Genomic DNA, 56,287 nt, shown 5'->3' on the forward strand with positions numbered 1-56,287 from the left:
CCTCCCCAGCCCCTCCGGCGTTTGAGGAGCGGGGGTTCGGGGGCTGGCCCCCGAACGGGACGGGAATGGGTAGGGGCGGCGGGGGCGAAGAGAGGCCTAGGAGCCAAGCGCACTCGCCAGCGGCTGCGGCAGCGCCCCCGTGTGCACGATCCCCAACGCCTGCGTGGCCCGGGTCAGGGCCACATACAAATCGCTCGTGCCATAGCGGGCCGGCTCGACCACAAGGACCGCGTCGAATTCCAGACCCTTCGACTGGCGAGGGTCAAGGAGCACGACCGCATGGGTCAGGTCGGGTTCCGCCCCGGCCTCAACCCCGTCGAGCCGCGCGGCCAAAGCCGCATGCAGATCCCTCGGCGCGATCACCGCGAGCCGCCCCTCCGCGGGAGCCAGCTCCGCGACGGCCTTCTCCACGGTGCCGGGCAGCTCGGCGGCGTCGGCGGCCTCGCGCACCAAGGGACGTACACCGGTCGAGCGGACCGAACTCGGCGGCTCGAAGTCCGGGTGCTCGGCGCGCGGGACGGCCGCCGCCACGTCCATGATCTCGGACGGGGTGCGGTAGTTGACCGCGAGACGGGTGTGCTCCCAGCGGTCCTCGACGTACGGGTGGAGGATGTCCGACCAGGAGCCGACACCCGCCGCGTCGGCCGTCTGCGCGGGGTCGCCGACGAGCGTCATGGACCGCGTGGGGCTGCGGCGCATCAGCAGGCGCCACGCCATCGGCGACAGCTCCTGCGCCTCGTCGACGATGATGTGGCCGAACGCCCAGCTCCGGTCGGCCGCGGCCCGTTCGGCGGCGCTGCGGTGGTCGTCCTCCTCGTGGCGCTCGGCCATCCGCTCGGCGTCGATGATGTCGTGCGCGGAGAGAACCTCGGCGTCCTCGTCGTCCTTGTCCTCGAACTCGTAGGTCCTGGAGGCGTAGGAGACGTCCAACACGCCCTGGGCGTAGGCGACTTGCTGGTTGCGCTCCCGCTCCGCGGCGGCCCTCGCCAACCGGTCGTCCTCGCCGAGGAGTTCGGCGGCCTCGTCGAGGAGGGGGACGTCGGCGGTGGTCCAGGCCCGGGTCACCGTACGGCGGATGGCGTTCGCGTCGGCCTCGCAGACGTACGCGTCCGGTTCGGCGAGGAAGTCCGCGATCAGCCGCCGCGGGGTGACGCGCGGCCACAACTGGTCGATGGCGGCCCAGACTTCGCGGTTCTCGGCCAGCTCGTCGCGGATCTGGGTGACGTCGCTCGGGTCGAGCAGGTTCGTGCCGTCGAAGGGGTCCGTGCCGATCCGCTCGGCGAGCATGTCGGTGAGGGTGTTGAGGATGTGGCCCTCGAAGTGCTCACGGGCCGCGTTGTGCGGCAGGTTCACCTCGCGGGTGCGGTCACGGGCGACGCGTACGAGGCCGGCGTCGAGCATCAGGATGTCCCGGTCGTGCTCGATGGCGATCACCGGGTCGGGCAGCGCCTGACGGTCGCGCACGACGGCGGCCAGGACGTCGGCCATCTCTGCGCGGCCCTTCACGGCGGCGGCCTCGGGGGTGTCGGACGCGGTCGCCTTCGCACCGGGATACAGCTCGCCGATGGTCGCGAGCAGCACGCCCGTCTCGCCGAGCGAGGGCAGGACCTCGCCGATGTAGCCGAGGAAGGCGGGGTTCGGGCCGACGATCAGGACGGCCCGCTTGGCGAGCAACTCCCGGTGTTCGTAGAGGAGATAGGCCGCCCGGTGGAGCGCCACGGCGGTCTTGCCGGTGCCCGGGCCGCCCTCCACCACGAGCACACCACGGTGCGGGGCGCGGATGATGCGGTCCTGCTCGGCCTGGATGGTCTGCACGATGTCGCTCATGCGGCCGGTGCGCGCGGAGTTGAGGGCGGCGAGCAGCACGGCGTCGCCAGAGGGGTCCTCGTGCCCGGTGCGCTGCTGGTCCCCCAGGTCGAGGATCTCGTCGTGCAGGGCGGCGACCGAGCGGCCCTCGGTGGTGATGTGCCGACGGCGGCGCAGGCCCATCGGGGTGTGGCCGGTGGCGAGGTAGAAGGGGCGGGCGACCGGGGCCCGCCAGTCGATCAGGATCGGGGTGTGCTCGGTGTCGTCGGCGCGGATGCCGATGCGGCCGATGTGGTGGGTGAGTCCCGTGGTCAGGTCGATACGGCCGAAGCAGAGCGAGCCGTCCACCGCGTTGAGCGCGGCGAGCAGGCCCGAGCGCTCGGCGACGAGGATGTCCCGCTCCAGGCGGGCCTGCATCGGCGTGCTGCCCTGCGCGAGCGCGTCCGTCACCGAGGCCTCGGTGCCGCCGCGCAGGGCGTCCACGCGCGCGTACAGACCGTCGATGAATTCCTGCTCGTGCCTCAATTCATCGTCGGTGAATTCTGTGTGTGATCCCCTGTTTGACAATTCCGCTCCCGGCCGGATATACTGCGCCTAGTGAACTTCTTCGCGACCAACTTCCTTGAAGTCGCGAACCATTCAATATACGCAGAGAAATCCCCCGCAGGCAATTGGCCGCGGGGGATTTGCTGTTTACCCGGCTACAGCACGTCGGCCAGTTCCTCCAGCAGCCGTCGCTTCGGCCGGGCGCCCACCATCGACTTCACCGGCCGCCCGTCGCGGAACACGATGAGCGTGGGCATCGACAGCACCCCGTACGCGTTCGTGGTCTCCGGGTTCGTGTCCACGTCCAGCTGCACCACCTTGAGCCGGTCGCCCTCCTCGGCGGCGACGGCGCTCAGCACCGGCGCGATCTGCCGGCACGGCGGGCACCAGTCGGCGGTGAACTCCACCAGCACGGGCAGCTCCGCCCCGATCACCTCCGCCTCGAAGTCCGCGTCCGTCACCTCGGCCACACCCGCTGCCCTGATCACCTGATGGTCCCTCCCAGTTCGCACACCGGCTCCGGACCGCCCGGAACCTCCGCCCCGGCCGCCAGCTCGTCCCTCGACGCCTCGGCCCGCGCCAACTGCTCGCCGACGTGGGTGCGTACGGCCTGCAACTCACCGATCAGCGCGTCGAGTTCGCCCAGCTTGCGCCGGTACACGGCGAGCGACGCCGGGCAGGAGTCGCCCTCCGGATGCCCGGCCCGCAGACACTCCACGAAGGGCCGCGTCTCCTCCAGGTCGAACCCGAAGTCCTGCAGCGTCCTGATCTGCCGCAGAAGCTTCAAGTCGTCCTCGTCGTAGGTGCGGTACCCGTTGTTCCCCCGCCGTGCGGGCAGCAGCCCCCGCGACTCGTAGTACCTGAGGGTCCGCGTGGTGGTCCCGGCCCGCGCCGCCAGCTCGCCGATTCGCATGCGTAGGAACGTAGTCCTTGACCCTGACGTCAAGGCAACGGCGGAGGCAGCAGCGGCTTCCGCTCCACCGGGGACGACAGGAGGATCGACGTCGTCGTGCGGCCGAGTGCCGAGGTCTGTTCCAGGACCTCCTCCAGGTGGAGGGTGTCCTCGACCGCGACCTTGAGGATCCAGCAGTCCTCGCCGACGACGTGATGGGCCTCGGTGATCTCGGGGCGGGCGAGCAGCTCCAGGGTCCTCGGGTGCTTCAGCGTGTAGCCGCCGTGCGGGTTGACGCGGATGAAGGCCTGCATGCCGTAGCCGAGGCGGGACGGCGAGACATGGGCGCCGTAGCCGGTGACGGCACCGACGGACTCCAGCCGGCGGACGCGTTCGGCGACCGCCGCCGGGGACAGCCGGACCCGGCGGCCCAGCTCGCTGAGCCTGATCCGGCCGTCGCTCTGGAGCAGTTCCAGGATCTGCCGGTCCAGGGCGTCGAAGGCCGCCGACGTTTCGTTGGCGGCGGCTCGCAGATGCCGTGGTTCCTTCGGTACCGCGACCGGATCTCCCATGACTTCCCCTTCAGACCTCACTCGTACGCCGGAAGAATTATGACCACAGGGTCCACGGAACAGGACCGCGGTGAAGGGCATTACGGGAGGGGCGCCGTGCGCGAGGTGTGTCATTGGCGGTAGCCGGTATTTCGGCAAGAGGCTGATAGCCAGGCTGATGGCCGCGGGAGACAGGGTCACCGTCATCAATCGCGGCTCGTCGTCGCCTCCCCCGGGAACGATTCATCTCGTCGCCGACCGCAACGACGAGAATTCCCTTGAGAAAGCGCTCGGTTCACGGACCTTCGACGTCGTCGTCGACCAGGTCTGCTACACACCCAGGCAGGCGGAGATCGCCCGCCGGGTCTTCGCGGGACACACCCGGCGGTACGTGATGACCTCGACGGTCGAGGTGTACGAGTACGAGGACTCGGCGGAACTCGTACGCGAGGACGCCGTGAACCCGCGTACGGTCCCCGTCGATCCCGAACTTCCCCGGGACGACCCGGAGTTCCTCGACACCCACTACGGCGAGGGCAAGCGGCAGGCCGAAGCGGTCTTCGCGGCCGACCCCGAATTCCCGTACGTGAGCGTGCGCGTCGCCCATGTGCTGGGCGGGGACGACGACTTCACGGGCCGGCTCGACCTCCCCCACTCTCGGCTTCGCTCGAGCGGGGGGACCCCCATCGCCGAGCGGATCCGCGCGGGCGAGGCGATCGCCGTCCCCGCCACGAACCACCCGGCGACCTACATCCACCTGGAGGAGAACGCCGACTTCCTGGCGTGGGCGGCGGGCGAGGAGTTCACCGGGCCGGTCACCGCCGCGTCCCACGGGATGCTCACCACCGGGGAGTTGTGCGAGGCGCTGGCCGAACACCTCCCGGGCGGACGGACCGTGTTCCGGGCCGTGTTCCGGTCCGTCGAGGTCGGGGAGTTCTCACCGTTCTCCTTCTCCCGTTCGTACGGGATGGACAACGCGCGGGCCACGCGGCTCGGGTTCGCCTTCGGCAAGGCACGGGAATGGCTGCCGCGTGCGGTGGCCGAGACGCTCGGGAAGGTGAACTGACATGCGGCACCGCACAGTTGGCGGCATGCGGGTGGGTGCCGTCGGGCTCGGTGCCATGCCGTTGTCCATCGAGGGCCGGCCGGACGAGGGGCAGGCGACGGCCACGGTGCACGCCGCCCTGGACGCGGGCGTCACGCTCCTGGACACGGCCGACTCGTACCACCTGCCCGGGGACGAGCCCGGGCACAACGAGCGTCTCGTGGCCCGCGCCCTCGCCACGTACGGCGGCGACACGGCCGACGTCCTGGTGACCACGAAGGGCGGGCGCGGCAGACCGGCCGACGGGAGCTGGACGGTGACGGGGTCTCCCCGGCATCTGAAGTCGGCGGCGGATGCCTCCCTCAAGCGGCTGGGCGTCGAGGCGATCGGCCTCTACCAGCTCCACAAGCCCGACCCCGCCGTCCCCTTCGAGGAGTCGGTGGGCGCCCTGCGCGACCTGCTCGACGAGGGCAAGATCCGCTACGCCGGCATCTCCAACACGGACGTCGGCCAGATCCGCCGGGCCCACGCCCTCCTCGGCGACCGGCTGGCATCGGTCCAGAACCGGTACTCCCCCGCCGTCCGGGACAGCGAGCCCGAACTGCGGCTCTGCGCCGAGCTGGGGCTCGCCTTCCTGCCGTGGAGTCCGCTGGGCGGGATATCGCGGAGCTCGCTGGACGGGCCGTCGCGGCGGCTGCCTCCCGAAGACACCGGCCGCTCCACCAGCCCCGTCCACGCCACCGGCCCGAGCGACGGCACCGGTCTCGGCGCCTTCCACACGGTGGCTCGTGAGCGGGGTGTCAGTCCTCAACAGGTCTGCCTGGCCTGGCTGTTGGCTCGCTCACCCGCGGTCGTCCCGATCCCGGGCGCCAGCCGGCCCGGGACGATACGGGATTCGGCGGGCGCGGCGGATCTGGAGCTGACGCCGGAGGAGGTGGCGCGGCTGGAGGTGGGGGTGGGGATGGGCTCCTGAGGGCGTGTCGAGCCGTGCTCCGACCACGGCACCCGGCCCGAAGTGGGGGCCCAACGGGCACGAACTCGCGGGCACGTCACACGGTTCGGCTCGCTCGGTCGCCGCGTGGCATGCCCGCGTTGCCGCGTACGACTTCGATCGTGCTCGTCCAGCTGTCGGCGGCGTGGCCGAGGGCGACGGCCCTGTCGTAGACCTCCTTGATCGGGCGGAGGGTGCTCACGTCGAGGCCGCGGTGTTCGGCCCACTCCAGGATGTGGCCCACGCCGGACGCCATCATGCCGAGGTTGGCCGCCTCGCCCGGATGGCTGCCCGCGTCGACGTGCTGAGCGGCCTCGGCGGCCAGGGACGGCATGAAGGCGGTGATGGTGTCCAGGTAGGGGGCGAGTTCCGCCGCGCGCACCCCGTCGGCACCGGCGAGCGCGTACGCGTGCAGCAGGCCGGAGATCGAGCCGTAGAAGTAGTCGAGCAGCGCCAGGTCGTGGACCGCGGCCAGCCCCTGGTCCTCGCCGAGGTGGGCGGGCTTGCCGCCCAGCGCCTTCAGCGCCGTCTCGTGCTTGTCGTACGCGGCCCGCGGCCCGCTGTAGAAGATCAGCGCCGGCGGCTGTCCGATCAGGTCTACCGGCACCATGATCGAGCCGTCCAGGTAGTCGATGCCGCGTTCCTGCGCCCAGGCGCCTGTCGTACGGGCGCGTTCCGGGGTGTCCGAGGTGAGGTTGACCAGTACCCGGCCGGGCAGCTCGTCCGCGACCGAGTCGAGGACGGCGCCGGCCGCGTTGTGGTCGACCACGCAGACGACGATCAGCTCTGCGGCGCGTACGGCTTCGCGGGCGCTGGTCGCCCTTGCGGCGCCCCTTGCGACCAGCTCGTCGCCCTTGCCCGGGGAACGGTTCCAGATGGTGGTGGGGTGGCCCGCCCTCAGGAACGCGGTGGCGAGGGCCCGGCCCATGGCGCCCAGGCCCAGGACGGTGACGGGGGTCTTTTCAAGGTCATTCGTCATGCCGACCATGCTGGTCTCGGGCCCAACTCCCCACAAGTACGCACTATTTGGTCAGGTACTGAGCGGAAGGTAAGTGGATAACCCCGCGGGAACCGGCTTGCGCCGCCGGGGAGTCGATCCGGGGGTGCGGGGGCCGGTGGGCATGGCTGGGGCCGTGGTGGGCCGGTCGCGCCGTTCCCCGCGCCCCTTGCGGGGTGCCCAGGCCCGTGCGTACGCCTTGGGTCGTCGTGGGCTGAGCGCGCCGTTCCCCGCGCCCCTGACGGGGCGCGCCTGGGCCGTCGGTGCCTTTTAGGGGCGCGGGGAACTGCGCGATCAGCCACAACGCACCCACACCCTGCCGACCACGCCCGCCCACCCAAAAGCCACCGGCCGGTGGGCCCGGTCGGGGAGGACCGGGGCCACCGGCCGGTGGCCGGGGAAGCAAGGAAATGTGAGCTGCACTCCGTGAACGGAGTGACCGGGCGGCTGAGCGACGGGGGATCCACCCAGCCGCCCGGAGTTCTGGGACGGAGCCCAGGCCCGGGGCTAGGCCTTGGCCAGCGTCTTGTCCTCCGGCTGGTCCGGGACCTCCGCCGCGGCGGGAGCGGAACCGTGGCCGTCGTCCAGGAGCGTCGTCTCGTCGAAGGGCAACTGCCCCGCGAGCACCTGGTCGACGCGGCCCTTGTCGATCTCCTTGGTCCACGTACCGATCAGAACCGTGGCGACGGCGTTGCCGGCGAAGTTCGTCAGGGCGCGCGCCTCGCTCATGAAGCGGTCGATGCCGACGATCAGGCCGATGCCGTCCACCAGCGCGGGCTTGTGGGACGCGAGGCCGCCCGCCAGGGTGGCCAGACCCGCTCCGGTGACACCCGCCGCACCCTTGGAGGCGACCAGCAGGAAGAGGAGCAGCGGAATCTGCTCGCCCACCGACATCGGCGTACCCATGGCGTCGGCGATGAACAGCGAGGCCATGGTCATGTAGATCATGGTGCCGTCGAGGTTGAAGGAGTAACCGGTCGGGACGGTGATGCCGACCACCGGCTTGCTGACGCCCAGGTGCTCCATCTTCGCGATGAGCCGCGGCAGGGCGGACTCGGAGGAGGAGGTCGACAGGATCAGCAGGAACTCACGGCCCAGGTACTTGAAGAGCGTGAGGATGTTGAGACCCGCGACGACTCGCAGCATCGTGCCGAGCACGATGAAGACGAAGAGGAAACAGGTGACGTAGAAGCCGAGCATCAGGACGGCGAGGCTCTTGAGTGCGTCCAGCCCCGCCGAGCCGGTGACCGCCGCCATCGCGCCGAACGCACCGATGGGCGCCGCCCACATCACCATGGCGAGGATGCGGAAGACCAGGCGCTGGATGTGCTCCACACCGCGCAGGATCGGCGCACCGGACGAACCCATGGCCTGGAGCGCGAAGCCGGCGAGCAGCGCGACGAGCAGGGTCTGCAGGACCTCGCCGCCGGTGAAGGCGGAGACGATCGTCGTGGGAATGATCCCGAGCAGGAACTCCTCGGTGTTCTTCGCCTCGGTGACCTGGCCCTGACCGGCGTCCTTGATCGCGTCGGTCACCGCGAGGCCCGTGCCGGGCTCCAGGATGTTGCCGACGACCAGGCCGATGGCGAGGGCGACGAACGACATGACCACGAAGTAGCCGAGCGCGATGCCGCCCACCGCGCCGACCTTGGCGGCCTTCCGTACCGAGCCGATGCCCAGCACGATCGTGCAGAAGATGATCGGCGAGATCATCATCTTGATCAGGTTCACGAAGCCGGTACCGATGGGCTTCAGCTCGACCGCGAAGTCGGGAGCGATCAGGCCCACGGCGATGCCGGCGGCCACGGCGGCGATCACCGCGATGTACAGGTAGTGGGTGCGGTCCCGCTTGGCAGCGGGAGCGGCAGGTGCCGTACTCGATGTACTGGTCACGGCTGCCCTCCTTGACGACGTCGTCGGCATCATCCGGCGTGCGGCTCACGTCCGGGGGTTGTCGGTGACTATCTCCCGCCTTGTGAGGCCGGTCACCCTTCCGTTCATTTAGTTCATGCTTATCCGGAGGGGCAGACTGTTTCCATGCGCCTCCCCCGTGCTCCACGTCCCCGCAGCCTGGCTGGTCAGCTCTTTGCCATGCAGGCCGTGCTTGTGGCTGTCGTGGTCGCGGGCTGTGCGCTCTTCACCTACATCAGTGACCGCAGTCAGGCCGAGGACGCGGCGGGGCGCCAGGCCATGGCGGTGGCCCGGTCGGTCGCGGACTCCCCGTCCGTACGGGAGGCCATCCGTACGGACGATCCGACGAAGACGCTCCAGCCGTACGCGACGTCGGTGCAGCGTGACGCCCAGGTCGACTTCGTCACGATCATGAACCCCGACGGCATCCGCTGGACGCACCCCAACAAGGACCTGATCGGCAAGCACTTCCTCGGCAACACGCAGTCGGCGCTCCTCGGACACCCCTTCACCGAGACGTACACCGGCACCCTCGGCGAGTCCGTGCGGGCCGTCACGCCGATATACGACAACGACCGCATCGTCGGCCTCGTCAGCGCGGGTATCAAGGTCGACGAGATCAGTCAGCGGGTCGAGGGGCAGGTGCAGGCCCTGTTCGGGGTCGCGGCGGCCGCCCTGGCCCTGGGGGCCGTCGGCACGTACGTCATCAACGCCCGGCTGCGCCGCTCGACCCACGGGATGAACGCGGCCGAGCTCAGCCGGATGCACGACTACCACGAGGCAGCGCTGCATGCCGTGCGCGAGGGGCTGCTGATGCTGGACGGGCAGTTCCGGGTGGCGCTGATCAACGACGGCGGGCGCGAGCTGCTCGACGTGACGGACGACGTGGTGGGCCGCTCGGTGGCGGACATCGGCCTGCCGACGCCGCTGACGGGGGCGCTGCTGTCCGGGGAGCCGCGGGTGGACGAGGTGCATCTGACCGACTCGCGGGTGCTCGTCGTGAACACCTCGCCGGTGTCGGGCGGCGAGCGCCGGGGCACGGTCGTGACGCTGCGCGATGTGACCGAACTGCAGTCCCTGATGGGCGAGCTGGACTCCGAGCGCGGCTTCACCACGGCTCTGCGCTCGCAGGCGCACGAGGCGGCGAACCGCCTGCACACCGTCGTCTCGCTCATCGAGCTGGACCGGGCCGAGGAGGCCGTCGACTTCGCCACGGCCGAGCTGGAACTGGCCCAGGCGCTGACCGACCAGGTCGTCGCGGCGGTCAGCGAGCCGGTGCTGGCCGCCCTGCTCCTGGGCAAGACGGCCCAGGCGAACGAGCGCGGCGTCGAGCTGCTGGTCTCCGAGGACAGCAGCATCGACGACGGCCTGCTCCCGGAGTCACTGCCCTCCCGTGACCTGGTGACGGTCCTCGGCAACCTGATCGACAACGCGGTGGACGCGGCGCAGGGCTCGGCCGGCGCCCGGGTCACGGTCACGGCGATCGCGGACGCCGAGGGGCTGGTCCTGCGGGTCGTCGACACCGGTACGGGCGTGGACCCGGCCCACTCGGAGGCGGTCTTCCAGCGCGGCTGGTCCACCAAGCCCGCGGGGCCCGGCGGGCGGGGGCTGGGCCTCGCCCTCGTGCGGCAGGCGGTGGCCCGGCACGACGGGACACTGACCGTGACGGAGGCCCCGGGCGGCGGGGCGTCCTTCGAGGTACGGCTGCCGCTGCCGACGTCGGGGCAGGGGAGGACTAAGGTCCACGCCGGGCCCGAGTCCGGGTCAGGGGCCGTGGACGGGTCTGGGGACGGGTCCGGCGGCGATCCTGGGCTCACGCACGAGCCCGCGCCCGAGCCGACGCCGCACGGAGGCACCGTATGAGCACGCCTTCCCCCTCGCGGGACATCCGCGTCCTGGTCGTCGAGGACGACCCCGTCGCGGCGGACGCGCATGTCCTGTACGTGGGGCGCGTGCCCGGTTTCACGGCCGTCGGCAAGGCCCACACGGGCGCGGAGGCCCGCCGGGCGCTGGACCGCATGCCCGTGGACCTGCTCCTCCTGGACCTCCACCTGCCGGACGTGCACGGCCTGCAGCTGGCCCGCTCGCTGCGCGCCGCCGGCCACCACGCGGACGTCATCGCGGTGACTTCGGCGCGCGACCTGACGGTGGTGCGGGAGGGGGTGTCGCTGGGAGTGGTGCAGTACGTACTGAAACCGTTCACCTTCGCCACCCTCCGTGACCGCCTCGTGCGCTACGCCGAGTTCCACGCGGCGGCCGGCGAGGCAAGCGGCCAGGACGAGGTCGACCGCGCCCTGGCCACCCTCCGGGCCCCCGGCCCGGCGGCCCTGCCCAAAGGGCTGAGCGCCCCCACGCTGGAGCGGGTCACCCGCGCCCTGCGCGACTCCGACGAGGGCCTGACCGCGACAGGCGTCGCCGAGGCCGTCGGCATCTCCCGGATCACGGCCCGGCGCTATCTGGAGCACCTGGTGGACGCGGGGAGAGCGGGGCGCAGTCCTCAGTACGGTCAGGTGGGGAGACCTGAGCTGCAGTACCGGTGGGTGAAGGGCTAGCCGGACGGGGTCTTCGTACCCGAGAGGTACGTCAGTCATCGCCGACCCGAGCCGAACACCCCGGCGTACAAAACGACTTGGACCGCCGGCCCGACCACCACAAGTGCTTCGAGCACGGACAGGACGAGCAGCCCCCGACCGACCTGCCCTCCGGCCCAGTACACGACGAGTCCCGCCAACGGCACGACGCAGAAGGCCAGTAGATCGACCCCGCACTGGATCGTCTTCCGTGATGTGCGACGGGTGTCGGCGCGGTGGGCGGTCTCCCGGCCGAAGGCCGCCGATCGTTCGATCTGCGCGAGGTCGGCCGGCCGAGGGCCCAAGTCGCCCCGTACGTACGCCCCGATCGCCGAGATCTTCTCGTCGTTCACGAGGCAGGTCCACCCGTGCACGACGCACACGGGCGGAAGCGCCGGCAGCATGGAGGTCTGTCCGGCCTGTGCCGAGGCGGCGGCCACGGCTGCCACGACCGCGAGCGTCACGTACAGCAGGTTGTCGCGGAACCCGATCCGTGCCTTCTGCTCGTCCTTGACGCTCTGGTACTCGACCAGCAGCAACTGCCCTTTGGTCACGCCCTGTTCCGGTATTTCACGCTCCCCTTCCGGACGCCAAGGACCCCACCGGGCGGGCGGCTCGGCAGTACCTTGAGTGTGCGCGACCATACGCACTGTGTCGGACTGATCATGCAAAGTCATTGACCTGGCTGGACCAGTCCTCTTAGGTTCTCGTGCAGCCCAACCCGGCCACAAAGATGTCGGCCAGCAGGAGGTTGTACCCGTGCGCCCCACAGCCGTTCCACTTCTCCTCGCCACCCTGCTCACCGCCACCGCGCTCAGTGCCTGCGGCAGCGATTCCGGAAGTAGTCCGGACACGGTGAAGATCTCCTTCAAACAGTCGACGGACAACTCCGTCAAGGTGATGGACACGTACCTCGCCGACATCAAGGACCAGTTCGAGAAGGCCAACCCCGGCAAGAGAGTGGATCTCGTCCCGATCAAGGCCCCGGACTCGGAGTACTACACGAAGCTCCAGCAGATGCTCCGCTCGCCGAAGACGGCCCCGGACCTGGTCTACGAGGACACGTTCCTCATCAACTCCGACATCACGAGCGGATACCTCAAGCCGCTGGACCCGTACCTCGCCAAGTGGGACGACTGGAGCCAGTTCATCGACACGGCGAAGGAGGCGGCGCAGGCCCAGGACGGGAAGACGTACGGCGTCCCCGACGGCACCGACACCCGGGGCCTCTGGTTCGACAAGGCGATATTCAAGAAGGCCGGGCTCCCCGCCGACTGGCAGCCGGCGAACTGGGCAGACATCCTCGACGCGGCCCGCGCGATCAAGGCGAAGGTCCCCGGCGTCATCCCCATGAACATCTACACGGGCAAGCCCGCGGGTGAAGCGGCCGCCATGCAGGGCTTCGAGATGCTCCTCTACGGGACGGCAAGCGGGGCCAACGAGAGTCCCCTCTACGACCCGGCGTCCAAGAAGTGGATCACGGGGAGCCAGGGCTTCAAGGACTCTCTCGAATTCGTCGAGACGGTCTTCAAGGAGAAGCTCGGCCCGGACGTCTCGGACGCCCTCGACCCCAACATCGCGACCAGGGTCCGCGGCGAGTTCCTCCCCGAGGGCAAGCTCGGCATCAACCTCGACGGCTCCTGGCTCCCGCAGGACTGGCTGAAGGGCGGCGGCCACGAATGGCCGGAGTGGTCCGAGAAACTGGGCCTCGCGTACATGCCGACGCAGACCGGCCAGGCGCCGAGCAAGGTGAGCATGTCGGGCGGCTGGACCTGGGCGATCCCGAGCAAGGCGGGCAACCCCGACCTGGCCTTCGAGTTCATCAAGACGATGCAGACGAAGGCGAACGCCCAGAAGTGGTACATCGCCAACTCCGGCATCTCGGTGCGCACGGACGTGGCCGAGGACCCGGCGTACGTGAAGGCGCAGCCCGGCATCAAGTTCTTCACGGACCTGGTGGCCAGCACGCACTACCGCCCCGCGTATCCCGCGTACCCGAAGGTCTCGACGGCCATCCAGGAGGCGATGGAGGGCGTGACGACGGGCGACAGCTCGGTCGCGGAGGCGGCGAAGGGGTACGACGAGGAGCTGAGGACGGCCACCGACAACCAGGTCATCAAGAAATGACCGGGGCGAGCGAGGACCGCAGCCGGGGCCCGGCCCGGACGCACCGGAAGACGACCGGCCGCACCAGAGGATGAGTGAGAAATGATCAGCCGCTCATGACCTCCGCACCTACGGCGGGCCCCGGCGTGGTGAAGACCGCGCCGGGCCCGACGGCCCCACCGTCCACGCCCGGCGGCCGCCGCGATGTCCGCCGTGCCCTGACGCGGGCGCTGCCCCTCTCCCCCGCCGTCGTCCTGCTGCTCCTGTTCCTGGCCGGGCCCATCGCGTACTGCGCGTACATCGCCTTCACGGATCTCCAGCTCACCGGCCAGGCCGAGTCGTCGTTCATCGGCTTCGACAACTTCCGGGCCGCGTTCAGGGACGACGCGTTCCTCAACGCCGTGTGGCTGACGCTGGTGTTCACGGTGCTGAGTTCACTGATCGGCCAGAACACGCTGGGCCTGAGCCTGGCCGTACTGATGCAGCGCGCGTCGAAGCCGGTCCGTACGCTCACCGGCGGCATCGTCATCGCCGCCTGGGTGCTGCCGGAGGTCGTGGCGGGATTCCTGCTCTACGCCTTCTTCCGCCGCGAGGGCACGCTGAACGCCGTGCTCGACTGGCTCCATCTCCCGTCCCAGAACTGGCTGTTCACGCTGCCGATCCTCGCGGTGTCCTTCGCGAACGTCTGGCGCGGGACTGCCTTCTCGATGCTGGTCTACTCGGCGGCCCTGAACGAGATCCCGAAGGAGATCACCGAGGCGGCGGAGGTGGACGGCGCGGGCGGCTGGCGGCGGATGTGGCACATCACGCTGCCGATGATCCGCCGTTCCATCGGCACGAACCTGATGCTGAACACCCTCCAGACCCTCTCGGTCTTCGGTCTGATCTGGGTGATGACGAGAGGCGGCCCGGGAAACCGCAGCCAGACGCTCCCGCTCTTCATGTATGAACAGGCCTTCCAGAAAAGCATGATCGGCTACGGAACGGCCGTGGCCCTGCTCCTTCTGGTGGTCGGCTCCCTGTTCTCCCTGGTCTATATGCGCCTGCTGCGGACGGAGGTCTGACATGGCCGGCAGTACGACCCTCGTGTCCCGCCGCAGCAGCCGCCGCTACGCCGCCGACGCGGGCCTTCTCCTCCTGGCGGCCGCGTTCGTCCTCCCCCTCGCCTGGGTCCTCCTCTCGTCGGTCGACCCGAAGGCCGACCTCAAGGTGAAGGTCCCCGACGGCGTCACCCTCGACAACTTCGACGCGGTGCTGAAGCCGGACATCACGTTCACGCCCCTCCTCAACAGCCTGATCCTGTGCGGCGGGGCGACGCTGCTGACGGTGGTGTGCTCGGCCCTGGCCGCCTACCCGCTGTCCCGGTTCCGCTCCCGCCTGAACCGCCCCTTCCTCCTGACGATCCTCTTCGCGACGAGCCTGCCGATCACGGCGATCATGGTTCCCGTGTACGCCCTGTTCGTTCAGGTGGACCTGATCGACACCATGCAGGGCACGATCTTCTTCTTCGCCGCGTCCCAACTGCCCTTCGCCATCTGGCTGATGAAGAACTTCATGGACGGCGTACCGAAGGAACTGGAGGAGGCGGCCTGGACGGACGGCGCGTCCTCGTTCCAGTCCCTCCTGCGGATCGTGCTGCCGCTGATGGGCCCCGGCGTGGCCGTGGTCACCGTCTTCTCGTTCGTGATGATGTGGGGCAACTTCTTCGTCCCCTTCATGCTCCTGCTGACCCCGGACCAGATGCCGGCGTCGGTGAGCATCAACGACTTCTTCGGAAACCGAGGGACGGTGGTGTACGGGCAACTGGCCGCGTTCTCGATCATCTACTCGACACCGGTGGTCCTGCTGTACGTGCTGGTGGCGAGGCGGCTGGGCGGGGGGTTCGCGCTGGGCGGGGCGGTCAAGGGGTGAGGGGCCTTCGCCTGTTCCTCAGCCCCCGAGACCATGAGTCCTCACCCGGCATTCGGCGACCGGTCCGTTCAAGCGGTCAGCCCACCGGTGAAGTGGCGAAGTCGTGCCAGGTCGCGGCTGTGCGGCTGGTCTGCTTGAGCAGTCGGGCCGGTTCGGGCGGGGCGGGCCAGAACTGGAGGAGGTAGCGGTCGTCCGTCGGGGGCTCGTCGTCCTCCCGGACGTTCTTGCTCCGGCCGTCGTCCATACCGGAGGCGGAGTACCGGACACGGTAGTCGCGCTCCTCCAGGCCCAGCTCCCACCAGCCCTTCCCGTTCCACTGCCGCAGCTTCGTCTCCCGCGACACCGGCCGGAACGGGACCTCGACGATCTCCTCCCACGTCTCGTCCAGCCCGGGCCGGCTGTCATGCAGCTCGGCGGTCAGGTCGACGCCGCCGATCCGCAGACCGGTCAGCAGGAGCAGCGTCCCGTCCGTGCCACCCCCGCAGAGCCCGACGCCCTCCTGCCCGGCGAAGGCGTCATGCAGGTCGCATTCGTCCTCGCCGCTCTCCACGAAGATCTGCCCGTAGTCGACATGCACCTCGTCATCGACAAGCACCTTCATTGAACCCGCCTTCGCCTGGGCCGACTTGGACTCCGATCCTGTCAGCCGGCACCGACAACGGGACGGGCGGGGAGACGGGCCGGCCCCGCTCGGGAAGACGGCCCGGCCTCACTCGGCGGGTTCGGAAGCCTCCGGGAGCACCCCGGGACGGAACTTCTCCACGCCCACCACATGCCGCACCCGCGTCGGCTCGATCAGGATCATCACGCGCCGCTCTCCCGGCAGCAGCCACGGATACCGGTCCTCGCCGATGTACTTCAGAGTGAGCCGGTCCATGGCCCGCTCGGCCACCTCGCCCTCGACGAAGCGGACGACCCGCCCCCGGATCTCCACCCGGTCATAGGGGTTCCCGGTGTCGTGATGGGACAGAGAAACGAACGGATTGCGCCGAAGATTCTCCTCCTTCACGCGGCCCATTGACGTGTTGACCATGACGTACTCGTCTTCGAGGTCCGCCCACATGGGCGACACCTGCGGCGCCCCGTCCGCGCCGACGGTCGCCAGATGCCAGAAGTTCGGCGCCAGCAGTCGCTCGCGAATATGCCCTTCGATCCTGCTCACGGCGCTTGCCACCTTCGATCCGTCGGTCCCACTCGTCCGCACGAGCCCCTGCCCGACATCCTGATCTCCACACAGCCCGGCCACCAGCTGATCTTCGGCCACCCCGAACAGGCCTCGGACAGACATCCGAAACCGTAGGTTCACACGATCCGTATTCCTGGCCGAACAGACCGTAGTCACCGCAGCCCCGCACCCATACGTTGTGCGCGTGCACCAACCGTCGGCCCAACAGCCCACCCCGCCCTTCGACGCCCCGGCCGCCCGCAAACTGCGCCTCGCCCTGTGCATGGGGCCCGAGCATGTCGCGTACGGCATGCAGGCCTCGTTCGGACTCCCCTATGTGACCCCGGACCTGGTCGTCGCCTGGGAGCGGGGCATAGCCGCACCGAGCAATACCGAACTCACCGCGCTCGCGGGCGTGTTGTGGTGCTCGCCGGGCGATCTCATCGGCGCGCCGCGGACGTTGCGCGAGCACCGGATCGCGCGCGGTCTCGCGGCCGAGGACGTCGCCCGCGCCGTGGGGCTCGAACTCCTCGTGTACGTACGGATGGAGGAGGCGGACGAGTGGCGCGGCAACGAGCGTCAGTCCTCGGCGCTGGCCGAGGTGCTCGACCTCTCCCTGGCGGACCTCGTCACGGTCACCGGCCACGAGACGAAGCTGGCGGAGATGCTGCGCAACGCGGTGACGACCCGCTGGCAGGCGTACGTACGCCCGGTGGGCAAGCTGCTGCCGCTGGACCGGCGGCTCGTGGGTGATGTGCTGCGGGCGCTGCACACCGAGTACCAGGGGCAGATGGTGGCCACGCTGAGCTGGAGCGGCGGGGCGGCCGCCGGTGAGGCCGACGACGCGGGCCGGGACTTCCTGGACCGGATCGTCGACCGCTTCTGGTCGGTGGTCCAGCGCAACAGCGCCTGACAGCGGTGACCGGGAAGCCCGGGACCGGGCCCACTCGGCATGACCGTCAGGGCCGACTCGGCACGACCGTCCGGGCAGCCCCGTGACGACCGCCCGGCCGGCCCCCGCCGAGCCCCCTGGAAGGCCCGCCCTCTAGAAGACCGACTCCGCCTCGTCCATCCGGTCCTTCGGGACCGTCTTCAGTTCGGTGGTCGCCTCCGCCAGCGGCACCATCACCACGTCCGTGCCGCGCAGCGCGGTCATCCGGCCGAAGTCGGACCGGTGCGCGGCCTCGACCGCGTGCCATCCGAAGCGCGTCGCCAGCACCCGGTCGTACGCGGTCGGTGTGCCGCCGCGCTGGATGTGGCCGAGAATGACCGGCTTGGCCTCCTTGCCGAGGCGGCGCTCCAGTTCGTACGCGAGCGCCGTGCCGATGCCCTGGAAGCGCTCGTGGCCGAACTGGTCGATCGCTCCGTGGCCGTAGTCCATGGTGCCCTCGGCGGGGTGGGCGCCCTCGGCGACGCAGACGACGGCGAACTTCTTGCCGCGCGCGAAGCGTTCCTCGACCATCTTGACCAGGTCGGCCGGGTCGAAGGCCCGCTCGGGCAGGCAGATGCCGTGGGCGCCGGCGGCCATGCCGGACTCCAGGGCGATCCAGCCGGCGTGCCGGCCCATGACCTCGACGACCATCACCCGCTGGTGGGACTCGGCGGTCGTCTTGAGGCGGTCCATCGCCTCGGTGGCGACACCGACCGCGGTGTCGAAACCGAAGGTGCGGTCCGTCGACGAGATGTCGTTGTCGATCGTCTTGGGCACGCCGACCACCGGCAGGCCCGCGTCCGACAGCATGCGCGCCGCCGTCAGGGTGCCCTCGCCGCCGATCGGGATCAGCACGTCGATGCCGAACTCGCGGGCCATGTCCTGCGCGTTCTCGCAGGCCTCGCGGAGGCGGTCGCGCTGGAGGCGGGAGGAGCCGAGGATGGTGCCGCCGCGGGCGAGGATGCCGCTGACGGCGTCGAGGTCGAGGCTGCGGTAGTGACCTTCGAGCAGTCCCGCGTAACCGTCCTCGAAGCCGATGACCTCGTCTCCGTAGTTCGTGACGGCTCGGTGCACGACCGACCGGATCACTGCGTTCAGCCCCGGGCAGTCGCCGCCTGCGGTGAGAACTCCGATGCGCATCGTGCTGTGTCTCCTGCTCGCTGTTGGGCTGTTTCTCCTGTGGTACCTGAGAGCCAGTCCGATTGTTTCATGGGCGACAGGGGGGCGCTGTCCGCGCCCTTCGCGCCTGCGCACGCCCTCGGCGCGCCCCTCAAGCCCCCGCTCCCCCTCGGCGGAGCCGCCGTCCGCCCCCTGCCGTGACGGGCGTCCTAACCATGCCCGGAGGTATTGTCAAGAGGGCACAGCCGATGATAACGGCTGCCTTTTTACTGCTATCGGAGGAAACGGAGAGCACGCGTGACGCGCAGCGTGTACGTGACCGGGATCGACCGAGGAGACGGCCGCCAGGTCATCGAGCTGGGAGTCATGGAGCTCCTGACCCGCCAGATCGACCGGGTGGGGGTGTTCCGCCCCCTCGTCCACGACGGGCCCGACCGTCTCTTCGAGCTGCTGCGGGCCCGCTACCGGCTGGCCCAGGACCCGACGACGGTCTACGGAATGGACTACCACGAGGCGTCCGCGCTCCAGGCCGAGCAGGGCTCCGACGAGCTGGTCTCGCAGCTCGTCGACCGCTTCCACCGGGTGGCCCGCGACTACGACGTCGTCCTCGTGCTCGGCACGGACTACGCGGACACGCAGTTCCCCGACGAGCTCGCGCTCAACGCCCGGCTGGCGAACGAGTTCGGCGCCGCCGTGATCCCGGTCGTGGGCGGCCGCAAGCAGACCTCGGAGTCGGTGCTCGCGGAGACCCGCAACGCGTTCCGCGCCTACGACGGGCTCGGCTGCGACGTACTCGCGATGGTGGTGAACCGGGTCACCCCTGCCGACCGCGCGGAGATACACGAGCGGCTCGACAACCGCCTCCCCGTGCCGTGTTACGTGCTGCCGGACGAGCCCGCGCTCTCCGCGCCGACGGTCGCCCAGATCACCCACGCCCTCGGCGGCAAGGTGCTCCTCGGCGACGACTCGGGGCTCGCACGCGACGCGCTGAACTTCGTCTTCGGCGGCGCCATGCTGCCGAACTTCCTGGGCGCGCTGACCCCGGGCTGCATGGTCGTCACGCCCGGCGACCGCGCCGACCTCGTGGTGGGCGCCCTCGCCGCGCACAGCGCCGGCACCCCGCCCATCGCGGGCGTCCTGCTCACCCTCAACGAGCGGCCGAGCGACCTCGTCCTCACCCTCGCCGCCCGCCTCGCCCCCGGCACCCCGGTGGTCGCGGTCGAGACCGGCTCCTTCCTCACGGCGTCCGAACTCTTCGGCATGGAAGGGAAGCTGAACGCCGCGACACCCCGCAAGGCGGAGACGGCCCTCGGCCTCTTCGAGCGGTACGTGGACAGCGGCGGCCTGCTGAAGCGGGTCTCGGCGCCCAGCAGCGGCCGGGTCACGCCGATGATGTTCGAGCACAAGCTGCTGGAGCAGGCCCGCTCCGACAAGCGGCGCGTCGTGCTGCCCGAGGGCACCGAGGCCCGTGTCCTGCACGCCGCCGAGGTGCTGCTGCGCCGCGGTGTCTGCGACCTCACGCTGCTCGGCCCGGTGGACCAGATCCGCAAGAAGGCCGCCGACCTCGGTATCGACCTCGGCGGCGCCCAGCTGATCGACCCGCACACCTCCGAGCTGCGCGACCGGTTCGCCGAGAAGTACGCCCAGCTCAGGGCCCACAAGGGCGTGTCCGTCGAGCTCGCGTACGACGTCGTCTCGGACGTGAACTACTTCGGCACGCTGATGGTCGAGGAGGGTCTCGCCGACGGCATGGTGTCCGGGTCCGTGCACTCCACGGCGGCCACCATCCGCCCGGCCTTCGAGATCATCAAGACCAGGCCGGAGGCCTCCATCGTCTCCTCGGTCTTCTTCATGTGCCTCGCCGACAAGGTCCTGGTGTACGGCGACTGCGCGGTCAACCCCGACCCGAACGCGGAGCAGTTGGCCGACATCGCCATCCAGTCCGCCGCCACCGCCGAGCAGTTCGGGGTCGAGCCGCGGATCGCGATGCTGTCGTACTCGACCGGCACGTCCGGCTCGGGCGCGGACGTCGACAAGGTGCGCACGGCCACCGAGCTGGTCCGCTCGCGCCGCGACGACCTGAAGATCGAGGGGCCGATCCAGTACGACGCCGCCGTCGAGCCGACCGTCGCGGCCACCAAGCTGCCGGAGTCGGAGGTCGCCGGACAGGCGTCCGTGCTGATCTTCCCGGACCTCAACACCGGCAACAACACGTACAAGGCCGTGCAGCGTTCGGCCGGCGCGATCGCCGTCGGCCCGGTCCTCCAGGGCCTGCGCAAGCCGGTCAACGACCTGTCCCGAGGCGCCCTGGTCGGAGACATCGTGAACACCGTCGCCATCACGGCGATCCAGGCCCAGGCCGCCCAGCAGGGCCCCTCGGCCGCCTCCTCCTCGTCCGCGTCCCCGACCCAGAAGGCCTCCGCCCAGTGACAGCCACCCGCGTCCTCGTCCTCAACTCCGGCTCCTCGTCGGTGAAGTACCAGCTGCTCGACATGAACGACAGCAGCCGGCTTGCGGTGGGGCTCGTCGAGCGCATCGGCGAGGAGACCTCCCGGCTGAAGCACACGCCCCTCGCCACCGGCGAGTCCCGCGAGACGACCGCGCCGATCGCCGACCACGACGCCGCCCTGAAGGCCGTCGCCGAGGAACTCGCCAAGGACGGGCTCGGCCTGGACTCCCCCGAGCTGGCCGCGATCGGCCACCGGGTCGTGCACGGCGGCAAGACCTTCACCGAGCCGACCGTCATCGACGACGCCGTCCTCGCCGAGATCGAGCGCCTCATCCCGGTGGCTCCCCTGCACAACCCGGCCAACCTCACCGGAATCCGTACCGCACAGGCGCTTCGCCCGGACCTTCCGCAGGTCGCCGTCTTCGACACGGCCTTCCACACGACGATGCCGGAGGCCGCGGCCCGCTACGCGATCGACGTGAAGACCGCCGACGAGTACCGCATCCGCCGGTACGGCTTCCACGGCACCTCGCACGCGTACGTGTCCCGCGCGACCGCCGAGCTGCTCGGCAGGGCGCCGGAGGAGGTGAACGTCATCGTGCTGCACCTCGGCAACGGTGCCTCGGCGTCGGCGGTCGAGAAGGGCCGGTGCGTGGACACCTCCATGGGACTGACGCCCTTGGAGGGGCTCGTGATGGGTACGCGGTCCGGTGACATGGATCCCGCGGTCATCTTCCATTTGACGCGTGTTGGCGGGATGTCCACGGACGAGATCGACACTCTTCTCAACAAGAAGAGCGGTCTGATCGGCCTGTGCGGCGACAACGACATGCGTGAGATCCTCCGCCGCATCGACGAAGGCACCGAGGACGCCGCACAGGCCCGACTCGCCTTCGACATCTACATACACAGACTCAAGAAGTACATCGGCGCGTACTACGCGGTGCTCGGCCGGGTCGACGCGGTCGCCTTCACGGCGGGCGTCGGCGAGAACGCCGCCCCTGTGCGCGAGGCCGCGATCGCCGGCCTGGAGGCGCTGGGCCTGGCGGTCGACGGCGGGCTGAACGCCGTACGGTCCGGCGAGCCGCGCCTGATCTCGCCCGAGGGCGCGCGGGTCGCGGTGGCCGTCGTACCGACCGACGAGGAACTGGAGATCGCCGACCAGACCTACGCACTCGTGAGGAACGGGAACGCCTGAGGAGCAGCCGGGGAGCGGCCGACGAGCCGCTCCAGGACAGCACCGAGGAAGCCGGCCAGGCCCACGCCTGAGCGCGTACCCGCCCATTTGTATCTTCCACCAGACGGAATATTCCGTAGCGAAACAAACCGATAGGATCGCCCCATGCGCCGTTCCAAAATCGTCTGCACACTGGGCCCCGCCGTCGACTCCCACGAGCAGCTCGTCTCGCTGATCGAGGCCGGCATGAACGTGGCCCGTTTCAACTTCAGCCACGGCTCCCACGCCGAGCACCAGGGCCGATACGAGCGGGTCCGGGCCGCCGCCCAGGAGACGGGCCGCGCCATCGGCGTGCTCGCCGACCTGCAGGGCCCGAAGATCCGCCTGGAGACCTTCGCCGAGGGCCCCGTGGAGCTGGAGCGGGGTGACGAGTTCACCATCACGACCGATGACGTCCCGGGCGACAAGTCGATCTGCGGCACCACGTACAAGGGTCTGCCGGGCGACGTCTCCAAGGGCGACCAGGTCCTGATCAACGACGGCAACGTCGAACTGCGGGTCGTCGCGGTCGAGGGCCCTGAGGTCAGGACGATCGTCATCGAGGGCGGTGTCATCTCGGACCACAAGGGCATCAACCTGCCCGGCACGGCCGTGAACGTGCCGGCGCTGTCGGAGAAGGACGTCGAGGACCTGCGCTTCGCCCTGAGGATGGGCTGCGACCTGGTGGCGCTGTCCTTCGTGCGCGACGCCCACGACGTGAACGACGTGCACAAGATCATGGACGAGGAGGGCCGCCGGGTCCCCGTCATCGCCAAGGTGGAGAAGCCGCAGGCGGTGGAGAACATGGAGGCCGTCGTCGCGGCCTTCGACGGTGTGATGGTGGCCCGTGGCGACCTCGCGGTCGAGTACCCCCTCGAAAAGGTCCCGATGGTGCAGAAGCGCCTGGTGGAGCTGTGCCGGCGCAACGCCAAGCCGGTGATCGTGGCGACCCAGATGATGGAGTCGATGATCACCAACTCCCGCCCCACGCGCGCCGAGGCGTCCGACGTCGCCAACGCGATCCTGGACGGCGCGGACGCGGTCATGCTGTCGGCCGAGTCCAGCGTGGGCGCGTACCCGATCGAGACCGTGAAGACGATGTCGAAGATCGTCGTCGCGGCCGAGCAGGAGCTGCTCTCCAAGGGTCTGCAGCCGCTGGTGCCCGGCAAGAAGCCGCGTACGCAGGGTGGTTCGGTGGCCCGTGCCGCGTGCGAGATCGCGGACTTCCTGGGGGGCAAGGGCCTGGTGGCCTTCACCAACTCCGGTGACACGGCCCGCCGGCTGTCCCGCTACCGCGCCGAGCAGCCGATCGTGGCCTTCACCACGGAGGAGGGCACCCGCAACCAGCTCGCGCTGAGCTGGGGCGTCGAGTCCTACGTCGTGCCGTTCGTGAACAGCACCGACGAGATGGTCGACCTGGTCGACCAGGAGCTGCGCAAGCTCAACCGGTTCAACGAGGGCGACATCGTCGTGATGACCGCCGGCTCGCCCCCCGGCGTCCCCGGCACCACCAACATGGTCCGCGTGCACCACCTGGGCGGCTGATCCGCCCGTACGGCCGCCTGTACGCCGCTGAGGGCGCCCCCTGCCGCGCAGGGGGCGCCCTCAGCGTGTTTTGCGGCTCCCGGAGGTTCTTTGCTCCGGTGGGCGCCCGGAGGGCCGCGTACGGCCCGTCCGTCGCGTCCGGGTCAGTCGGTCGTGAACTGGCGCATGCCGGGGACGGTCAGCGTCCCGCCGAACTGGGCGGCCTGCACGACCTTCACCTTCGTGAAGTAGATCAGCGGGATGTTCAGCGGCGGCGGATTCTCCGGGTCGAACGTGATCGGTATCAGACCGAGCAGGTTGCCGGAGATGCTCTCCGTGTACATGACCGTCTTGCCGTCGCGGATGGTGGACGTGGTGCCCTTGCCCGCCTGCACGTGGTAGGTCTTGCCGGCCTGCTTGTCGGTGACCGTCTGGTGCAGGTCACCGATGTCGGTGCCGTCGGAGATCACGTACTTGAGGACCTCCTTGACCTTGCCGCTGGCCGTCTTCACCTTGACGATGCCCTGGTAGTCGGCGCCCTTGAGCAGCAGCGAACTGGCCTCCAGCTGCCAGGGGTCGTCGGCCAGGGCGGGAATGCCCTGCTCGACACCGCCCTCGTCGTCGGTGGCGGCCGGGCAGTCTTCCGGGTCGGTGGTGGAGCTCGCGGACGGGCTGGGGGTCGGGGACGCGGTCGCGTCGTCGGCCGCCTTCTCCGCGGTGTCCTCGGCCGCGTCCGTCGCCGTGTCGGTGACGTCCTTGACCGTGTCCTCGGCCTTCTCCACCGTGTCCTTGACCGGGTCCTCGGCCTTGTCCTCCGACGTCTCGGCGGGCTTCTCGGCCGCGGGGGTCGACGCCGAGGGAGTCGGGGTCGGGGTCGCCGTCTCCTCCTCGTCGGGGGTGAAGATGTCCTTGATCGCCTCGCCGAGACCCAGGGGGTCGAGCGGGTTCTTCGACTCGGACGCCGAGGGAGTGGGCGTCGGTGTCGGCTCGGTGTTCTCGGCGGGCGCCTTGGACTCCGAGGCGGACGGCGTCGGTTCGGGCTTGTCGTCGGAACCTGAATCCGGCGAAGAGCCCGAGCCCGGCGTGTCCGAACCCGACGGGTCCGAGGCGCTCGGCTCCTTCTCGTCGTCCGCGGGGGTGCTCGTCGAGGCGGAGGGCGACGGCGTGGGGGACGCGTCGTCCTTGGCCTCTTCGGTCTCCTCCTCCAGCGCGTCGACGCAGTCCTTGTACTCGTCGATCGTCAGGTTCTTCGCCGACGGCTTGTCCTCGGCCCGGGCGAGCGTCGGCGTGAAGCCCATCCCCATGAGGATGGCCGTCGGCATCGACGCGATGGCTATCGCCTTGCCCGCGGGCACGTGCAACCTGGTGAACAACGGCTTCTTGGGGGCTGCGTGCCGCGGCCCGGTTCTCTCACGGACCTCGCCCGCGGGGCCCGCGTGTTGGACCTCGTCAGCCGGCACTGTGCCTCCCGTTCGCCCCGTTGGTCGGGCTCGTTCCTGACAGATCGTTCGGCTCGCTCGCACCGTTGGCCAGTGCGGCCTCCGGGGCGTCTCCCTTGTCCGTACGGTCCGTCTCGGCCGGGCGCGCGGCGGGCTCCTCGCCCGGGGCCCAGGCCACGGCCATTCCGCCGCCCACCAGGGACAGCAGGAAGCCGACGAAGAAGCCTCCGAAGTTGGACACCGGCAGCGAGACCAGGCCCAGCAGGATCGCCGCGACACCGGCGAAGGTCCGGATGTGCTTCTGGTACCAGAGGCTGATTCCGAGAACACCCAGGAGCACGCCGATGATGAGAGACCCCGCACCCGCGGTCGTCGCCATGGCCAGCGTGAGATGCCCGATCTGCAGGTTCGCGTACGGAAGGTATGCGATCGGGAATCCGGCGATCAGGATGAACAGGCCCGCCCAGAACGGCCGGCCGCCCCGCCAGGCACGGAACCGCAGCCGCCAGATGTGGAATTGACCGCGCGCGGCAGGAGTCTCGGCGCTCATGGAAAACAGCTCCCTGGAACGGCATTGCTGAGGGTTTCACGTACTACGAAAAGGGACGGGCGGGTGAGGCAGCGCAGGCTCCCTCACCCGCCCACGGAGTGCCTAGTAGCACTCCTGGACACCCTTGGACAGCGACATCTTCAGGCCGCTGAGCTTGAAGGTGCCGGCGGTGGTCGCCCACGCCGTCTGCTTCACGTCGGTCAGCGTGGCCGAGTCGGCCTGCTGGGCGAATCCGTAGGGGTTCGCCTGCTCCTTGCCGCCCTTCATACCGGGGCCCTTGTCGGCGTTCCCGGCGGCAACACCGATGTCGATGTTGCGGAAGGTCGCGTTGGCCTGGAGGTCCTCGACGTCGATGTAGAGGTTCTCGGCCTCGACCGGCTTGCCGCCGCCGCCGGCCTTCAGCGTCAGGCTGACGGAACCGATCAACGGGATGTCCGGGGTGACCACGGACTGGCACATGTTGGTGATCTTGGCGCTCTTGAACGCCGACACCGCAACCGGGCGCGCCGTCTTCTCACCCTTGAGCGTGTAGCCCTGGTCGATGGCCCCGTACTGCGAGAAGCCAACACCGTCGAGCTGGTCCGCCGTCACCTTGAACGACTGACCCGACACGCTGAACGACGCGGCGAGAGCACCCTGAGCCAGGGCGACACCTATCACGGCGGTCGCGGCCACGCTGGGCACCATGACTACCGCGAACCGCTTCCATCTGGTCCCGCCACGCACCTGGGACTCCATATTTCCTCCTTCTCGGACGTACATCTCCGGCCCTGGCTGCCCCCAGACGGCGGCTCAGCCGGGCAGGGATGGGAGAAGTGCTACGTCCTCGGGAAGGAGAGCGCCCCAACCCGGAGGCGCGGAACGCACCCGAATCACCGGCGATCACCCCCGAGCGACAACCACTGGTCGCGCCTGAACACTTCACGCACAACCTGCCGGACAGGCTCCGCCGAACGGCGAAGACCCCCCTGCCCAAGGGCCGGCTCCACTGCCGCCGTCCCTACTCGGTGGGGACCCAAGGAAACCCGCTGCCCCGATTGGCTGTCGGAGAAGGGGAATGGACCGAGCGTCGCCGATCGTGGTGCATTCTCGCCGCCCGCACAAGGGGGTTCGTTACTGGCTAGTAACGGCCGGATAACCGAACAACGACCCGTCGGTATCGGCCGACAACTCTGGGTGGCACCAAGGGCGGTGACAAAGTGATCGAACCTTGGACGGAATCCGACAGATCACCGCCCCTGGCTTACTCGCAGTAACAGCGGCCGCGTTTACCAAGTTTTGGTAAAACGCGGCCGCAGTATCGCTCTGTCGCCAAATTCTTCACTCGGGCACCACGGGTCCCGACGTTTAGCGACTGGTCAGAACAGGGCCCGGGCCAGCGCCCGGCGCGCCGCGGCGACACGCGGGTCGTCGGCGCCCACCACCTCGAAGAGCTCAAGAAGCCGTACGCGCGCCGCGTCCCGGTCGTCACCCGCTGTACGCGCCACCGCGTCGACGAGCCGCCCGAAGGCGTCCTCGACATGGCCGCCCACCAGGTCCAGGTCGGCGGCGGCGATCTGCGCCTGCACGTCACCGGGGTTGTCGGCGGCCTCCTTGCGCACCTGCTGCGGGTCTGCGCCCTGCACCCGCTGGAGCAACTCGGCCTGGGCCAGGCCCAGCTTGGCCTCCGTGTTGCCCGGGTCGTCACTCAGCACGTTCTTGTACGCCTGCACCGCGCCGCCGAAGTCGCCCGCGTCCAGGGCCTGTACGGCGGCTTCGAGCAGCGCGTCGTACGGACCGGCCGGGACCTGGGCCTCCACGGGCTGCCCGCCCTGCGCACCCTGCTCGCCGTCCGGGTCGACGGTCAGGCCCGTCAGACCGAAGCGCTCCTCGGCGACCTGCACGAGCTGGTCGAGGGTGCCCCGGATCTGGGCCTCGGGGGCGGCCCCCTGGAAGAGCGGCAGGGCCTGGCCGGCCACCACCGCGAACACCGCCGGGATCCCCTGGATCCCGAACTGCTGCATCAACATCTGATTCGCGTCGACGTCGATCTTGGCGAGGACGAACCGGCCGTTGTACTCGGCGGTGAGCCGCTCCAGGAGCGGGCTGAGCTGCTTGCACGGCTCGCACCACTCGGCCCAGAAGTCGATGACGACCGGCACTTCGGTGGAGCGCTGCAGGACGTCCCGCTCAAAACCCGCCTCGTCGACGTCGATGACGAGACTCGACGGCGACACCGCGGAGACGGCTCCGCCGCCCTGCCGCGCCGCTTCCGCACGCGCCTGCTCCGCCTTCGCCTTGGCCTCTTGGGCCGCCTTCACCGCGGCGAGGTCGACGACTCCGCTCATGGACATGTTCCGTGGCTGCATGCGTCTATCCTCCCCCCTCCGCGCGCCTCTGTGAAAAGCGTTGTGAAAGCTGGTCGATTACGTGGTCCAGTACCGGTCGACGTCGGTCCTGGCGCCGGGTCCCCACCTGGCGCCGCGCGGTTGTCGCTCACGCACGAGCTTTCGCTACGGGTCGTAGCGTAACTCTCTCCGGGGAATCGCGGCAGACGCATTTCGGTGATCTCCCTCACGGCTCCACCGAATCCCCATACTCAGAGTCCCCGGATATGGTCACCGGCATGCAGAGCCGCACCTCCGCCCCTCGTACCGGGCGTCCCCGCAGCGCCGCCGCGGACGCCGCGATCCTGGCGGCGACGCGTGCGGCTCTCGTCGAACTGGGCTGGTCCAAGCTGACGCTGGGGGACGTGGCGACACGGGCCGGGGTCGCCAAGACGACCCTCTACCGGCGGTGGGCGGGCAAGAACGAGCTCGTGGTCGACGCGGTGGCGGCGCTCTTCGACGAGCTGGAGCTGCCCGACCGGGGAAGCCTCTCGGCGGACATCGAGGGCGTGGTACTGCAGTTCGCGGCGATCCTCGCCCGCCCCGAGGCGAAGAGCGGGCTCATGGCCGTCCTCGCCGAGTCGACGCGGGACGACGCGCTGCGGGAGCGGATCCGGGCGTCCGTCGTCGACCGTCAGAAGCGGCTGGTCGTGGAGGGGCGGCGGCGGGCCCAGGTCCGTGGCGAACTCCCTCCGGAGTCCGACCCCTCGGCCGCCGCCCGCACGGTCGATCTCATCTTCGACATGGTCGCCGGCGCGGTGGTCCACCGCACCCTGGTCTGCGCCGAACCGGTCACCCCGACGTGGGTCCACGACTTCACCCGGGTCCTGCTCCTGGGCTTGTCGGGCGCGGCGACGACCGAGGCTTGAACCCTTTTCTCGCCCCGCCGCCCCTACCCTCCCCACTCTCGGCTTCGCTCGAGCGGGGGGACCCCCATCGTCACTAACTCAGGGGCTCCGCCCCCGAACCCCCGTATGTTGGGCGCGGGTGGCGTGTGGCTGGTCGCGCAGTTCCCCGCGCCCCTGAAAGACGGGGCTGCGCCCCTGTCTTTCAGCCCGTCCGGCGTTTGAGGACGAGCGCGTTCAGCGCGATACCGGGGGCCTGGGGGCGGATCCCCCAGAAAGGGACGGGAATGGGCAGGGGCGGCGGGGGCGGAAAAACGGCTAGAACCCCGCCGGTTCCGTGTACTCTCCCCACTCTTCCCGGAGGGCGTCGCAGATTTCGCCCAGGGTCGCCTCGGCCCGCACCGCCGCGAGCATCGGGACGATCATGTTCGACCCGTCCCGCGCGGCGGCAAGCATCGCGGCAACAGCGGCCCGCACAGCCGACTCCGAGCGAGAACCCCGCCGCCCCGCGAGCACCCGCACCTGCTCCCTCTCCACCTCGTGCCCGACCCGCAGAATCTCCAAGTCACCAGTGACAGAGCCGTGGTGGACGTTGACACCGACGACCCGCTTCTCCCCCTTCTCCACAGCCCGCTGGTACCGGAACGCCGACTCCGCGATCTCCCCGGTGAACCACCCGTCCTCGATCCCCCTCAGAATCCCGGACGTGACGGGCCCGATCGGATGCACCCCGTCGGGATGCGCCCGCACCCCCCGCTCCCTGATCCGCTCGAAGATCCGCTTCGCATCCGCCTCGATCCGGTCCGTCAACTGCTCGACGTACCAGGAACCGCCCAGCGGATCCGCGACGCCCGCGACCCCCGTCTCCTCCATCAGCACCTGCTGCGTACGCAGGGCGATCTCCGCGGCCTGCTCGGACGGCAGGGCGAGCGTCTCGTCGAGCGCGTTCGTGTGGAGGGAGTTCGTGCCGCCCAGCACCGCCGCGAGCGCCTCGACCGCCGTACGGACGACGTTGTTGTACGGCTGCTGGGCCGTCAGCGAGACGCCCGCCGTCTGCGTGTGGAAGCGGAGCCACTGCGCCTTCTCGGACCGCGCCCCGTACACGTCCCGCATCCACCGCGCCCAGATCCGCCGCGCGGCCCGGAACTTGGCGATCTCCTCGAAGAAGTCGACGTGCGCGTCGAAGAAGAAGGACAGTCCCGGCGCGAAGGCGTCGACGTCGAGTCCGCGCGACAGCCCCAGCTCCACGTACCCGAACCCGTCCGCCAGCGTGTACGCCAGTTCCTGCGCGGCCGTGGAGCCGGCCTCGCGGATGTGGTAGCCGGAGACGGACAGCGGCTTGTACGCGGGGATCGACGAGGCGCAGTGCTCCATCAGGTCGCCGATGAGGCGCAGATGCGGCTCGGGCCGGAAGAGCCACTCCTTCTGCGCGATGTACTCCTTGAAGATGTCGGTCTGGAGCGTGCCGTTGAGCACCCCCGGGTCCACGCCCTGCCGCTCGGCTGCCACCAGGTACATGCAGAAGACCGGGACGGCAGGTCCGCTGATCGTCATCGACGTCGTCACGTCGCCCAGCGGGATGCCCTTGAACAGGACCTCCATGTCGGCCGCGGAGTCGATCGCGACCCCGCAGTGGCCGACCTCGCCGAGGGAGCGCGGATCGTCGGAGTCGCGCCCCATGAGCGTGGGCATGTCGAAGGCCACGGAGAGCCCGCCCCCGCCGTCGGCGAGGATCTTCTTGTAGCGCTCGTTGGTCTGCTCGGCGTTCCCGAACCCGGCGAACTGCCGGATGGTCCACGTCCGCCCTCGGTAGCCGGTCGCGTGGAGCCCGCGCGTGAAGGGGTACTCCCCCGGCCAGCCGATCCGCTCGAACCCGTCGTACTCGTCCCCGGGCCGCGGCCCGTACACGGGCTCGACCGCATCCCCGGAGAGCGTCGTGCGTGTCCAATCCCTTGAGGGCTTCGCCCCCGAACCCCCGGCGGCCTCACGCTTGTGCGAGGCGTCGTACCGGGCCTGCCAGCGACGGCGGCCCTCCTCGATGGCGTCAGCGTCCATACCATCAAAATTACTAGGATGTCCTAGTAATTGTCGACGGCAAACCGCCACAGATCACACCTGTGGCGGTGGTGGCGAAGGGGCGCCTAAGACGTCGTCACGCCTTGGCGACCGCGCCCGCGTCCTCCGTGACCTTGGACTCCAGCTCGCGGCTGACCTTGCGCTCCACGAAGAAGGCGGCCGTGGGGACGGTGCCCGCGAGCAGCACCCACAGCAGCTTCGGGACCGGCCACTTGGCCTTGGAGCCCAGGTCGAAGGCGAAGACCAGGTAGACGACGTACAGCCAGCCGTGCGCGACGCTGACGACACGCGTGAAGTCCGCGGCGCCGTCCAGGTCGAGCACGTACTTGCCGATCATCCCGAGGACCAACAGGACCAGCAGGACACCGGTGACGTAGGCCATGACGCGGTAGCGGGTCAGCACGCTCTTTTTCATGGCTACGAGCGTAACGACCGGTTCCGCACGATCTTCCGCCACCCCCGCCCGTCGTCGGGGCCCGGCGACGGGCCCCGCAAGGGGCGCGGGGCGGGACATCATGCGGTCCGCCGCGTGGGCGCGACCAGCCCCCACCCATCCGCGGTCGGCGAACCGCACCCGGCGGAGCTACTCGTCGAAGTCGTTCGCCGCCACCCTCAGCGGACGCAGCATCGCGAAGATCTCCCGGCACTCCTCGGCGTCGTACACACCGAGGCCGAAGTCCATCAACATCAGGTCGCGGGTGGCGGCGTCACAGACCTCGCGGCCCTTGTCGGTGATGGAGGCGAGGGTGCCGCGGCCGTCGTTGGGGTTGGGGCGCTTGTCGACGAGTCCTGACCGGGCGAGCCGGTCCACGGTGTTGGTCACCGACGTCGGGTGCACCATCAGCCGCTCACCGATCTTGGACATCGGCAGCTCGCCGGCCTTGGAGAAGGTGAGCAGCACCAGGGCCTCGTAGCGCGCGAACGTCAGCTCGTACGGCTTGACGACCGCGTCGACCTCGGCGAGGAGGATCTGGTGCGCGCGCATGATGGAGGTGATCGCGCCCATGGACGGCACGGATCCCCAGCGTTGCTTCCAGTGCTCGTCGGCACGGGCGATGGGATCGAAGGCAAGACTGAGCGGCTTCGGCACGGCAAAGACCCTACCGGCCGGTCATATCGTGGTCAGCCCCGTCTCGCGTATCGATATTCGCCCCCTTTTCCAAGGCCTTGCCCGGTCTCCTTCCGGGTCCCTTTCCCGGCCACTCGGCCGCCCCCTTCCCCTCGCCCTCTCCGGTCCTTCCCGTACGCCGTACCTCCACCGCCAGGAGCACGCAGCACACGGTCCCCACCGCGCCGACGCCGCCCACCACCGTGCTGACCGCCCAGAACTCGGCGGCCGCACCGGCGAGCGCCATGCCCACACCCTGGATCGTCATCAGCCCGGCGGTGTGCACGGTCATGGCCCGCCCGCGCAGTTCCTCGGGCACGGCGTCCACGAACCAGCGGTCGAGCCCGAGGGTGTACGCGCCCGCCGACCCGGCGAGCACCAGCACGAGCAGGATCCAGCCGAGGCCCGGGTGCAGCGGGTAGAGGAGGAGCGGCAGCAGTCCGGCGCCGGCCAGGGGCAGCACGATCCGGGAGCGGGCCGCGGGAGACAGGGCGGCGCCGGCGTACAGCTCCCCCGCGATCGTGCCGACCGGCATCGCGCACATCAGCAGTCCGATCCAGGCCGTGCCGACACCGATCTCGTCCGCGTACGCGGCGGCCAGTGCCTCGGGTGCCACGACGAACATGGGCGGCACCCACAGGAGCAGCAGCAGCGCCCGGATCCGGCGGTCGCCCAGGACCTGCCGGGCGCCGGAGAGCGAGTACCGCACGAGCGCCCCGCCTCCGGCCCGGGCCGGTCGGCGCCGGGTGCCCAGCCGCAGGAGCAGCGCCGAGGCGAGGAAGGTGCCCAGAGTGACGGCCAGTGCTCCGCGCGGCGGGACCACCGTGAGCAGGATCCCGCCGACGCCGAAGCCCACGAGCACGGCGCTCTGCGACACGATCCGCAGCAGGGAGCGGCCGAGCACGAACAGGTCGCCGTCGCCGAGGATGTCGGTCAGCGTGGCCATCCGTGTGCCGCTGAACACCGGTGACACGGCAGCGATGACGCACCGCAGCACGAGCAGCGCGGCGACGGGTGTGGCCGGCAGGGCCATCAGCGCCGCGCACCCGGCGCACACAAGGTCGCAGACGACGAGCACCCGCCGCGGCGGGAACCGGTCGGCCACCCCGGACAGCAGCGTGCCGCCGACGAGGTAAGGGAGGAAGCCCAGCGCGAACACCAGGGCGCTGAGCAGCGGCGACCCCGTGAGCTCGTACACGAGCACGGTCAGGGCGATCTCGCTGACGACGACGCCGAGCAGCGAGAGGGCGTGTGCGAGGAACACGGCACGGAACTCGCGTACGGCGAAGACGGGACCGTAACCGGTCTTCTCGGGGGTGGGCAGCGTCGACGTGCCCCTGTTCTCTTCCGGCATGCCCGGCAGCGTGCCTGCGCACGGGCCGCCCGTCGTAGAGTTTCGGTGTCAGCCGAATCTTCGCGACCGACCTCGGCGGGAGGGTCCGTGCCGTTCCATCTGCACTTCGGCGAGGACGACCTCCTCAGGTGCCGCTTCGCGGTGTCCCCGCTGTGGGAGACCCAGGAGGCGGTCCGCACCCTCAACCGCCCCGAGCGGCACGGGTATCACGCGCACTGGCTCCGTCGTACGCGTTCGGCGGCCTTGGAGCTCGATCTGACGCCGCTGTGGCTGCTGATGCCCCAGCGCGGGCACACCCCGGACTGGCTGGGCCCTCCGCCGCTCGGCCCCTCGGCCACGTTCGACGAGGAGATCGCGGCGGTCCGCGGCGCCGATCCCGAGGCGGCCCGCGAGGACACCGCGCTGGCGCTCGCGGACACCCCGGGCGCCCTCGAATCCCCGCGCGGGCGCGCCCTGCCGGCCGACCCGGTCCGCATGATCCAGGAGCTGACCGACCTGCTGGCGGCGGCCTGGCGCGCCCTCGTCGAGCCCGACTGGCCGAGGCTGCGCGCCCTCCTGGAGGCCGACGTGGTCTTCCACTCGCGGCGCCTCGCCGAGGTGGGCCTGGGCGGGCTGCTGTCCGAGCTGGACCGGCGGTTCGCCTGGGACGCGGGCACGCTCACGATCGACGTGAAGGGCGAGCACGTCCGCGAACTCGGCGGCCAGGGCCTGGTCTTGATGCCCAGCGTCTTCTCCTGGCCGGACGTGGTGAGCGGCTTCGAACCGCCCTGGCAGCCGACGCTGGTCTATCCGGCGCGCGGCATCGGGGGCCTGTGGGCCGAGCCGTCGGACCGCACGCCCGAGGCGCTCGTACGGATCCTCGGCCACGGCCGGGCCGCCGTCCTGACCGCGCTCGACGACCCCGCCACCACGACGGGCCTCGCGCACCGCCTCGGCCTCGCGCCCTCGTCGGTGTCGGCGCATCTGTCGGCGCTGCGCGACGCGGGCCTGCTCGTGTCGCGCCGGTACGGACACCAGGTGCTGTACGAGAGGACGCCGCTGGGCATCGCGCTGGCGTCGGGCGGCGCCTGACGCCCCGGCGCGAGCCTTACAGGAGGCGGCTGCCCACGGTGTCGCACCCCTGCCGGTCAAGTCCGATATGTCACGATAGTCGGACATCGTCACTGACCGTCACCTTCGCCCAAGGGGGCAGGATGTTCCGGCAGACCCGTACCCGTACCCTCGCGGCGCTCGCCGTGCTCGGACTCGTGGCGGGCTGCTCGTCCGCGCCCGAGGCCGACACGGCCACCGCCGCCCGTGAGACGTCCGCACAGGCGAGCCCCGCCGCCGGTTCCCCGTTCTGGGTCGACCCGGCGAGCCCCGCGGCCCAGCAGGTGCAGCGGTGGGAGCAGCAGGGGCGCGAGCGCGACGCCCGGCTCCTGAAGCTCATCGCGGACCGGCCCGCCGCGATCTGGCCCTCCGCCGAGCGCCCCGAGCCGAAGATCAGGGAGGCGACCGCGGCGGCGGCCCGGGAGGGGCGTACCGCGGTCTTCGTCGCGTACGACATCCCGAACCGCGACTGCGGACAGCACTCGGCGGGCGGGGCGGACGGCGCGGACGCCTACCGGGACTGGATCGACCGGTTCGCGCGGGCCATCGGCGACAGCGAGGCCCTGGTCGTGCTGGAGCCGGACGCGGTCGCGCACATCGTGGACGGCTGCACCCCGGGCGAGTACCACGCCGAGCGCGAGCAGATGCTCACCGAGGCGATCGTGCGGCTGAAGCGGCAGCCGCGGACGAAGGTGTACCTCGACGCGGGCAATCCGGCCTGGATCCGGGAGTCGTGGAAGCTGGTCGAGCCCCTCAAGCGCGCGGGTGTCACGAACGCCGACGGGTTCGCCCTGAACGTCTCCAACTTCCAGACGGACGAGACGACGAAGGAGTACGGCCGCCGGCTCTCGGCGGACCTCGGCGGCAAGCACTTCGTCGTGGACACCAGCCGCAACGGCAACGGCCCGCTGGACGGCGACCCCTCCCAGGCCTGGTGCAACCCGCCGGGCCGGGCGCTGGGCACCCCGCCCACCAAGGACACCGGCGACCCCCTCGTGGACGCCTACCTGTGGATCAAGCGCCCCGGCGAGTCGGACGGACAGTGCCGCGGCGGCCCGTCGGCGGGCCAGTGGTGGGCGGACTACGCCTTGGGACTGGCCCGCAACTCCAAGGCGTAGGGCCCCGTAAGGGGCGCGGGGAACTGCGCGACCAGCCCCTACCGACCCGCAGACACAAACCGCCGACCAAGCGGAGCGTCACCGCACCTGGACCCACTTCGCCTCGGACGATGTCCCGTCCGCGTCCGTCACGAACAGCATGTACCAGCCGGGCGGCACCAGCGTCCGGTCCTTCGGTACGTCCACGGTGACCGAGTCCTTCGTCTTCGTGAGCCCGAGCGCGATGGACCGCTGCTCGACGTCCGTGCTGTGGGTGACCGCGCTGGGCCGCATCAGACGGGCGTTCACGATCCGGTCCGGGTACCGGGTTGCGAAGGTCGCGCGGCCCTCGCCGTCGACCTCCTGCGGACCGTCGCCCAGTACGGGACGGGTCTTGGCGTTCTTGTGCAGGGTGGGCGGAGTGTAGATCTCCATGCGCTGCTCGAAGTGGCCGAGCTTGGTGTTCTGCTGGTCGTCGAAGAGCGGGTCGGAGCCGAACGTGGCGACCCGGCCGTCGGGCAGCAGCAGCGCCTCCGAGTGGTAGTTGCGGCCGACCCTGGGCGAGGCGGCCGAACGGAAGGAGTTGGACTTGGGGTCGTAGAACTGCGCCTTGAGAATGTTGCTGGCGCTGCGCCCGCGGTAGTCCGAGGAGCCGTTGGACGTGAACACCGAGTCGTCCGGCATGATCACGCTGTTCAGGTAGCGGGTGCCCTGCGGCAGGTTTGGGCCGTCCTCGAAGACGGGGTTGTCCTTCTTGAGGTCGATGACGGCCGTGCGCGAGGTCGCCTTCTTGGACTCGCCGACGCCTCCGCCGCCGAGGATCATCACCTTCTGGTCCTGGGCCGGGGGCAGCAGCAGGGACGCCGACGTCTCCGTCTGGTCGGTGTCGCTCAGCCCCGGCACCTTCTCGAACTTGTTGGTCTTCAGATCCCACAGACCGGGTTCGCGCCCCATGGTGGCGGGCCCGTAACCGGCGTTCGAGGCCGGGTAGAAGAGCTTGCCGCCCTTGGTGAGGAAGAGGGCGGGATAGGTCGGGAAGTAGCGCTTGGGGCCCGGGGCCCACTTCTTGGTCCTCGGGTCGTAGATCTCGTTGTCGCCGGGGTCGATCACCCCGACGTCGTCGAGCCCGGAGACCGCGAGCACCCGCCCGTCCTCCAGACCGACCAGCGTCGGATACCAGCGGGCCTTGTCCATCGGCGCGACGGGCACGTACTTCTCCGCCGTCGGGTCGAACTCGTACGCGGCCTTGATCCCCTGGAAGTCCTGCTTGTCCATGGTGATCTTCTCCGAGAGGCCGTACGTGTTGGCCGCCTCCTTCCCCTTCAGGCCGACGATCTCGTACTGGGCCTGCTTGCGCGTGACCGACCGCGGTCCCACCTCGGCGGCCTCGACGAAGACCCGGGCCTCGCTCGCGGTGACCTTCGTCTTCCAGGGCTGCATCACACCGGCCCTGTTGTACGTGATGTCCTGTGTGCGCTTGGCCTTGGGGACGGTGACGGCGAACCTGCTGACGTACTCCACACCGGTCGGCGACCGGAACCGGGTGCCCTTCTTGAGGACGACCGGCTTGTCGGGGTTCTCGTTCTTCACGCGCATGCCGCCGCCGGCCCGGTCGACCTCGCCGTCGAGCAGCTCGTAGCGGGCCGTGCCGCCGGCCACCAGCATTCTGCCGCTGGGGAGTTGGGCGTGCCCGGCGCAGAAGAAGTCGTCCGGGGTGGGGATCTTCTTGAAGGTGTCGTTCCTCGGGTCCCACAGGACGGTGTCGAAGGAGCCCTTGTCGAACTTCTTCTGCTCGTTGCCGGAGCCCGCGACGATCAGCACCTTGCCGGTGTGCAGGAGCGCCGCGTGGATGGCGTTGGTGCGGAACTCCTTGGGAATGTCCAGGTTCTTCCAGGATCCGTACTTCGCCTTGTAGCCGGGCTGGGCGATCTTGTACTCGTAGTACTGCTCCGAGGCGAAGCCGATCGCGGCCGGGGCGTTGAGTCCGGCGAGCAGCGCGACGCCGCCTATGCCGAGCAGCCTCTTCTGGGTCTTCTTCGAAGGGCGGTAGGCCATGGCCTAGTTACCTCCTGTCGTACCGCTGGAAACCGTCCCGCTGGAGACCGTCCCGCTGGGGAGCGAGCCACTGGGAAGCGTGCCGCCGGCGCTGAAGGCCGGCGTGGGTGCGGGCTCGCCGTCCGGGATCCGGGCGACGGCCGGGGTGGCGACGCGCGGCCGGGCCCGGCGCGCCTGGAACCGGGTGCCCAGCCAAACGCCGACCGGAGCGAGGGAGATGGCCAGGGCGAGGGCGGCCCAGGTGCGCATGGCCGCGTGCGTGTGCCCGAGGACGAACGACGCCACCAGCGAGGCCGTCAGGACGACCGCCCAGAACAGGTGGATCCGGAAGGTCAGCACCCGGTCGGGGCTGGCGCCGCCGCCCTTCGGGGTGACCACGAAACGGCTGGGGCGGCGGACCACGGCCGCGCCGAGCGACTTGAGGTAGATCGGCGCGGAGAGGGCCGACATCGCCATGCCGGCGAGGCCGCCCGAGCCTTCCGGTTCGTGCGGGGAGACGTTGTGCCGCCGGTTCCAGAGATAGAGGCCGATCTGGAGGGCGGCGGCGTCGCTGTAGAGCATCAGCCACATGGAGGCGGCGACCTGGGTGCCGGACGCGCCGAACCACAGGAACAGGACGCAACTGAGGATGCCCAGCAGCCAGTTGACGGCCGTCATCGGGTAGTAGACGAGCATCATCGTGTACGAGAACAGCCGGCCGGGCGGCATCGTGAAGGGTGCCTTCCAGTACTGCTTGAACAGCGTCTCGTACGTACCGCGCGACCAGCGCATCTGCTGGGTGAAGAAGTCGGTCCAGGACTCGGGGCCCTCCCCCACGGCCAGCACGTCGGGTGTGTAGACCGACTGCCAGTGGTGACCGGTCCTCGGGTTCTTGTGCCGGTGCAGCTCGAACCCGGTGGCCATGTCCTCGGTGATGGAGTCGTACAGGCCGCCGACCTGCCGGACGGCCGCGATCCGTACGACGTTGTTGGTGCCGACGAACATGGGGGCGCGGTAGCGGTTGCCGGCCCGCTGGATCAGCGCGTGGAACAGGAACTGCTGGGACTCGGCCGCCTTGGTGACCGGAGTGTTGTAGTTGCCGTACACCTGCGGGCCCACGACGAACGCGACGTCCGGGTCGCGGAAGTAGCCCATCATCCGCTCCAGGAAGTCGGGGAGCGGGACGTGGTCGGTGTCGACGGAGGCGAAGTAGTCGTACTCGCCGCCGTGCATCGCGATCCACGCGTTGTAGTTGCCGTGTTTCGTACGGGCCTTGTGGACGCCCTTCGCCCTGTTCCACTCGGGGACGCCGTGGCGCGTGAAGTGGTGCACGCCGAGCTCCGCGCAGAGGGCCTTGGCCTGTTCGTCGTCGCCCTCGTCGAGGAGCCATACGTCGACGCCGTGGGGGCCGGGGTGGGTGACCCGGACCGCGCCTTCGAGGGTGGCGCGGACCATGGAGAGGGGTTCCTTGCCCGGTACGTACGTGGTGAGGAAGGCGACCCGGGTTCCGGGCTCCGGGAAGACGGGTATCGGGTCCCTCGCCACCATGGTCGCGTGGGCGATGGAGACCACGTTGACGACCATGAACAGCTCGATCAGGCCGATGGATATGAGCATCGCGATGTCGAGGCCGACCAGCCAGCGGGCGCCGCCCTCTCTGGCGACCCAGTGGGTCGGCCAGACCAGGTAGACGAGGAGCAGCCCCGTGAGCAGCGGGGCGAGCGTCATGAGCAGGACGGCTCGTATGCGGTGTGGCTCGCGCGACAGGAGCTTTGTGTACTGCACCCGGTACGCGGTGCCGGACGGCTCCGTGAGCGGTCCGGCCAGTTGGCTGTGGGTGTCGTAGTCGTAGCCCTCCGGCCGCACAGCGCCCTCCAGTGATCGAACGAGCCGATACCCACACAAAAGTGGCTTTTGGTCGGCGTGTCGAACGGAGGGGGTCCAGTTGGGGGGTAGGGGGACGAGGCTTTCTCGGTTCGGCTGCGGCTGAGTGGGGGCTGGTCGCGCAGTTCCTCGCGCCCCTGAAAGATTGCGCAGTTCCTCGCGCCCCTCAGGTGCTTGGGGGCGCGGGGAACTGCGCGAGCAACCGACGACGGCCGGCACGTAACAACGGCGGGGGCACGTCCTTCAGGGGCGCGGGGAACTGCGCGAGCAACCCACGACGACCGGCATGCGACGGACCGGCCTCGGCCACCGCTTTCAGGGGCGCGGGGAACTGCGCGACCGGCCCCCCACCGGCCCGCACTCACCACGCAACCCCGCGGCAGCGGCACCGCTACACCGACAGGTGTCGCTCCACCGTGTCGACCTTGGACGTCAGTCCGTCGGTGACACCGGGCCTGATGTTCGCCTTGAGGACGACGGACACACGCGGCGCCCGCTCCTCCACCACGGCGACGGCACGCTTCACGACGGCCATCACCTCGTCCCACTCCCCCTCGATCGAGGTAAACATCGCGTCGGTGCGATTGGGCAGCCCCGACTCCCGCACGACCCGCACGGCGTCGGCGACGTACTCCCCCACATCCTCACCGACACCCAGCGGCGTCACGGAGAAGGCGACGATCATGCGTTGACGATCCCTTCGTTGCGGGCGCGGGACGCGATCAGCGCGCTCTCCGCCTCACGCTTGAGCCTGCGCTCCGCGAAGAAACCGCCGGTCGGCAGCACGGAGAGCACGAAGTAGAGGGCCGCGGTCTTCAGGTCCCACTTGGCGCGGTTCCAGGCGTCGGCCCAGAAGATCAGGTACAGGATGAAGAGGACGCCGTGGACCATGCCCATCACGGGCACCGCGTTGAAGTCCGTCGTCCGCTTCAGCACCGAGCAGACCAGCAGGAGCAGGAAGGAAACGGCCTCGGGGGCCGAGACCAGACGGAGACGACGGAGGGCGGAGGCGGTCTTGATGTCCACGAGTCACCTTCGGTGGGAGGAGTCTGGGGTGGATTCGGAAGGGATGCCGGTGCCGCGCCGATGCTTTGTGAACGCACGCACAAGCTTTCCCATTGAAACATCCGGGCCCCGGCCGCCCGGCCGCGGGGTCCGGGCCGGCGGCACCCGACAGACCGGACCCCGAGGTGTCTTCAGGGACGGATCATCCCGAAGGATCTGTTCGGCGACCAGGCCCGACGGCTACCGTCATCACCGTGGCGATGTTCCGACTCCAAGGCAGCAAGGTGCTGGCCGTCGACATGACCGGCGACGCCGTGAAGGCGAAGAACGGTTCGATGGTGGCGTACGACGGTCAGATGGCCTTCAAGAAGCTCAGCGGCGGTGGCGAGGGTATCCGCGGCATGGTGACCCGCCGGATCACCGGTGAGCAGATGACCCTCATGGAGGTGAAGGGGCAGGGGACCTGCTGGTTCGCCGACCGGGCCGGCGAGATCAATCTCGTGAACCTCCAGGGCGACAAACTCTTCGTCGAGTCGAGCAATCTGCTCGCGACCGACTCCGGCCTGCGTACGGGCACGTCCTTCACGGGGCTCAGGGGCGCCTCGCAGGGCAACGGGCTCTTCACGACGACCATCGAGGGGCACGGCCAGGCGGCGATCATGTCGGACGGGCCGGCCGTGGTGCTGCGGGTCAGCTCGCAGTATCCGCTGACCGTCGACCCGGGGGCGTACATCGCCCATCAGGGCAACCTGCGGCAGTCCTTCCAGTCCGGTGTGACGTTCCGCACGTTCATGGGCGAGGGCGGCGGCGAGGCCTTCCAGATCCGCTTCGAGGGCGACGGCGTCGTGTACGTACAGCCCAGTGAGCGCAACTCGATCGCGGGAGATGTGTGACATGCCCTTCCGTGAGATCAACTCGAAGATGATCGAGGCCACGGTCATGCCCGGGCAGCGGCTGTTCAGCCAGCGCGGCGCGATGCTCGCCTACAAGGGCGAGGTGTCCTTCACCCCCAACATGCAGGGCGGCCAGGGCGGCCTCATGTCGATGATCGGACGGCGGGTGGCCGACGAGGCGACCCCCCTGATGACCGTCGAGGGCTCCGGCACGGTCCTGTTCGGGCACGGCGGCCACCACATCCAGGTGATCAGCCTCACGGGCGAGACCCTGTACGTGGAGGCGGACCGGCTGCTGGCCTTCGACGGCACCCTGGAGCAGGGCACGATGTTCATGGGCTCGCAGGGCGGGGTCATGGGCATGGTGCGCGGCCAGATGACGGGTCAGGGGCTGTTCACCACGACCCTCAAGGGGCACGGCAGCGTCGCCGTCATGGCGCACGGCGGGGTCATCGAGGTGCCGATCAGCCCGCAGCGCCCGGTGCATGTCGACCCGCAGGCGTACGTCGCCCACCACGGGGACGTACGCAACAAGCTCTCCAGCGCGCTCGGTCTGCGCGATCTGGTGGGCCGCGGCTCGGGCGAGGCGTTCCAGCTGGAGCTGACCGGGAGTGGTGCGGTGTACGTGCAGGCGTCGGAGGAGAAGCTGTGACCACCTACCCGGGCACGGGCCCCGTGATCCACGACCCGTCGACCCTGCCGGTCGACGACAACGTGAACGCGTACACCTTCTGCGTGGAGCTCAAGGGGAGCGAGTGGTTCCTGCAGAAGGGCAAGATGATCGCCTACTACGGCTCGATGGAGTTCAACGGCATCGGGCACGGCCGTCTCGACCGGCTGGTGCGGACGAGTTTTCATTCGCCGTTGCACGCGAGCGACTGGGTCGTGGCCTCCGGCTCGGGCAAGATGCTCCTCGCCGACCGGGCCTTCGACGTGAACTCCTTCGACCTGGAGGAGGGCAACCTGACCATTCGCTCCGGCAACCTCCTCGCTTTTCAGCCAAGTCTCGCGCTCAAGCAGTCGATCGTGCCGGGCTTCCTCACGCTGATCGGGACGGGCAAGTTCGTGGCCGCGTCGAACGGTCCCGTGGTGTTCATGGAACCCCCGATCCGGGTCGACCCGCAGGCCCTGGTCGGCTGGGCCGACTGCCCCTCGCCGTGCCACCACTACGACCACGGGTACATGACAGGCCTGATGGGCGGTCTACGTGCACTGACGGGCATGGGAGGGGCCTCCGGGGAGGAGCACCAGTTCGAGTTCGTGGGTGCCGGCACGGTGCTGCTCCAGTCCAGCGAGGCCCTGATGGCGGAGCAGGCCGCGGGCGCGGTCCCGAACCAGGCCGGAGTGCCGGGTGGTGGCGGGGCGCCCGGCCACCAGGGACAGCAAGCCGGCGCACCGCGCCTTCCCGGACAGCTGGGAGACCTCCAGCGTCGCTTCGGGCTGTGAGCGGTAGTCTGCGGAGTGTGACGTCGAACGTGTGCGCGCCGTCACGCAACCCTCACTAGTTCCCTTTTCAACATCTTAGGTAGAATTCATACATGGAGACCGAGACGGCCACTCGCTGGCTGACCGAAGCGGAGCAGTGCGCCTGGCGCACCCACCTGGAGGTCAACAGGCTGTTGACGTATCAGCTCGAAAAAGACCTCCAACCGTTCGGCCTGACGATGAACGACTACGAGATCCTGGTGAACCTCTCCGAGTCGGAGGGCGTGCGGCTGCGGATGAGCGACCTCGCGTCCGCCACCCTCCAGTCCAAGAGCCGCCTCTCCCACCAGATCACCCGCATGGAGAACGCGGACCTGGTCAGGCGCGAGAACTGCGAGTCCGACCGCCGTGGGCTGTACGCCGTGCTCACGGACCACGGCATGGAGACGATGAAGAAGGTCGCGCCTCATCATGTGGCGTCCGTGCGGCGGCACTTCATCGACCTCCTCTCGCCGGAGGCCCTGGAAGAGCTCCACAAGTCCCTGACCCCGATCGCGGAGCACCTGCGGGGGCAGCGGGGACGTTCGTAGCGCAGAAAGCGACCGGCCGAGCAGGTCGGGCGAAGTCCACTGCAGTTCGGCGGCGCCCTGGAGGGGCGCGGGGAACTGCGCGACCTGGGGGCACCTCCCGGCCGAAGGCTGGGGGACCATGACGGCGCCGCAGACGAACGACGGCGCATCGCGGCCCTTCCGGCGAAGCGCTCAGCGCAGCGGCAGGCGGAGTTCGAACAGGGCTCCGCCTGTCGGCGCGTCCTGGACGGTGAGCGATCCACCGTGCCGGACGGCGACGTCGCGGGCGATGGCGAGGCCGAGACCGGCTCCGCCGTCGTCGCGCGTACGGGCCTCGTCGAGCCGTACGAACCGCTCGAAGACCCGCTCGCGCTCGGCGGCGGGCACGCCCGCGCCGTCGTCGGCGACCCCGACGACCGCCCACTCCCCCGCGCGCCGCACGGTCACGGCGCCCGAGGTCCGCGTGTGCCGCTGCGCGTTGTCCAGCAGATTGCCCAGCACGCGCGCCAACTGCCCGCGCGACCCGGCCACTTCGGCGGACTCGGCGTCCACGGACACCTCGACCCGGTCCCCGACCCGCTGGCCCGCCTCCGCGCGCACGAACGCCGCCAGATCCAGGCGCGCGTCCGAGGGCCGCTCCCCCGTGTCCAGCCGGGCGAGCAGCAACAGGTCGGCGGCCAGCCGCTGCAGCCGTACGGTGTCCTCGACGGCACCGTCCACATCGAGCAACTCCGGGTGCGCGGCGCCCACTTCGAGCTGGGTGCGCAGCGAGGCGATGGGGCTGCGCAGCTCGTGCGAGGCGTCGGCGACGAACGCGCGCTGCCGCTCCACCGAGGTCTCCAGGGCGGCGAGCGTCTCGTTCGTCGTACGGGCGAGGCGGGCGACCTCGTCGTGGGTGGCGGGCTCGGGGACGCGCCGCGAGAGATCCTCGGAGGCCGTGATGGCGGCCATCTCGGCACGGATCCCCTCCACGGGGCGCAGGGCCCGCCTGGTGACGACGTACGTCACCCCGCTGACCGTCAGCAGCAGCAGGGGCAGGCCGATCAGCATGGCCGTCAACGCCGTGCCGACGGCGTCCTTTTCGGCGGAGAGCGGAGCGCCCGCGTAGACGGTGAGCGGGACACCCCCCTGTGTGACCACGTCGACCCCGGCGAACCGGTAGTCGGCCGTCTCTCCTTCGACGGTCGCGGTGCCCTGGCCGTACCAGGTCTCGTCGGCGATGTCGCCGGCTTCGAGAGCGTCCTCCTCGTCGGCCAGCCCCTCGTCCGTGTCGCCGGCGTCGTCGTTGGCGACGGAGTTCAGCCGGTCCGAGGCCTTGGCAACCACGCTCATGTCCTCGACGTCCTCGCCGAAGGCGACGGCCTTCCCCTTCCGGTCCAGGACCTCGACGGGGTTCTCGTCGCCGTCCGGCAGGTCGAGATCGTTGTACGCGAGTCCGTTCGACAGTGCCGAGGCGGCGTTGCGGGCCACCGAGTCGGCCTCGGCGTCCGCCTGGCCGATGAGGCTGGCCCGCAGCGCGAGCAGTACGGCGGCGCCCGCGGCGACCAGGGCTATGGCGACGACGAGGGTCGCGGCGAGCGTGGCGCGGGCCCGTACCGATCTCATGCGCCGCCTCATGCCCGTGCCTCCAGTCTGTATCCGGCCCCGCGTACGGTCCTGATCAGTTCCGGGCCGAGCTTGCGGCGCAGGGCGCTGACGTAGACCTCGACGATGTTCGGGTCGCCCTCGTACGCGAAGTCCCAGACGTGCTCCAGGATGTCGGCCTTCGACACGACCTCCCCGGCCCGCACGACGAGCTGCTCGAGGACGGAGAACTCCTTGGTGGTCAGGGTGATCTCGTCGTCCGCGAGGAACACGCGCCGGGCGGCGGTGTCGACCTTCAGGTGCCCGGCCTCGTACACGGGCGAGGCTCCGCCCGACGGGCCGCGCCGCCGCAGGAGCGCCTTCACCCGGGCGACGAGGACGACGTAGGAGAACGGCTTGGTCAGATAGTCGTCGGCGCCCGTGTCGAGGCCCTCCGCCTCGTCGTACTCGCCGTCCTTGGCGGTGAGCATCAGGATCGGCACGTCGTGTCCCGCGGCGCGCAGGGCGCCGCACACGCGGTAGCCGTTCATCCCGGGCAGCATGATGTCGAGGATGACGAGGTCGTACGAGCCCTCGCCGGCCATGTGCAGCCCCTCCAGGCCGTCGTGGACCACGTCCACGGCGTATCCCTCGGCCGTCAGGCCCTTGGCGAGCGACAGGGCGAGCCGCTTTTCGTCCTCCACGATCAACAGGCGCATGCGCCCAGCTTGGCAAACCGAACCTGAAGACACCTTCAGGAGGCTTCAGGTCGGCTTCAGCGTCGGTCCGCCAGATTGGTTCCCGTCGACAGCAGACGAGGCGGACAAGCCACTGCAACCGGCGACACCATCCGTTACTGGTTGCAACCAGTCGCATTCTGGAGGAATCCCATGAAGCGCAACATCGTCATCGCCACCATCGCGGCCGCAGCCCTGATCGGCGGCGGCACCGCGACCGCCATCGCGGTCTCGGGTGACGAAGAGGCGCCGGCGAAGAAGTCCAACGTGCAGGTGTCGAACGACGACACCGGCCGCGGCGACGACGCCAATGTGAACGACACCGACGACAACGACGCGGACGACAAGGCGGACGACAGGGCCGACGCGGCCGAGGACAAGGCCGCGAAGGACACCGGCGAGGACGCCGAGGACAAGGCCGAGAACGCCGCCGACGCCAAGGTCGCGCAGGTCGACGCCGCCGACGCGATCAGGGCGGCGCTGAAGAACACCGCCGGTACGGCGGTCTCGGCCGACCTGGACGACGAGGGCACGAAGCACGTGTGGGACGTGGACATCCTCACCAACGGCGGCACCTGGCACAGCGTCCAGGTCGACCCCGCCAACGGCAAGGTCGTCGGTTCCCACGTCGACCGGGACGACGACGGCGACGACGCCGCCGAGACCGCCCAGATCCGTGCCGCCCTGAAGGGCAGCTCCGTCACCGCCGCCGAGGCCGCGGAGGCCGGCGCCGCCAAGGGCACGGTGACCTCCGTCGACCTCGACGAGGAGAGCACGGACAAGGCCTGGGAGGTCGACACCACGGCCGCGAACGGCACCGGCAGCGACTGGAGGGTCGACCCCGACTCCGGCAAGGTCACGGCTGACCGCTCGAACGACTGACGTCTCCTCCTCCCTCCCCAGGGACCACAGGTAAGGGCACCCGGCACCGGGTGCCCTTACCGGCGTTCGGGGGCCTGTTCCACCGCGCCGGCCTCCGTCTCCGCCTTCTGCTCCTGCTCCTGCTCCTGCTCCTGCTCCTGAGGCAGTGCGCGCGGATACCGGGTGCCCAGGCCGACGGCGGCGGCCGCGAGCAGCGCCGCCCCGCCGGCCAGGGCGAATCCCGCCTCCAGGGGCAGGCGGCCCACCAGCAGTCCCGCGGCCGCCGAACCCGTCGAAATGCCCGCGTTCACCGCGGTGTTGACCCAGGCGCCGGCCTGGACCCGGGCGCCCGGCGCGGCGGACTCGTCGGCCACCAGATACGCGGTGGTCAGCGCCGGGGCGACGAAGAACCCGGCACACACGACGGCGGCGGTGAGCGTGGCGAGGCCCGGGGCGAGCCCGGCGACGGCCAGGGCCAGGCCGAGGCCCACCGTCAGCGCCGGCAGTCGCACCCGGGTTCCGGTGCGCCACTCGACCACGCCGTACAGCAGCCCGCCCACGGCACTCCCTGCCGACAGCGCGGCGAAGATCCACGCCACGGTGTCGTCCCCGTGGCCCCGCTGCTCGGCGAAGGCCGGCACGAGAAGGTCGACGGCTCCGAGCGCGAGCCCGACGCCCGCGGCCACGACGACGGGCTGGACGAGTCCGCGCTCGATCCGCGTCCGGGTCCGGGTCCGGGTCCGAACGCGGGAGGCCCGTACGGCGACGCCCTTCACCGCGGGTGAGGTGACGAACGCCAGGGTGCCGACGCCCACCAGCAGGGCGCTGACGGCGACCCCGGCGGCCGGGGGCGCGAACCCCACGACCACTCCCACCAGCAGCGGCCCCGAGACGAACAGCAGTTCCTCGGCGACGCCGTCCAGGCTGTACGCGCGCTGCAACAGCCGCCTGTCGGTGACGAGTTCGCCCCACACGGCCCGCATGGTGGGCCCGAGGGGCGGGGTGCACGCGCCCGCCGCGACGGCGACCGTGCCCAGGAACGGCGCGGGTGCGCCGGGGCGCCAGGTCGCGGCGGCGAGCGTGCCGAGCAGACCCGCGTACAGCGCGGCCATCGGCAGCAGTGCGCGGCGCGGGCCGTGGCGGTCCACCAGGGCGGCCCGCAGGGGCGACAAGAAGACACTCGCGGCGCCGAAGAGCGCCATGACGATGCCGGCCACGGCGTACGAGCCGGTGGCGCGGCTCACCGCCAGCATCACGGCCAGCGAGACCATGCCGTACGAGAGCCTGCCGACGAGGGCGGCTGTGAAGGTGCGAGTGGCGTGGGGCGTGCGTAGTACCGCGGCGTACGAGGGCCGCGTTGAAGGCGCAGACATGCGAAGGGTTCCTCAGAAAGAGGGCGCCGCCGGGGTGGGCGTGCGCCCGGGCGACGGGGACGCCTGTGCTCCGCGACGACTGCGCCTACCGCGCTGCCGATCGCGGGCCGGGGCGGGCCCTATGCCAAGAGGAGGAACACGCCCCCGAAGCTACCAGCGCCCCCGGGCGGCCAACAGGGCTTTTCTCGCCCCCGCCGCCCCTACCCTCCCCCACTCTCGGCTTCGCTCGAGCGGGGGGACCCCCATCGTCACTAACTCAGGGGCTCCGCCCCCGAACCCCCAAAAGACTGCGCAGTTCCCCGCGCCCCCAGGTTTTAAGGGCGCGGGGAACTGCGCGATCAGCCACAGCCGGACCCGCACCCGAAATCACACCCCACGGGGTCTGGGGCGGAAATCCCCTACGGGACCACCACGATCTTTCGGCCCACGCCTGAGGCGAACTGCTCCAGGGCCTGCGGGTACTGGTCAAGCGGCAGGCGGTCGCTGATGAAGAAGTCCGGGTCCAGGACACCCGTCGCGAAGAGCTCGGCCGCCCGCTCGAAGCTGTGGAGGACGGCCATGGAGCCGGTGATGGTGATCTCCTGGTTGTAGATGCGGTACGGGTCGATCGTGACCCGGGTCGAGTAGTCCGCCACGCCGAACTGAAGGAACGTGCCGGCCTTCGCGACCCGCTCAAGACCGTCCTGGATCGCCGCCGCGTTGCCGGTGGCGTCGACGACCAGGTCCCACCCCTGAGGCCGGTCCAGCTCGTCGGCCCCGGTGGCCGTCGCCGAGACGCCGAGCCGCGCGGCCGTCTCGAGCCGCTGTGGATTGATGTCGACCACGTCGACGCTCGCCGCACCTGTCCGCTTCGCCAGTTCCAGCATCATCAGGCCCATGGTTCCGGAGCCGTAGATCAGGACGTGGGAGCCGAGGCGGGAGTTCAGTACGTCGTAGCCGCGGACCGCGCAGGAGAGGGGCTCGACCAGGGCCGCGTCCTGGGTACGGATGTGGTCGGGGAGTTTGACGCAGTTCGCCACGGGGGCCACCGCGTACTGGGCCGCGCCGCCTGCCGTCGTCACGCCGATGGCCGCCCAGCGCTCGCAGAGGTTGTTGTGGCCCGTACGGCAGAACCGGCACTCGTAGCAGTAGAGGGAGGGGTCCACCGCCACCCGGTCGCCGAGTGACAGCTCGGTGACCTGGGTGCCCACCCCGACCACCTCGCCCGCGAACTCGTGGCCGGGCACGATCGGCAGCTTGGGGGCGAACTCGCCCTGGAGGATGTGCAGGTCGGTGCCGCACAGGCCGCAGGCGGCGACCTCGACGACGACCTCGCGGGGGCCCGGCGTCGGGTCCGGGACCTCGGCCACGACGGCACGGCCCACGGACTCGATGACTGCGGCCTTCATTTCACGGCTCCCAACGACAGGCCCTGGACCAGTTTGTCCTGGGCGGCGAACCCCGCGGCGAGCACCGGCAGGGAGATGACGAGCGACGCGGCGCACACCTTCGCCAGGAACAGGCCCTGGCTGGTGATGAAGCCGGTGAGGAAGACGGGGGCGGTCTCCGCCACCACGCCCGTGAGGACCCGGGCGAACAGCAGCTCGTTCCAGCTGAAGATGAAGCAGATCAGGGCTGTGGCCGCGATGCCGGGCAGGGCGATGGGGGCTACGACCCGGGCGAGGATGGTGGGCAGTTTCGCGCCGTCTATCTGTGCCGCCTCGATGATCGCCACCGGGACCTCGGAGAGGAACGACTGCATCATCCACACCGCGATCGGGAGGTTCATCGAGGTGTAGAGGATGACCAGGAGCCAGATGTTGTCCAGCATTCCGGTGTTCTTGGCGAAGAGGTAGATGGGCAGGAGGCCCGCCACCACCGGGAGCATCTTCGTCGAGAGGAAGAAGAACAGGACGTCCGTCCACTTCTTCACCGGGCGGATGGAGAGTGCGTAGGCCGCTGGGAGGGCCAGCACGAGGACCAGGAGCGTCGACACCAGCGATGCCACCGTCGAGTTGATCAGTGACGGCCAGGGGCTCGCGCCGCCGCCCGTGCCGAAGAACTCGCGGTAGCCGTCGAGGGTGAGCGCGGCCCCGAAGGACGGCGGGTTGGTCGCCGCGTCCTCCTCGGAGTGGAAGGACGTCAGGGCCATCCAGGCGATGGGCAGGAAGAAGACGATCCCGGCCAGCCAGGCGACCAGGCCGAGGCCCCTTCCCCTGGGGCGGCGGGGGCCGGGGTGGCCGGACTCGGCACTACGGGGACGTACACGGATCGCGGTGGCGCTCATGCGCGGCCCACCTCCTCGCGGAACAGGGACGAGACCACGCGCAGCGCGAAGGTCGCGATGATGATCGAGCCGATGACGACGAGGACGCCGGCCGCGGAGGCGAGGCCGTTCTCGTGGGCCTGGTAGAAGCTCTGGTAGACGGTGTAGGGCAGGTTCGCGGTGCCCAGGCCGCCGGACGTGATGGTGAAGACCGCGTCGAAGTTCTGGACGATGTAGATCGAGCCCAGCAGGGCGCCCAGTTCGAGGTAGCGGCGCAGGTGGGGGAGGGTCAGATAGCGGAAGACCTGCCAGCCGCTCGCGCCGTCGACCTTCGCGGCCTCGATCTGCTGGTGGTCGCGGCTCTGCAGGCCGGCCAGCAGGATCAGCATCATGAAGGGTGTCCACTGCCAGACGAGGGACATCTCGACGGCGAGCAGCGGGGTGTTGGAGATCCAGTCCGGCTGTGGTCCGCCCACATAGTGCAACAACCCATTGAGCAGGCCGTATTCAGGGTTGTAGAGCACATGCTTCCAGAGCAGGGCCGCCGCCACGGGGACCACCAGGAAGGGCGCGATCAGGAGCGTACGGACCACACCGCGGCCCCGGAACTTCCGGTCCAGGAGGAGGGCTAGGCCCAGGCCCAGGACCAGGCTGGCCAGGACGACGGTGACCGTCAGCAGGATGGTCGTCCAGACCGACTTGCGCAGGGCCGCGTCGGTGAGGACCTCGGAGTAGTTGCCGAAGCCCGTGAAGCTGCGGGCGTCCGGGTAGAGGGAGTTCCAGTCGAAGAAGGAGATCACCAGCGTGGCCACGAAGGGGAGCTGGGTCACGGCGATCATGAAGATCAGGGCGGGGAGGAGCGGGGCCCGGGTCGCCCAGGCGCGCATGCGGCCCGCGGGACGCTTCTCGGTGTGTACGGATGGTGCGGCTACTGGAGCCGTTGTGGTGGCGGTCATCGTCCCTCGTACTCCTCGGCGATCTCCTCGGCCAGCTTCTGGGACTTGTTCAGGGCCGACTCGACGGACTGGCGTCCGGCGATGGCCGCGCTGATCTCCTGCGAGACCTTGGTGCCGAGATCGGTGAACTCGGGGATGCCGACGAACTGGATGCCGGGCGCGGGCCGCGGCTGCACCCCGGGGTCGGTGGGCCGGGCGCCCTCGATGGCCTCCTTGGTCATCTCCTGGAAGGCGCCGGCCTCCTTGCGGTAGTCGGCGTTGGTGTACGTCGACGCGCGCTTGCCTGCCGGGACGTTGGACCAGCCGATCTTGTCGCCGACCAGCTGCTCGTACTCCTTGCTGGACGCCCAGGAGACGAACTTCCAGGCCTTGTCGGGGTTCCGGGACGCGTCCTGGATGCCCCACGCCCAGGTGTAGAGCCAGCCGGAGGACTCGGTCTTCTCGACGGGCGCCGGCACGTAGCCGATCTTGCCCTTGACCGGGGACTTGGCGGACTCCAGGGAACCGGCCGCGGACGTGGCGTCGTACCACATGGCGACCTTGCCCTGGGTCATGTTGTTGAGGCACTCGGCGAAGCCGGCCTGGGGTGCGCCCGCCTCGCCGTGGTCGCGGACGAGGTCCACGTAGAACTTCACCGCCCGTTCCCACTCGGGGGAGTCGAGCCGTGCCTTCCAGCTCTTGTCGAACCAGGTGCCGCCGAAGGTGTTCACGACCGTGGTGAGCGGGGCCATGACCTCGCCCCAGCCGGGCAGACCGCGCAGACAGATGCCCTTCATGCCCGACTCGGCGCCGTCGGCCTTGGCCGCGAGGTCGGCCACCTGGGTCCAGGTCGGACGCTCGGGCATGGTGAGGCCCTTCGCCTCGAACACGTCCTTGCGGTACATCAGGAAGGACGACTCGCCGTAGAAGGGCTGCCCGTAGAGCTTGCCGTCGTCCGCGGTGAGGGACTGTCGCATGGGCTTGAGGACGTCCTGCTCGTCGTACCCCGGGTCCTTCGCGACGTACGAGTCCATCTCGTGCAGCCAGTCGTTCTTGGCGTAGATCGGTATCTCGTAGTTGGACAGGGTGGCGACGTCGTACTGGCCTGCCTGGTTGGCGAAGTCCTGGCTGATCTTGTCGCGCACGTCGTTCTCCGGCAGCACGGTGAAGTTCACCTTGATGCCGGTCTCCTTGGTGAAGTGGGCGGCGGTGAGCTTCTGCAGCTCCACCATCTGCGGGTTGTTGACCATGAGGACGTTGATGGAGTTGCCACCGGAGCCCGCTCCGCCCGCTCCGGCCCAGCAACCGGAGAGCAGCGGGGCGAGCAGCGTCCCTGCGGCGGCCGCGACGAGCGTCGCGCGCGGCCTCCGTCGGCTCTGGGTTCGCATGGATCGCTCCTGGATGTATCAGTACATATGGGATGGCGCGGGGAGTGTGATGCCTCTGTAGTGGGTCAGTTGGTTTTTCGAACTCTTTGGGGGGACTGGGGTGCGGTCTCTGTTTCAGACCCGGATGACCTGGGGGCCCTGCATCGAGTAGCGGTGGGCCTCGGACGTGGGGAGGAGGGTGCTGGTGACGATCGCCTCCAGTGCGCTGATCTCCGCGAACCGGCAGAAGCTGACAGCGCCGAACTTGGTGTGCACCCCCGCGAACACCGTGCGCCGGGCGGCCCGGATGGCCTGTGACTTGACCTCGCTGACGGCCGGGTCGGGGGTGGTGAGGCCGTGTTCGCGCGAGATGCCGTTGGCTCCGATGAACGCCAGGTCGATGACGAACCCGGCGAGCATCTTCGTGGTCCAGTGGTCGACGGTCGCGAGGGTGCCGGGCCTGACCCGGCCGCCGAGCAGCAGCACCGTCGTGTTGTCGGCCTCGGCGAGCGCTCCCGCGGTGGCCAGGGACGCGGTGACCACGGTCAGCGGCCGGTCCCGGGGCAGTGACTCGGCGATGAGCTGCGGGGTGAACCCCTCGTCGACGAAGACCGTCTCGGCGTCCCCGAGCAGCTCGGCCGCGGCGGCCGCGATCCGGCGCTTCTCGGGCACATGGCTGGTGGCACGGAAGGCGAGCGTCGTCTCGAAGCCGGCGCTCTCCACCGGATAGGCGCCGCCGTGCGTGCGGCGGACGAGTCCGTGGTCCTCCAGGGCGCGCAGATCCCGTCGTACGGTCTCCTTGGCGACGCCCAGCTCGGCGGCGAGCTCGTTCACGTCGACGGCGCCGGCGCGACGGGCGCTCTTCACGATCTCCCGCTGACGTTCTTCCGCGCTCATGCCCGACACCCGCTCTCCGTGCTCACTGCCCGTTCGGGCCCGGTGGGGCCCATGGGGGAAGTTCTACAGCGGGTGCGCGCCACTGACCAGGTCTGTTGCGAGCCCGATGGCGCCCGTATGTGACCGTAACGAGCGACGGCTGCCCGTGCCGGACCTGCGGTGCAGCGGAATTCGGGCAGCGGGCATGCCCGAACGGCGGGGCGGGCGGGCCCGTTAGGTGCCCGCTCGCCCCGTGAGGCGGTCCTTGCGTGGTGGCCGGATGCGTCGGCGGTGGCCTGTGCGCCCGGACGGGATCCCCGGCCCGGACGCGAGTGTCAGTACGGCCAGACCGGCGGGTTGGTCACGAAGTGGCCGCCCAGGCGGGTGTGGTCCGGGTTCCGCGGGTCCAGCTCGCCCTGCTCGGCGATCAGCTTCTCGGCGTACTGCTCGGAGTCGTCCTGCGGCTCGTAGCCGAGCCCCCGTGCGGTGGTCAGGTCCCACCACAGGCGCGTGTTCGCGGAGGAGCCGTAGACGACGGTGTGCTCGACGTCCTCGGCGGTCAGGGCCGCGTGGAAGAGGCGGGCGCCGTCGCCGGGGCTCATCCAGACCGACAGCATGCGCACGCTGGTCGGCTCCATGAAGCAGGAGCCGATCCGCACGGAGACGGTCTCCAGGCCGTGCCTGTCCCAGTAGAACTGCGCCAGGTCCTCGCCGAACGACTTCGACAGGCCGTAGAAGGTGTCCGGGCGGCGCGGGGTGTCGATGGGGATGAGCGTGTCCGGGGCGTGGGGCGCCTCGCCCCCGGGGTGCGGGGTGTAGCCGACCGCGTGGTTGGAGGAGGCGAAGACGATACGCCGGACGCCCTCCTCGCGTGCCGCCTCGTACAGGTTGTACGTGCCCTCGATGTTCGCCTTCAGGATCTTCTCGAAGGTGGACTCCAGGGATATGCCCGCGAGGTGGATGATCGCGTCCACGCCCCGCACGGCCTCGCGCAGGGCTTCCTTGTCGCCGAGGTCCGCGGTGACCGCGCCCGGCTCGCCGTCGATCGGGAGCAGATCGAGGAGCCGCAGCTCGTAGCCGTAGGCGGGAAGCAGCCCTCGCATCAGGGTGCCGAGACCGCCGGCGGCGCCGGTGAGCAGAACGGTGCGGGGAGCGGGCATCCTCGGGTCTCCTTGAATCGGCAGCCGTCATCGTGTACGGCATTCACATCCGTGGACACGCTATGGATCGTCGACGGACCGCGTCAAGTGTCGCGCGCAGTGGTGGGATCCGCTCCCCTTCCGTGCTCTTTCTGCTCCCTTGTTGCTCCCGCAATGCATGTTGGCCCGCTTGACCGCCCCCAAGAGGGCGCCTTAGCGTGGAAGTGTTCAGGGATATGGACATGGATCAGAAACGTGCACGAGCCGGCGTGTGCGTGCATGCTCATGCTCTAGGGAGAGCCCGTGACGTCAGCCCCCCTTGCCGCTCGACTCAGTATCCCGAGCGGGCCGCTGTTCTTCCCCGTCACCGCGTACGACCGCGACGGAGCCGTCGACCTCGACGTCTACCGCGAGCACGTCCGGCGGGGCGTCGAGGCCGGGGCCGCCGCCGTCTTCGCCTGCTGCGGGACCGGGGAGTTCCACGCGCTCACGCCCGAGGAGTTCCAGGAGTGCGTACGGGCGGCCGTCGAGGAGACTGCGGGCCGCGTCCCCGTCGTCGCGGGTGCCGGGTACGGGACCGCGCTCGCCGTGCGGTACGCGCGGCTCGCCGAGGAGGCGGGCGCGGACGGGCTGCTCGCCATGCCGCCCTATCTCGTCGTCGCCGGGCAGGAGGGGCTGCTGCGGCACTACACCGAACTGGCCGCCGCCACCTCGCTCGACGTCATCGTGTACCAGCGGGACAACGCCGTGTTCACACCCGAGACCGTCGTCTCGCTGGCCCGCGCCGAGGGGATCATCGGCTTCAAGGACGGGCTCGGCGACCTCGACCTGATGCAGCGCATCGTGAGCGCCGTACGGTCCGAGTACCCGGGCGAATTCCTCTACTTCAACGGGCTGCCGACCGCCGAGCTCACCGGCCTCGCCTACCGCGGCATCGGCATCACCCTGTACTCCTCCGCCATCTTCTGCTTCGCTCCCGAGATCGCCCTCGCCTTCCACCGGGCCCTGGGCTCCGGCGACGACGCCACCGTGAACCGGCTGCTCGACGGCTTCTACCGGCCTCTCGTCGAACTGCGCGCACAGGGCCGCGGGTACGCTGTCTCGCTGGTCAAGGCGGGCGTACGGCTGCGGGGGCTCGACGTGGGCGAGGTGCGGCCGCCGCTGCACGAGCCGTCCGAGGACCACGTCAAGCAGCTCGCCCAGCTGATCGAGCGGGGTTACGCGCTTCTGGAGGAGGACAAGTGAAGGCGTCGACCTTCGTCTATCCGTGGGACGTCAACGGCGACCCCGACGCGGCGGCGCGCATCGCCGGGCTCGGCGTCCAGCAGGCGACGCCCGCCTCCGCGTACCACTCCACGCGCGCCCTGACCCCCCGCCACCCCCGGCACCGCATCGTCACCGCGCTGCACGCCTCCGTGCTCTACCCGACGGACGCCGCGCGGTGGCAGGGCCGCAGGCTCCGGCCGTACGCCGCCGGGGACTGGGCGCCCGGTGACGCGTACGGGGAGGCCGCGTCGGCTCTCGCGGGGGCGGGGCTCGACGTGCACACCTGGGTGGTGCTCGCGCACAACTCCCGTATGGGCGTGGAGTTTCCTGACACCTCGGTGGTCAACGCCTATGGGGACCGCTACTCGTGGGCTCCCTGCGTCGCGCAGCCCGACACGCGCGCGTACCTCGTCGATCTGGCCGTCGAGGCGGCGATCCGTCCCGGCGCCTCGGGCACGGAG

Annotated in this window: 52 protein-coding genes (1 of these 52 cut by a window edge); 21 read left to right on the plus strand and 31 right to left on the minus strand. The window is 70.0% G+C overall.

Going from position 1 to position 56,287, the window contains the following annotated elements:
• Positions 1-96: 96 nt before the first annotated feature.
• From O3Q52_RS00860 to O3Q52_RS00875, 4 genes are all read right to left on the minus strand, one after another.
• Positions 97-2,331, minus strand: coding sequence for a UvrD-helicase domain-containing protein (locus O3Q52_RS00860; RefSeq protein WP_269646826.1), 2,235 nt, complete (start codon positions 2,329-2,331; stop codon positions 97-99).
• A gap of 176 nt (positions 2,332-2,507) precedes the next feature.
• The gene (gene trxA / locus O3Q52_RS00865; protein ID WP_269646827.1) at positions 2,508-2,840 is read right to left on the minus strand and encodes a thioredoxin; all 333 of its coding nucleotides are present in this window, start codon (positions 2,838-2,840) and stop codon (positions 2,508-2,510) included.
• A complete protein-coding gene (locus tag O3Q52_RS00870; RefSeq protein ID WP_269646828.1) occupies positions 2,837-3,265 on the minus strand; it encodes a MerR family transcriptional regulator in 429 nt (142 codons plus the stop codon). The genes trxA and O3Q52_RS00870 overlap by 4 nt, the downstream gene beginning before the upstream one ends.
• A 29-nt stretch (positions 3,266-3,294) precedes the next feature.
• Positions 3,295-3,816 carry an Lrp/AsnC family transcriptional regulator gene (locus tag O3Q52_RS00875; protein ID WP_269646829.1) on the minus strand — a complete coding sequence of 174 codons (522 nt, stop codon included), beginning with the start codon at positions 3,814-3,816 and terminating at the stop codon, positions 3,295-3,297.
• A gap of 79 nt (positions 3,817-3,895) precedes the next feature.
• Between O3Q52_RS00875 and O3Q52_RS00880 the strand changes: the two genes are divergently transcribed.
• Both O3Q52_RS00880 and O3Q52_RS00885 read left to right on the plus strand, forming a co-directional pair.
• Positions 3,896-4,861 (plus strand): NAD-dependent epimerase/dehydratase family protein, encoded by a 966-nt coding sequence (locus O3Q52_RS00880; RefSeq protein WP_332112835.1) that lies wholly within the window; start codon positions 3,896-3,898, stop codon positions 4,859-4,861.
• Position 4,862: 1 nt separating this feature from the next.
• Complete coding sequence (locus O3Q52_RS00885; RefSeq protein WP_269646831.1) at positions 4,863-5,813, plus strand: aldo/keto reductase; 951 nt, start codon at positions 4,863-4,865, stop codon at positions 5,811-5,813.
• A gap of 76 nt (positions 5,814-5,889) precedes the next feature.
• On the opposite strand, the gene O3Q52_RS00890 is transcribed toward O3Q52_RS00885, so the two are convergent.
• The gene (locus O3Q52_RS00890) at positions 5,890-6,810 is read right to left on the minus strand and encodes an NAD(P)-dependent oxidoreductase (protein WP_269646832.1); all 921 of its coding nucleotides are present in this window, start codon (positions 6,808-6,810) and stop codon (positions 5,890-5,892) included.
• A 525-nt stretch (positions 6,811-7,335) separates the two neighbouring features.
• Positions 7,336-8,721: a cation:dicarboxylate symporter family transporter gene (locus O3Q52_RS00895; protein WP_269646833.1), complete on the minus strand. Its 1,386-nt coding sequence runs from the start codon at positions 8,719-8,721 to the stop codon at positions 7,336-7,338.
• A 144-nt stretch (positions 8,722-8,865) separates the two neighbouring features.
• Between O3Q52_RS00895 and O3Q52_RS00900 the strand changes: the two genes are divergently transcribed.
• Together O3Q52_RS00900 and O3Q52_RS00905 are read left to right on the plus strand one after the other, a co-directional pair.
• The gene (locus O3Q52_RS00900) at positions 8,866-10,602 is read left to right on the plus strand and encodes a sensor histidine kinase (RefSeq protein ID WP_269646834.1); all 1,737 of its coding nucleotides are present in this window, start codon (positions 8,866-8,868) and stop codon (positions 10,600-10,602) included.
• Complete coding sequence (locus tag O3Q52_RS00905) at positions 10,599-11,291, plus strand: response regulator (protein ID WP_189845582.1); 693 nt, start codon at positions 10,599-10,601, stop codon at positions 11,289-11,291. Before O3Q52_RS00900 ends, O3Q52_RS00905 begins: the two co-directional genes overlap by 4 nt.
• Positions 11,292-11,326: 35 nt before the next feature.
• On the opposite strand, the gene O3Q52_RS00910 is transcribed toward O3Q52_RS00905, so the two are convergent.
• Positions 11,327-11,878: a hypothetical protein gene (locus O3Q52_RS00910; protein WP_269646890.1), complete on the minus strand. Its 552-nt coding sequence runs from the start codon at positions 11,876-11,878 to the stop codon at positions 11,327-11,329.
• Between the two features lie 190 nt (positions 11,879-12,068).
• Between O3Q52_RS00910 and O3Q52_RS00915 the strand changes: the two genes are divergently transcribed.
• The 3 genes from O3Q52_RS00915 to O3Q52_RS00925 all read left to right on the plus strand — a co-directional run bounded on the left by O3Q52_RS00915 (position 12,069) and on the right by O3Q52_RS00925 (position 15,326).
• Complete coding sequence (locus O3Q52_RS00915; RefSeq protein WP_269646835.1) at positions 12,069-13,436, plus strand: extracellular solute-binding protein; 1,368 nt, start codon at positions 12,069-12,071, stop codon at positions 13,434-13,436.
• A gap of 95 nt (positions 13,437-13,531) precedes the next feature.
• Entirely contained in the window at positions 13,532-14,479 is a 948-nt protein-coding gene (locus tag O3Q52_RS00920; RefSeq protein ID WP_269646836.1) for a carbohydrate ABC transporter permease, read from the plus strand.
• Between the two features lies 1 nt (position 14,480).
• Entirely contained in the window at positions 14,481-15,326 is an 846-nt protein-coding gene (locus O3Q52_RS00925) for a carbohydrate ABC transporter permease (protein WP_269646837.1), read from the plus strand.
• 76 nt (positions 15,327-15,402) lie between these two features.
• On the opposite strand, the gene O3Q52_RS00930 is transcribed toward O3Q52_RS00925, so the two are convergent.
• Complete coding sequence (locus tag O3Q52_RS00930) at positions 15,403-15,927, minus strand: hypothetical protein (RefSeq protein WP_269646838.1); 525 nt, start codon at positions 15,925-15,927, stop codon at positions 15,403-15,405.
• A 108-nt stretch (positions 15,928-16,035) separates the two neighbouring features.
• A complete protein-coding gene (locus O3Q52_RS00935) occupies positions 16,036-16,488 on the minus strand; it encodes a PPOX class F420-dependent oxidoreductase (protein WP_269646839.1) in 453 nt (150 codons plus the stop codon).
• Positions 16,489-16,774: 286 nt separating this feature from the next.
• On the opposite strand from O3Q52_RS00935, the gene O3Q52_RS00940 reads away from it, so the two are divergent.
• Entirely contained in the window at positions 16,775-17,404 is a 630-nt protein-coding gene (locus O3Q52_RS00940; RefSeq protein ID WP_332112836.1) for a helix-turn-helix transcriptional regulator, read from the plus strand.
• A gap of 132 nt (positions 17,405-17,536) precedes the next feature.
• Here the strand turns inward: O3Q52_RS00940 and O3Q52_RS00945 are convergent, their stop codons facing one another.
• Positions 17,537-18,562 (minus strand): ATP-dependent 6-phosphofructokinase, encoded by a 1,026-nt coding sequence (locus O3Q52_RS00945; RefSeq protein WP_143636125.1) that lies wholly within the window; start codon positions 18,560-18,562, stop codon positions 17,537-17,539.
• A 276-nt stretch (positions 18,563-18,838) separates the two neighbouring features.
• On the opposite strand from O3Q52_RS00945, the gene pta reads away from it, so the two are divergent.
• From pta to pyk, 3 genes are all read left to right on the plus strand, one after another.
• On the plus strand, positions 18,839-20,971 hold the full coding sequence (gene pta / locus O3Q52_RS00950; RefSeq protein WP_269646841.1) for a phosphate acetyltransferase: 2,133 nt from the start codon (positions 18,839-18,841) through the stop codon (positions 20,969-20,971).
• Entirely contained in the window at positions 20,968-22,188 is a 1,221-nt protein-coding gene (locus O3Q52_RS00955; protein WP_269646842.1) for an acetate kinase, read from the plus strand. Before pta ends, O3Q52_RS00955 begins: the two co-directional genes overlap by 4 nt.
• A 144-nt stretch (positions 22,189-22,332) precedes the next feature.
• On the plus strand, positions 22,333-23,751 hold the full coding sequence (gene pyk, locus O3Q52_RS00960) for a pyruvate kinase (RefSeq protein ID WP_269646843.1): 1,419 nt from the start codon (positions 22,333-22,335) through the stop codon (positions 23,749-23,751).
• Between the two features lie 143 nt (positions 23,752-23,894).
• Here pyk and O3Q52_RS00965 read toward each other — a convergent pair whose 3' ends face one another.
• The 4 genes from O3Q52_RS00965 to O3Q52_RS00980 all read right to left on the minus strand — a co-directional run bounded on the left by O3Q52_RS00965 (position 23,895) and on the right by O3Q52_RS00980 (position 28,067).
• On the minus strand, positions 23,895-25,190 hold the full coding sequence (locus O3Q52_RS00965) for a hypothetical protein (protein ID WP_269646844.1): 1,296 nt from the start codon (positions 25,188-25,190) through the stop codon (positions 23,895-23,897).
• Positions 25,180-25,719, minus strand: a complete 540-nt coding sequence (locus tag O3Q52_RS00970) for a DUF6114 domain-containing protein (protein WP_055614528.1) — start codon at positions 25,717-25,719, stop codon at positions 25,180-25,182. The genes O3Q52_RS00965 and O3Q52_RS00970 overlap by 11 nt, the downstream gene beginning before the upstream one ends.
• A 102-nt stretch (positions 25,720-25,821) precedes the next feature.
• The gene (locus O3Q52_RS00975; protein WP_269646845.1) at positions 25,822-26,457 is read right to left on the minus strand and encodes a DUF6230 family protein; all 636 of its coding nucleotides are present in this window, start codon (positions 26,455-26,457) and stop codon (positions 25,822-25,824) included.
• A 620-nt stretch (positions 26,458-27,077) separates the two neighbouring features.
• A complete protein-coding gene (locus O3Q52_RS00980; RefSeq protein ID WP_269646846.1) occupies positions 27,078-28,067 on the minus strand; it encodes a tetratricopeptide repeat protein in 990 nt (329 codons plus the stop codon).
• Between the two features lie 257 nt (positions 28,068-28,324).
• On the opposite strand from O3Q52_RS00980, the gene O3Q52_RS00985 reads away from it, so the two are divergent.
• A complete protein-coding gene (locus O3Q52_RS00985; RefSeq protein WP_269646847.1) occupies positions 28,325-28,954 on the plus strand; it encodes a TetR/AcrR family transcriptional regulator in 630 nt (209 codons plus the stop codon).
• A 294-nt stretch (positions 28,955-29,248) separates the two neighbouring features.
• Here O3Q52_RS00985 and O3Q52_RS00990 read toward each other — a convergent pair whose 3' ends face one another.
• The 4 genes from O3Q52_RS00990 to O3Q52_RS01005 all read right to left on the minus strand — a co-directional run bounded on the left by O3Q52_RS00990 (position 29,249) and on the right by O3Q52_RS01005 (position 33,468).
• Positions 29,249-30,985, minus strand: coding sequence for a methylmalonyl-CoA mutase (locus O3Q52_RS00990; protein WP_269646848.1), 1,737 nt, complete (start codon positions 30,983-30,985; stop codon positions 29,249-29,251).
• A gap of 97 nt (positions 30,986-31,082) precedes the next feature.
• Complete coding sequence (locus tag O3Q52_RS00995; RefSeq protein ID WP_189845567.1) at positions 31,083-31,421, minus strand: DUF3817 domain-containing protein; 339 nt, start codon at positions 31,419-31,421, stop codon at positions 31,083-31,085.
• Between the two features lie 168 nt (positions 31,422-31,589).
• A complete protein-coding gene (locus O3Q52_RS01000) occupies positions 31,590-32,096 on the minus strand; it encodes a MarR family winged helix-turn-helix transcriptional regulator (protein ID WP_269646849.1) in 507 nt (168 codons plus the stop codon).
• A gap of 10 nt (positions 32,097-32,106) precedes the next feature.
• Entirely contained in the window at positions 32,107-33,468 is a 1,362-nt protein-coding gene (locus O3Q52_RS01005) for an MFS transporter (RefSeq protein ID WP_269646850.1), read from the minus strand.
• Positions 33,469-33,555: 87 nt separating this feature from the next.
• Between O3Q52_RS01005 and O3Q52_RS01010 the strand changes: the two genes are divergently transcribed.
• Together O3Q52_RS01010 and O3Q52_RS01015 are read left to right on the plus strand one after the other, a co-directional pair.
• A complete protein-coding gene (locus O3Q52_RS01010) occupies positions 33,556-34,539 on the plus strand; it encodes a DUF5937 family protein (RefSeq protein ID WP_269646851.1) in 984 nt (327 codons plus the stop codon).
• 122 nt (positions 34,540-34,661) lie between these two features.
• Entirely contained in the window at positions 34,662-35,675 is a 1,014-nt protein-coding gene (locus O3Q52_RS01015) for a glycoside hydrolase family 6 protein (protein ID WP_269646852.1), read from the plus strand.
• A 78-nt stretch (positions 35,676-35,753) separates the two neighbouring features.
• Here the strand turns inward: O3Q52_RS01015 and O3Q52_RS01020 are convergent, their stop codons facing one another.
• The 4 genes from O3Q52_RS01020 to O3Q52_RS01035 all read right to left on the minus strand — a co-directional run bounded on the left by O3Q52_RS01020 (position 35,754) and on the right by O3Q52_RS01035 (position 40,598).
• Positions 35,754-37,709, minus strand: a complete 1,956-nt coding sequence (locus O3Q52_RS01020) for a kelch motif-containing protein (RefSeq protein WP_269646853.1) — start codon at positions 37,707-37,709, stop codon at positions 35,754-35,756.
• Between the two features lie 3 nt (positions 37,710-37,712).
• Positions 37,713-39,554: a cellulose synthase catalytic subunit gene (locus O3Q52_RS01025; protein ID WP_269646854.1), complete on the minus strand. Its 1,842-nt coding sequence runs from the start codon at positions 39,552-39,554 to the stop codon at positions 37,713-37,715.
• Positions 39,555-39,963: 409 nt separating this feature from the next.
• On the minus strand, positions 39,964-40,257 hold the full coding sequence (locus O3Q52_RS01030; protein ID WP_269646855.1) for an MTH1187 family thiamine-binding protein: 294 nt from the start codon (positions 40,255-40,257) through the stop codon (positions 39,964-39,966).
• Positions 40,254-40,598, minus strand: coding sequence for a DUF3817 domain-containing protein (locus O3Q52_RS01035; RefSeq protein ID WP_269646856.1), 345 nt, complete (start codon positions 40,596-40,598; stop codon positions 40,254-40,256). Before O3Q52_RS01035 ends, O3Q52_RS01030 begins: the two co-directional genes overlap by 4 nt.
• A gap of 239 nt (positions 40,599-40,837) precedes the next feature.
• Between O3Q52_RS01035 and O3Q52_RS01040 the strand changes: the two genes are divergently transcribed.
• From O3Q52_RS01040 to O3Q52_RS01055, 4 genes are all read left to right on the plus strand, one after another.
• Positions 40,838-41,470: an AIM24 family protein gene (locus O3Q52_RS01040; RefSeq protein ID WP_269646891.1), complete on the plus strand. Its 633-nt coding sequence runs from the start codon at positions 40,838-40,840 to the stop codon at positions 41,468-41,470.
• Between the two features lies 1 nt (position 41,471).
• Entirely contained in the window at positions 41,472-42,122 is a 651-nt protein-coding gene (locus tag O3Q52_RS01045; protein WP_269646857.1) for an AIM24 family protein, read from the plus strand.
• Complete coding sequence (locus O3Q52_RS01050; protein ID WP_055617943.1) at positions 42,119-42,916, plus strand: AIM24 family protein; 798 nt, start codon at positions 42,119-42,121, stop codon at positions 42,914-42,916. The genes O3Q52_RS01045 and O3Q52_RS01050 overlap by 4 nt, the downstream gene beginning before the upstream one ends.
• Positions 42,917-43,008: 92 nt before the next feature.
• Positions 43,009-43,485 carry a MarR family winged helix-turn-helix transcriptional regulator gene (locus O3Q52_RS01055; protein ID WP_269646858.1) on the plus strand — a complete coding sequence of 159 codons (477 nt, stop codon included), beginning with the start codon at positions 43,009-43,011 and terminating at the stop codon, positions 43,483-43,485.
• A 171-nt stretch (positions 43,486-43,656) separates the two neighbouring features.
• Here the strand turns inward: O3Q52_RS01055 and O3Q52_RS01060 are convergent, their stop codons facing one another.
• Positions 43,657-45,081: a HAMP domain-containing sensor histidine kinase gene (locus tag O3Q52_RS01060; RefSeq protein ID WP_269646859.1), complete on the minus strand. Its 1,425-nt coding sequence runs from the start codon at positions 45,079-45,081 to the stop codon at positions 43,657-43,659.
• Positions 45,078-45,746: a response regulator transcription factor gene (locus tag O3Q52_RS01065; RefSeq protein WP_269646860.1), complete on the minus strand. Its 669-nt coding sequence runs from the start codon at positions 45,744-45,746 to the stop codon at positions 45,078-45,080. The genes O3Q52_RS01060 and O3Q52_RS01065 overlap by 4 nt, the downstream gene beginning before the upstream one ends.
• A 171-nt stretch (positions 45,747-45,917) precedes the next feature.
• On the opposite strand from O3Q52_RS01065, the gene O3Q52_RS01070 reads away from it, so the two are divergent.
• Positions 45,918-46,646: a PepSY domain-containing protein gene (locus tag O3Q52_RS01070; RefSeq protein ID WP_269646861.1), complete on the plus strand. Its 729-nt coding sequence runs from the start codon at positions 45,918-45,920 to the stop codon at positions 46,644-46,646.
• Positions 46,647-46,702: 56 nt separating this feature from the next.
• Here the strand turns inward: O3Q52_RS01070 and O3Q52_RS01075 are convergent, their stop codons facing one another.
• From O3Q52_RS01075 to O3Q52_RS01105, 7 genes are all read right to left on the minus strand, one after another.
• Positions 46,703-47,998: an MFS transporter gene (locus tag O3Q52_RS01075; RefSeq protein WP_269646862.1), complete on the minus strand. Its 1,296-nt coding sequence runs from the start codon at positions 47,996-47,998 to the stop codon at positions 46,703-46,705.
• Between the two features lie 398 nt (positions 47,999-48,396).
• Positions 48,397-49,386 (minus strand): zinc-dependent alcohol dehydrogenase family protein, encoded by a 990-nt coding sequence (locus O3Q52_RS01080; RefSeq protein WP_269646863.1) that lies wholly within the window; start codon positions 49,384-49,386, stop codon positions 48,397-48,399.
• Entirely contained in the window at positions 49,383-50,264 is an 882-nt protein-coding gene (locus O3Q52_RS01085; RefSeq protein WP_269646864.1) for a carbohydrate ABC transporter permease, read from the minus strand. Before O3Q52_RS01085 ends, O3Q52_RS01080 begins: the two co-directional genes overlap by 4 nt.
• The gene (locus O3Q52_RS01090) at positions 50,261-51,199 is read right to left on the minus strand and encodes a carbohydrate ABC transporter permease (protein ID WP_269646865.1); all 939 of its coding nucleotides are present in this window, start codon (positions 51,197-51,199) and stop codon (positions 50,261-50,263) included. Before O3Q52_RS01090 ends, O3Q52_RS01085 begins: the two co-directional genes overlap by 4 nt.
• A complete protein-coding gene (locus O3Q52_RS01095; RefSeq protein WP_269646866.1) occupies positions 51,196-52,566 on the minus strand; it encodes a sugar ABC transporter substrate-binding protein in 1,371 nt (456 codons plus the stop codon). The genes O3Q52_RS01090 and O3Q52_RS01095 overlap by 4 nt, the downstream gene beginning before the upstream one ends.
• 114 nt (positions 52,567-52,680) lie before the next feature.
• On the minus strand, positions 52,681-53,451 hold the full coding sequence (locus tag O3Q52_RS01100; protein WP_269646867.1) for a DeoR/GlpR family DNA-binding transcription regulator: 771 nt from the start codon (positions 53,449-53,451) through the stop codon (positions 52,681-52,683).
• 305 nt (positions 53,452-53,756) lie between these two features.
• The gene (locus O3Q52_RS01105; RefSeq protein WP_269646868.1) at positions 53,757-54,581 is read right to left on the minus strand and encodes an NAD(P)-dependent oxidoreductase; all 825 of its coding nucleotides are present in this window, start codon (positions 54,579-54,581) and stop codon (positions 53,757-53,759) included.
• A 282-nt stretch (positions 54,582-54,863) separates the two neighbouring features.
• Between O3Q52_RS01105 and O3Q52_RS01110 the strand changes: the two genes are divergently transcribed.
• Together O3Q52_RS01110 and O3Q52_RS01115 are read left to right on the plus strand one after the other, a co-directional pair.
• Positions 54,864-55,805: a 5-dehydro-4-deoxyglucarate dehydratase gene (locus O3Q52_RS01110; protein WP_269646869.1), complete on the plus strand. Its 942-nt coding sequence runs from the start codon at positions 54,864-54,866 to the stop codon at positions 55,803-55,805.
• Positions 55,802-56,287, plus strand: the beginning of a protein-coding gene (locus tag O3Q52_RS01115) for a hypothetical protein (protein ID WP_269646870.1). Its footprint extends 690 nt past the window's final position; the window shows 486 of its 1,176 coding nt (coding positions 1-486); the start codon lies at positions 55,802-55,804; the stop codon falls past the right edge of the window. Before O3Q52_RS01110 ends, O3Q52_RS01115 begins: the two co-directional genes overlap by 4 nt.

The sequence above is a fragment of the Streptomyces sp. ActVer genome, assembly GCF_027270795.1.
GTDB lineage: Bacteria > Actinomycetota > Actinomycetes > Streptomycetales > Streptomycetaceae > Streptomyces > Streptomyces umbrinus_A.

What these genes read in the sequence shown, in the direction of transcription:
- pyk (WP_269646843.1), top strand. Translation starts at nt 22,333, where the DNA reads ATGCGCCGTTCCAAAATCGTCTGCACACTGGGCCCCGCCGTCGACTCC.
- O3Q52_RS01080 (WP_269646863.1), bottom strand. Translation starts at nt 49,386, where the DNA reads ATGAAGGCCGCAGTCATCGAGTCCGTGGGCCGTGCCGTCGTGGCCGAG.
- O3Q52_RS01065 (WP_269646860.1), bottom strand. Translation starts at nt 45,746, where the DNA reads ATGCGCCTGTTGATCGTGGAGGACGAAAAGCGGCTCGCCCTGTCGCTC.
- O3Q52_RS00975 (WP_269646845.1), bottom strand. Translation starts at nt 26,457, where the DNA reads ATGGAGTCCCAGGTGCGTGGCGGGACCAGATGGAAGCGGTTCGCGGTA.
- O3Q52_RS00870 (WP_269646828.1), bottom strand. Translation starts at nt 3,265, where the DNA reads ATGCGAATCGGCGAGCTGGCGGCGCGGGCCGGGACCACCACGCGGACC.
- O3Q52_RS01105 (WP_269646868.1), bottom strand. Translation starts at nt 54,581, where the DNA reads ATGCCCGCTCCCCGCACCGTTCTGCTCACCGGCGCCGCCGGCGGTCTC.
- O3Q52_RS01055 (WP_269646858.1), top strand. Translation starts at nt 43,009, where the DNA reads ATGGAGACCGAGACGGCCACTCGCTGGCTGACCGAAGCGGAGCAGTGC.
- O3Q52_RS00875 (WP_269646829.1), bottom strand. Translation starts at nt 3,816, where the DNA reads ATGGGAGATCCGGTCGCGGTACCGAAGGAACCACGGCATCTGCGAGCC.
- O3Q52_RS01030 (WP_269646855.1), bottom strand. Translation starts at nt 40,257, where the DNA reads ATGATCGTCGCCTTCTCCGTGACGCCGCTGGGTGTCGGTGAGGATGTG.
- O3Q52_RS00985 (WP_269646847.1), top strand. Translation starts at nt 28,325, where the DNA reads ATGCAGAGCCGCACCTCCGCCCCTCGTACCGGGCGTCCCCGCAGCGCC.
- O3Q52_RS01085 (WP_269646864.1), bottom strand. Translation starts at nt 50,264, where the DNA reads ATGAGCGCCACCGCGATCCGTGTACGTCCCCGTAGTGCCGAGTCCGGC.
- O3Q52_RS01075 (WP_269646862.1), bottom strand. Translation starts at nt 47,998, where the DNA reads ATGTCTGCGCCTTCAACGCGGCCCTCGTACGCCGCGGTACTACGCACG.
- O3Q52_RS01060 (WP_269646859.1), bottom strand. Translation starts at nt 45,081, where the DNA reads ATGAGGCGGCGCATGAGATCGGTACGGGCCCGCGCCACGCTCGCCGCG.
- O3Q52_RS00905 (WP_189845582.1), top strand. Translation starts at nt 10,599, where the DNA reads ATGAGCACGCCTTCCCCCTCGCGGGACATCCGCGTCCTGGTCGTCGAG.
- O3Q52_RS00990 (WP_269646848.1), bottom strand. Translation starts at nt 30,985, where the DNA reads ATGGACGCTGACGCCATCGAGGAGGGCCGCCGTCGCTGGCAGGCCCGG.
- O3Q52_RS01090 (WP_269646865.1), bottom strand. Translation starts at nt 51,199, where the DNA reads ATGACCGCCACCACAACGGCTCCAGTAGCCGCACCATCCGTACACACC.
- O3Q52_RS00920 (WP_269646836.1), top strand. Translation starts at nt 13,532, where the DNA reads ATGACCTCCGCACCTACGGCGGGCCCCGGCGTGGTGAAGACCGCGCCG.
- O3Q52_RS00890 (WP_269646832.1), bottom strand. Translation starts at nt 6,810, where the DNA reads ATGACGAATGACCTTGAAAAGACCCCCGTCACCGTCCTGGGCCTGGGC.
- O3Q52_RS01040 (WP_269646891.1), top strand. Translation starts at nt 40,838, where the DNA reads ATGTTCCGACTCCAAGGCAGCAAGGTGCTGGCCGTCGACATGACCGGC.
- O3Q52_RS01095 (WP_269646866.1), bottom strand. Translation starts at nt 52,566, where the DNA reads ATGCGAACCCAGAGCCGACGGAGGCCGCGCGCGACGCTCGTCGCGGCC.
- O3Q52_RS00900 (WP_269646834.1), top strand. Translation starts at nt 8,866, where the DNA reads ATGCGCCTCCCCCGTGCTCCACGTCCCCGCAGCCTGGCTGGTCAGCTC.
- O3Q52_RS00980 (WP_269646846.1), bottom strand. Translation starts at nt 28,067, where the DNA reads ATGCAGCCACGGAACATGTCCATGAGCGGAGTCGTCGACCTCGCCGCG.
- O3Q52_RS00925 (WP_269646837.1), top strand. Translation starts at nt 14,481, where the DNA reads ATGGCCGGCAGTACGACCCTCGTGTCCCGCCGCAGCAGCCGCCGCTAC.
- O3Q52_RS01045 (WP_269646857.1), top strand. Translation starts at nt 41,472, where the DNA reads ATGCCCTTCCGTGAGATCAACTCGAAGATGATCGAGGCCACGGTCATG.
- O3Q52_RS00970 (WP_055614528.1), bottom strand. Translation starts at nt 25,719, where the DNA reads ATGAGCGCCGAGACTCCTGCCGCGCGCGGTCAATTCCACATCTGGCGG.
- O3Q52_RS01005 (WP_269646850.1), bottom strand. Translation starts at nt 33,468, where the DNA reads ATGCCGGAAGAGAACAGGGGCACGTCGACGCTGCCCACCCCCGAGAAG.
- O3Q52_RS00940 (WP_332112836.1), top strand. Translation starts at nt 16,775, where the DNA reads ATGGGGCCCGAGCATGTCGCGTACGGCATGCAGGCCTCGTTCGGACTC.
- O3Q52_RS00930 (WP_269646838.1), bottom strand. Translation starts at nt 15,927, where the DNA reads ATGAAGGTGCTTGTCGATGACGAGGTGCATGTCGACTACGGGCAGATC.
- O3Q52_RS00885 (WP_269646831.1), top strand. Translation starts at nt 4,863, where the DNA reads ATGCGGCACCGCACAGTTGGCGGCATGCGGGTGGGTGCCGTCGGGCTC.
- O3Q52_RS01015 (WP_269646852.1), top strand. Translation starts at nt 34,662, where the DNA reads ATGTTCCGGCAGACCCGTACCCGTACCCTCGCGGCGCTCGCCGTGCTC.
- O3Q52_RS00995 (WP_189845567.1), bottom strand. Translation starts at nt 31,421, where the DNA reads ATGAAAAAGAGCGTGCTGACCCGCTACCGCGTCATGGCCTACGTCACC.
- O3Q52_RS01020 (WP_269646853.1), bottom strand. Translation starts at nt 37,709, where the DNA reads ATGGCCTACCGCCCTTCGAAGAAGACCCAGAAGAGGCTGCTCGGCATA.
- O3Q52_RS00945 (WP_143636125.1), bottom strand. Translation starts at nt 18,562, where the DNA reads ATGCGCATCGGAGTTCTCACCGCAGGCGGCGACTGCCCGGGGCTGAAC.
- O3Q52_RS01070 (WP_269646861.1), top strand. Translation starts at nt 45,918, where the DNA reads ATGAAGCGCAACATCGTCATCGCCACCATCGCGGCCGCAGCCCTGATC.